General features: G+C 67.7%; 49 protein-coding genes, 1 tRNA gene and 1 pseudogene (1 of these 51 only partly in view). 35 read left to right on the top strand and 16 right to left on the bottom strand.

Annotated features, from left to right (window positions below; all coding sequences use genetic code 11):
* The 3 genes from ABRZ00_RS13600 to ABRZ00_RS13590 all read left to right on the top strand — a co-directional run.
* On the top strand, positions 1–567 hold the final stretch of the coding sequence (locus ABRZ00_RS13600; protein ID WP_368644339.1) for an ATP-binding protein. Its footprint begins 873 nt before the window's first position; the window shows 567 of its 1,440 coding nt (coding positions 874–1,440); its start codon lies off the left edge, out of view; its stop codon occupies positions 565–567.
* Positions 568–570: 3 nt separating this feature from the next.
* A complete protein-coding gene (locus ABRZ00_RS13595; protein WP_343835413.1) occupies positions 571–1,254 on the top strand; it encodes a response regulator in 684 nt (227 codons plus the stop codon).
* A gap of 135 nt (positions 1,255–1,389) precedes the next feature.
* Positions 1,390–1,902 (top strand): Spy/CpxP family protein refolding chaperone, encoded by a 513-nt coding sequence (locus ABRZ00_RS13590; RefSeq protein WP_368641603.1) that lies wholly within the window; start codon positions 1,390–1,392, stop codon positions 1,900–1,902.
* Between the two features lie 57 nt (positions 1,903–1,959).
* On the opposite strand, the gene ABRZ00_RS13585 is transcribed toward ABRZ00_RS13590, so the two are convergent.
* Positions 1,960–2,439 carry a C40 family peptidase gene (locus ABRZ00_RS13585; RefSeq protein ID WP_343835411.1) on the bottom strand — a complete coding sequence of 160 codons (480 nt, stop codon included), beginning with the start codon at positions 2,437–2,439 and terminating at the stop codon, positions 1,960–1,962.
* On the bottom strand, positions 2,427–3,230 hold the full coding sequence (locus ABRZ00_RS13580; protein ID WP_368641604.1) for a YggS family pyridoxal phosphate-dependent enzyme: 804 nt from the start codon (positions 3,228–3,230) through the stop codon (positions 2,427–2,429). The genes ABRZ00_RS13585 and ABRZ00_RS13580 overlap by 13 nt, the downstream gene beginning before the upstream one ends.
* Before the next feature lie 154 nt (positions 3,231–3,384).
* On the opposite strand from ABRZ00_RS13580, the gene recC reads away from it, so the two are divergent.
* The 10 genes and pseudogenes from recC (at position 3,385) to ABRZ00_RS13530 (ending at position 20,518) form a co-directional block, all read left to right on the top strand.
* Positions 3,385–6,870, top strand: coding sequence for an exodeoxyribonuclease V subunit gamma (recC, locus tag ABRZ00_RS13575; protein ID WP_368641605.1), 3,486 nt, complete (start codon positions 3,385–3,387; stop codon positions 6,868–6,870).
* Positions 6,867–10,475, top strand: coding sequence for an exodeoxyribonuclease V subunit beta (gene recB, locus ABRZ00_RS13570; RefSeq protein WP_368641606.1), 3,609 nt, complete (start codon positions 6,867–6,869; stop codon positions 10,473–10,475). Before recC ends, recB begins: the two co-directional genes overlap by 4 nt.
* On the top strand, positions 10,468–12,429 hold the full coding sequence (recD, locus tag ABRZ00_RS13565) for an exodeoxyribonuclease V subunit alpha (RefSeq protein WP_368641607.1): 1,962 nt from the start codon (positions 10,468–10,470) through the stop codon (positions 12,427–12,429). The genes recB and recD overlap by 8 nt, the downstream gene beginning before the upstream one ends.
* Before the next feature lie 111 nt (positions 12,430–12,540).
* Entirely contained in the window at positions 12,541–14,187 is a 1,647-nt protein-coding gene (locus ABRZ00_RS13560) for an acyl-CoA synthetase (protein WP_368641608.1), read from the top strand.
* 101 nt (positions 14,188–14,288) lie between these two features.
* Positions 14,289–15,764, top strand: coding sequence for an NAD(P)H-hydrate dehydratase (locus ABRZ00_RS13555; protein WP_368647902.1), 1,476 nt, complete (start codon positions 14,289–14,291; stop codon positions 15,762–15,764).
* 9 nt (positions 15,765–15,773) lie between these two features.
* A complete protein-coding gene (locus tag ABRZ00_RS13550; RefSeq protein ID WP_343835405.1) occupies positions 15,774–16,622 on the top strand; it encodes an HAD family hydrolase in 849 nt (282 codons plus the stop codon).
* Positions 16,519–17,082 (top strand): annotated as a pseudogene (gene tadA, locus ABRZ00_RS13545) (tRNA adenosine(34) deaminase TadA); the annotation flags it as partial. The gene ABRZ00_RS13550 and the pseudogene tadA, both read left to right, overlap by 104 nt.
* Before the next feature lie 84 nt (positions 17,083–17,166).
* Positions 17,167–18,177: an LD-carboxypeptidase gene (locus ABRZ00_RS13540; protein WP_368642833.1), complete on the top strand. Its 1,011-nt coding sequence runs from the start codon at positions 17,167–17,169 to the stop codon at positions 18,175–18,177.
* A 53-nt stretch (positions 18,178–18,230) separates the two neighbouring features.
* Entirely contained in the window at positions 18,231–19,832 is a 1,602-nt protein-coding gene (locus tag ABRZ00_RS13535; RefSeq protein ID WP_368640863.1) for an ABC-F family ATPase, read from the top strand.
* Between the two features lie 71 nt (positions 19,833–19,903).
* Complete coding sequence (locus tag ABRZ00_RS13530; protein WP_368641610.1) at positions 19,904–20,518, top strand: YigZ family protein; 615 nt, start codon at positions 19,904–19,906, stop codon at positions 20,516–20,518.
* Between the two features lie 4 nt (positions 20,519–20,522).
* Here the strand turns inward: ABRZ00_RS13530 and ABRZ00_RS13525 are convergent, their stop codons facing one another.
* The 3 genes from ABRZ00_RS13525 to ABRZ00_RS13515 all read right to left on the bottom strand — a co-directional run bounded on the left by ABRZ00_RS13525 (position 20,523) and on the right by ABRZ00_RS13515 (position 23,809).
* Complete coding sequence (locus ABRZ00_RS13525; RefSeq protein WP_368641611.1) at positions 20,523–22,004, bottom strand: MFS transporter; 1,482 nt, start codon at positions 22,002–22,004, stop codon at positions 20,523–20,525.
* Entirely contained in the window at positions 22,001–22,381 is a 381-nt protein-coding gene (gene trxA, locus ABRZ00_RS13520) for a thioredoxin (RefSeq protein ID WP_368641612.1), read from the bottom strand. The genes ABRZ00_RS13525 and trxA overlap by 4 nt, the downstream gene beginning before the upstream one ends.
* 135 nt (positions 22,382–22,516) lie before the next feature.
* Entirely contained in the window at positions 22,517–23,809 is a 1,293-nt protein-coding gene (locus ABRZ00_RS13515) for an NCS2 family permease (RefSeq protein WP_343835399.1), read from the bottom strand.
* 165 nt (positions 23,810–23,974) lie between these two features.
* Here ABRZ00_RS13515 and tsaD point away from each other — a divergent pair, with 165 nt between their 5' ends.
* Entirely contained in the window at positions 23,975–25,021 is a 1,047-nt protein-coding gene (gene tsaD, locus ABRZ00_RS13510; RefSeq protein ID WP_368641613.1) for a tRNA (adenosine(37)-N6)-threonylcarbamoyltransferase complex transferase subunit TsaD, read from the top strand.
* 39 nt (positions 25,022–25,060) lie between these two features.
* On the opposite strand, the gene plsY is transcribed toward tsaD, so the two are convergent.
* Positions 25,061–25,702 carry a glycerol-3-phosphate 1-O-acyltransferase PlsY gene (plsY, locus tag ABRZ00_RS13505; protein ID WP_368641614.1) on the bottom strand — a complete coding sequence of 214 codons (642 nt, stop codon included), beginning with the start codon at positions 25,700–25,702 and terminating at the stop codon, positions 25,061–25,063.
* A gap of 111 nt (positions 25,703–25,813) precedes the next feature.
* Here plsY and surE point away from each other — a divergent pair, with 111 nt between their 5' ends.
* From surE to ABRZ00_RS13470, 7 genes are all read left to right on the top strand, one after another.
* A complete protein-coding gene (surE, locus tag ABRZ00_RS13500) occupies positions 25,814–26,560 on the top strand; it encodes a 5'/3'-nucleotidase SurE (RefSeq protein WP_368641615.1) in 747 nt (248 codons plus the stop codon).
* Between the two features lie 16 nt (positions 26,561–26,576).
* Positions 26,577–27,401 carry a protein-L-isoaspartate(D-aspartate) O-methyltransferase gene (locus ABRZ00_RS13495; protein ID WP_368641616.1) on the top strand — a complete coding sequence of 275 codons (825 nt, stop codon included), beginning with the start codon at positions 26,577–26,579 and terminating at the stop codon, positions 27,399–27,401.
* Positions 27,402–27,501: 100 nt separating this feature from the next.
* Positions 27,502–28,284, top strand: a complete 783-nt coding sequence (locus tag ABRZ00_RS13490) for a peptidoglycan DD-metalloendopeptidase family protein (RefSeq protein ID WP_368641617.1) — start codon at positions 27,502–27,504, stop codon at positions 28,282–28,284.
* Positions 28,281–29,060 (top strand): 3'-5' exonuclease, encoded by a 780-nt coding sequence (locus ABRZ00_RS13485; RefSeq protein WP_368641618.1) that lies wholly within the window; start codon positions 28,281–28,283, stop codon positions 29,058–29,060. The genes ABRZ00_RS13490 and ABRZ00_RS13485 overlap by 4 nt, the downstream gene beginning before the upstream one ends.
* Positions 29,061–29,064: 4 nt before the next feature.
* Positions 29,065–30,375 carry a 23S rRNA (uracil(1939)-C(5))-methyltransferase RlmD gene (gene rlmD / locus ABRZ00_RS13480; RefSeq protein ID WP_343835904.1) on the top strand — a complete coding sequence of 437 codons (1,311 nt, stop codon included), beginning with the start codon at positions 29,065–29,067 and terminating at the stop codon, positions 30,373–30,375.
* Positions 30,376–30,385: 10 nt separating this feature from the next.
* Entirely contained in the window at positions 30,386–31,606 is a 1,221-nt protein-coding gene (locus ABRZ00_RS13475) for an MFS transporter (RefSeq protein WP_368641619.1), read from the top strand.
* Between the two features lie 44 nt (positions 31,607–31,650).
* The gene (locus ABRZ00_RS13470; protein ID WP_368641620.1) at positions 31,651–32,937 is read left to right on the top strand and encodes a mechanosensitive ion channel family protein; all 1,287 of its coding nucleotides are present in this window, start codon (positions 31,651–31,653) and stop codon (positions 32,935–32,937) included.
* A 28-nt stretch (positions 32,938–32,965) separates the two neighbouring features.
* Here the strand turns inward: ABRZ00_RS13470 and argH are convergent, their stop codons facing one another.
* Positions 32,966–34,384 (bottom strand): argininosuccinate lyase, encoded by a 1,419-nt coding sequence (gene argH, locus ABRZ00_RS13465; RefSeq protein WP_368641621.1) that lies wholly within the window; start codon positions 34,382–34,384, stop codon positions 32,966–32,968.
* Positions 34,385–34,498: 114 nt separating this feature from the next.
* Between argH and ABRZ00_RS13460 the strand changes: the two genes are divergently transcribed.
* Positions 34,499–34,837: a P-II family nitrogen regulator gene (locus tag ABRZ00_RS13460; protein WP_343835903.1), complete on the top strand. Its 339-nt coding sequence runs from the start codon at positions 34,499–34,501 to the stop codon at positions 34,835–34,837.
* 19 nt (positions 34,838–34,856) lie between these two features.
* On the opposite strand, the gene ABRZ00_RS13455 is transcribed toward ABRZ00_RS13460, so the two are convergent.
* Positions 34,857–35,402 carry a chorismate lyase gene (locus ABRZ00_RS13455; protein ID WP_368641622.1) on the bottom strand — a complete coding sequence of 182 codons (546 nt, stop codon included), beginning with the start codon at positions 35,400–35,402 and terminating at the stop codon, positions 34,857–34,859.
* Positions 35,403–35,492: 90 nt separating this feature from the next.
* On the opposite strand from ABRZ00_RS13455, the gene ABRZ00_RS13450 reads away from it, so the two are divergent.
* Complete coding sequence (locus ABRZ00_RS13450; protein WP_368641623.1) at positions 35,493–36,224, top strand: pseudouridine synthase; 732 nt, start codon at positions 35,493–35,495, stop codon at positions 36,222–36,224.
* On the opposite strand, the gene ABRZ00_RS13445 is transcribed toward ABRZ00_RS13450, so the two are convergent.
* Positions 36,197–37,156, bottom strand: a complete 960-nt coding sequence (locus tag ABRZ00_RS13445; protein WP_368641624.1) for a 23S rRNA (adenine(2030)-N(6))-methyltransferase RlmJ — start codon at positions 37,154–37,156, stop codon at positions 36,197–36,199. The genes ABRZ00_RS13450 and ABRZ00_RS13445 overlap by 28 nt on opposite strands.
* 8 nt (positions 37,157–37,164) lie before the next feature.
* Positions 37,165–37,935, bottom strand: a complete 771-nt coding sequence (ugpQ, locus tag ABRZ00_RS13440) for a glycerophosphodiester phosphodiesterase (protein ID WP_368641625.1) — start codon at positions 37,933–37,935, stop codon at positions 37,165–37,167.
* Positions 37,936–38,134: 199 nt separating this feature from the next.
* Between ugpQ and ABRZ00_RS13435 the strand changes: the two genes are divergently transcribed.
* Complete coding sequence (locus ABRZ00_RS13435; RefSeq protein WP_368641626.1) at positions 38,135–40,090, top strand: SurA N-terminal domain-containing protein; 1,956 nt, start codon at positions 38,135–38,137, stop codon at positions 40,088–40,090.
* A 181-nt stretch (positions 40,091–40,271) separates the two neighbouring features.
* On the opposite strand, the gene ABRZ00_RS13430 is transcribed toward ABRZ00_RS13435, so the two are convergent.
* The 5 genes from ABRZ00_RS13430 to xth form a co-directional block, all read right to left on the bottom strand.
* A complete protein-coding gene (locus ABRZ00_RS13430; RefSeq protein ID WP_368641627.1) occupies positions 40,272–42,536 on the bottom strand; it encodes a bifunctional (p)ppGpp synthetase/guanosine-3',5'-bis(diphosphate) 3'-pyrophosphohydrolase in 2,265 nt (754 codons plus the stop codon).
* Between the two features lie 17 nt (positions 42,537–42,553).
* Positions 42,554–42,757, bottom strand: a complete 204-nt coding sequence (gene rpoZ, locus ABRZ00_RS13425; protein ID WP_320347921.1) for a DNA-directed RNA polymerase subunit omega — start codon at positions 42,755–42,757, stop codon at positions 42,554–42,556.
* 12 nt (positions 42,758–42,769) lie between these two features.
* Positions 42,770–43,414 (bottom strand): guanylate kinase, encoded by a 645-nt coding sequence (gmk, locus tag ABRZ00_RS13420; protein ID WP_343835377.1) that lies wholly within the window; start codon positions 43,412–43,414, stop codon positions 42,770–42,772.
* Positions 43,411–43,764 carry a hypothetical protein gene (locus tag ABRZ00_RS13415; RefSeq protein ID WP_368641628.1) on the bottom strand — a complete coding sequence of 118 codons (354 nt, stop codon included), beginning with the start codon at positions 43,762–43,764 and terminating at the stop codon, positions 43,411–43,413. The genes gmk and ABRZ00_RS13415 overlap by 4 nt, the downstream gene beginning before the upstream one ends.
* A gap of 71 nt (positions 43,765–43,835) precedes the next feature.
* Entirely contained in the window at positions 43,836–44,621 is a 786-nt protein-coding gene (gene xth, locus ABRZ00_RS13410; RefSeq protein WP_368641629.1) for an exodeoxyribonuclease III, read from the bottom strand.
* Positions 44,622–44,798: 177 nt separating this feature from the next.
* Between xth and ABRZ00_RS13405 the strand changes: the two genes are divergently transcribed.
* Positions 44,799–45,212 (top strand): DUF3617 family protein, encoded by a 414-nt coding sequence (locus ABRZ00_RS13405; RefSeq protein WP_368644338.1) that lies wholly within the window; start codon positions 44,799–44,801, stop codon positions 45,210–45,212.
* 21 nt (positions 45,213–45,233) lie between these two features.
* Here the strand turns inward: ABRZ00_RS13405 and ABRZ00_RS13400 are convergent, their stop codons facing one another.
* Positions 45,234–46,850 carry a methyl-accepting chemotaxis protein gene (locus tag ABRZ00_RS13400; protein ID WP_368644337.1) on the bottom strand — a complete coding sequence of 539 codons (1,617 nt, stop codon included), beginning with the start codon at positions 46,848–46,850 and terminating at the stop codon, positions 45,234–45,236.
* Between the two features lie 210 nt (positions 46,851–47,060).
* On the opposite strand from ABRZ00_RS13400, the gene ABRZ00_RS13395 reads away from it, so the two are divergent.
* The 10 genes from ABRZ00_RS13395 to gshB all read left to right on the top strand — a co-directional run bounded on the left by ABRZ00_RS13395 (position 47,061) and on the right by gshB (position 56,733).
* Positions 47,061–47,468, top strand: a complete 408-nt coding sequence (locus tag ABRZ00_RS13395; protein WP_368641671.1) for a DUF2946 family protein — start codon at positions 47,061–47,063, stop codon at positions 47,466–47,468.
* Between the two features lie 42 nt (positions 47,469–47,510).
* On the top strand, positions 47,511–48,044 hold the full coding sequence (locus ABRZ00_RS13390) for a YcnI family protein (RefSeq protein ID WP_368640740.1): 534 nt from the start codon (positions 47,511–47,513) through the stop codon (positions 48,042–48,044).
* A 14-nt stretch (positions 48,045–48,058) separates the two neighbouring features.
* On the top strand, positions 48,059–49,603 hold the full coding sequence (locus ABRZ00_RS13385; RefSeq protein WP_368641672.1) for a FixH family protein: 1,545 nt from the start codon (positions 48,059–48,061) through the stop codon (positions 49,601–49,603).
* 214 nt (positions 49,604–49,817) lie between these two features.
* Positions 49,818–50,783: a chemotaxis protein gene (locus ABRZ00_RS13380; protein WP_368641673.1), complete on the top strand. Its 966-nt coding sequence runs from the start codon at positions 49,818–49,820 to the stop codon at positions 50,781–50,783.
* Between the two features lie 22 nt (positions 50,784–50,805).
* On the top strand, positions 50,806–51,987 hold the full coding sequence (locus ABRZ00_RS13375; protein WP_368641674.1) for an acetyl-CoA C-acyltransferase family protein: 1,182 nt from the start codon (positions 50,806–50,808) through the stop codon (positions 51,985–51,987).
* A gap of 2 nt (positions 51,988–51,989) precedes the next feature.
* Positions 51,990–52,790 carry a spermidine synthase gene (locus tag ABRZ00_RS13370; RefSeq protein ID WP_368644336.1) on the top strand — a complete coding sequence of 267 codons (801 nt, stop codon included), beginning with the start codon at positions 51,990–51,992 and terminating at the stop codon, positions 52,788–52,790.
* A gap of 30 nt (positions 52,791–52,820) precedes the next feature.
* Positions 52,821–52,897 (top strand) — tRNA-Val (locus ABRZ00_RS13365).
* Positions 52,898–53,158: 261 nt separating this feature from the next.
* Complete coding sequence (thrS, locus tag ABRZ00_RS13360) at positions 53,159–55,105, top strand: threonine--tRNA ligase (protein ID WP_368644335.1); 1,947 nt, start codon at positions 53,159–53,161, stop codon at positions 55,103–55,105.
* Positions 55,106–55,142: 37 nt separating this feature from the next.
* Entirely contained in the window at positions 55,143–55,685 is a 543-nt protein-coding gene (infC, locus tag ABRZ00_RS13355; RefSeq protein ID WP_343835902.1) for a translation initiation factor IF-3, read from the top strand.
* A gap of 82 nt (positions 55,686–55,767) precedes the next feature.
* Positions 55,768–56,733, top strand: a complete 966-nt coding sequence (gshB, locus tag ABRZ00_RS13350) for a glutathione synthase (RefSeq protein ID WP_368644334.1) — start codon at positions 55,768–55,770, stop codon at positions 56,731–56,733.
* Positions 56,734–56,740: the final 7 nt, after the last annotated feature.

Below are 56,740 nucleotides of genomic sequence, written 5' to 3'. Positions count from 1 at the left end.
CGGCTGGTGGATGATCTGCGCGAGTTGTCGCTGGCCGATGCCGGGGCCCTGGATTACCGCATGCGGCCGCTGGATTTGTCGGCGCTCGCTGCGCGGGCGCTCGACGCGGTGCAAGACCGGTATGCCCGGGCCGGCCTGCTGCTGGAGCGGGACATCGAGCCCGGCCTGCGCCTGTCCGGCGATGAGCGCCGCCTGGAGCAACTGCTGGCGAACCTGCTGGAAAACAGTCTGCGTTACACGGACGCCCCGGGGCGCGTCCGCCTGGCCGCCGGCCGGCGCGGCGACGGCATCGTGCTGGAAATCGCCGATACCGCGCCGGGTGTCGCGCCCGGGCAGTTGCCCCGCCTGTTCGATCGCCTGTACCGGGGGGAGCCCTCTCGCAGCCGGCTTCATGGCGGTTCGGGGCTGGGCCTGGCGATCTGCCGCTCCATTGTCCAGGCCCATGGCGGCGAAATCTCGGCCTCGCCGTCCGGCCTGGGCGGGCTGGCGATCCGGATCGAATGGCCCCTGGCGAACAGCCGCGCGGCGGATGCGGCGAGTGATTTTCCTGCGATGGACAAGGAGTGAGGCATGCGGATTCTGGTGGTCGAGGATGAGCCCAAGCTGGCCGAGGTGCTGCGGACTTACCTGCTGGCAGCCGGCTACGAGGCGCGCTGCGAGGGCGACGGCCTGGCGGTCATGCCCCTGATCTCCGAGTGGTCGCCCGACCTGGTGCTGCTGGACCTGATGCTGCCTGGCCGAGACGGCCTGGAACTGTGCCGCGATATCCGCAGCCGGACTTCGATTCCCGTCATCATGGTGACCGCCCGGACGGAAGAGATCGACCGGCTGCTGGGCCTGGAACTGGGCGCCGACGACTACATCTGCAAGCCCTACAGTCCGCGCGAGGTGGTCGCCCGCGTCAAAGCGGTCTTGCGCCGAAGCGCAGCGGATCAGGCGCCGGCCCGGATGCGCGAGGCCGGCGGGCTGGAGATCGACGAGGGCGCCTGGAGCGCCCGGCTGGACGGCGTGCCGCTGGATCTGACGCCGGTGGAGTTCCGTCTGCTGGCGCTGCTGGCCGGACAGCCGGGGCGCATTTTTTCCCGGGATCAAGTGCTCGACGGCCTGTACGACGACCGTCGTGTGGTCACCGATCGCGCCGTGGACAGTCATGTGAAGAATCTCCGGCGCAAACTGGCGGCGGTGCGCCCCGACGAAGAACTGATCCGCTCCGTCTACGGGGTGGGCTATCGTCTGGATCTTGGCCCCTCCTGAGGGGCGCGTGCGCAGGATCCGCTGACGCTTCTTCACGAAGTCTCCACGATTCAGCCATTTTTGCGCCGCAGTCGGTCCTTAATCTGTCCTCATCGCGGCTCCATCGGGGGGTCGCCGCAAAAAAGGAAGACCGACATGAACTTCAGCCACGTCACCCGCACCCGCTCTCTTTCCGCCCTGGCTTTGGCCGCCGCCCTGGCGGCCGCGCCGCTGGCCGCCTCCGCCGCGCCCGGCATGCCGGACGACGGCGGATCCAGGCACCACCAGAAGGGGGGCCATGAGTTCAGCCGGCATCATGGGGGTTTCGGCCATCACGGAGGGGACCACGGCTTCCGCGCCCTGGACCTCACCCAGGATCAGCAGGACAGGATCTTCAAGATCCGCCATGAGCAGGCGCAGGCCGTTTACGACCAGAAAAAGGCGGTGCGCGCTGCGCGCACCGCTTTGCGCGATGTCGCTCGCGCCGACGCCTTTGACGAGGCCAAGGCCAAGCAGGCGGCCGACGCCCTGGGCCAGGCGCAGTCGCAACTGGCGCTGCTGCGCACCCAGACCCAGGCGCGGATCCATGCGGTGCTCACGCCCGAGCAGCGTCAGAAGCTGGCGCAGATGCGCGCGGCCCGGCATGCCGGAAAGCCCGCCAAGTCCTGACCGTTTCCAGGCATGAAAGCAGCCCGCCGTATCGGCGGGCTGCTTTCATTGCGTCTCTCAGCGGGCGAACAGCGTGCCCACCGACTGGAAATGGCGCCGGTAATAGGGATTGTCCAGCCGGTCGATGCGGACCTGGCCGCCGGTGGACGGCGCATTGATGAAGCGCCCGTCTCCCAGGTAGATGCCCATATGCGAATTCGGCCGGCCCAGTGTATTGAAGAACACCAGATCGCCCGCCTGCAGGTCGCGGCGCGGCACGGGCCGGCTCATGCGGGCGATCTGCTCGGTATTGTGGGGCAGGGCGGTGCCGGTCGCGGCGTTGAAGACGTATTTCACCAGGCCGCTGCAATCGAAGCCCTGCTGGGCTTGCGATCCGCCGTAGCGGTAGCGGGTATCCAGCAGGCTCAGGGCCGTCATCACCACTTCGGTGCGCTGGGCCGGATCGATCCGCGGCCCGGAGACGGACGGCCCGCGGCTGCCCGGGGCGGCGCAGGCCGCCAGCCACAGGCACAGCAGACAGGCGGCTAAGGCGCGCACGAGCCGCCCGCTTTCGCGCCTTCGGGCCAGTAGTGGCTGTCGGGCAGGGCGCGGGCGCCAAAGATCGCCTGTCCGACGCGCACGGTGGTGGCGCCTTCTTCGATGGCCCACTCGAAATCTCCGGACATGCCCATGGACAGTTCGGCGAAATCCGCTCCTTGGGGCGCCTCCTGGCGCAACTGGTCGCGCAGGGCGCGCAGCAACTGGAAGCAGGGGCGCACGTGAGCCTCGTCGGTGGAAAACAGCGCCAGCGTCATCAGGCCGCGTACCCGCAGCGCGCCGTAGGCGGGCAGGGCGCGGGCGAAGTCCATCACCGCATCGGGCGCCAGGCCGAACTTGCTGGCCTCGCCCGAGGTATTCACTTGAACGAAGACGTCCAGGCTGCGGCCTTCTTCCTGCAGGCGGCGGTCCAGCGCCTCGGCCACGCGCAGATTGTCCAGGGCCTGAAATTCCCGGGCGAAGCGGGCGACGAACTTGGCCTTGTTGGTCTGCAAGTGGCCGATCACGGCCCAGTCCAGATCGGCCAGGTCGGCCATGGCTTCCCATTTGCCGTAGGCTTCCTGGACCTTGTTCTCGCCCAGCAGGCGGCAGCCGGCGGCGTGGGCCATGCGGATGCGGCGCTCGTCCACCGTCTTGCTGACGGGCAACAGGCGGACTTCGGCCGGGTCGCGGCCGGCACGGGCGCAGGCCGCGTCGATGCGGGCGCGGATATCGGCCAGGTTGGCCTGGATTTCCTCCAGGGTGGCGGCCGTCCGGTAGGCGGGCCTGGCGGGGGATGGCACAGCGTTCATTGCGACGTTCTCGGACAAGGTCAGGGATGGATCATCGGAGTCCCCTAGGATAACCCTAATGCGCGACAATCCCAACGCGCGGCGGCCGGGCGCCCGCCTGACGCGAGGGCGCAAAGCCTTTTATGATGCGGAGTGATCAAAAGAAGGAGAAGGCGTGGCGGAAATCACTCCGGGGCTGATGCTGGTTCACGGCAATCGGGCGGAACAACTGCGCGAAGTGCTGGTCGCGTGGCTGCGCCATTCGCCGCTCGATCCCCTGGAAAACGAGTGCCTGCTGGTGCACAGCAACGGCATCGCGCAGTGGCTGCGGCTGGCCCTGGCCGACCCCGAGCAAGGGTGCGGCATCGCGGCGGCGCTGGATTTTCTGCTGCCTTCGCGCTTCATGTGGCAGGCCTACCGCGCCGTGCTGGGCGCCGACGCAGTGCCCGAGTTGTCGCCCTTGGACAAGGATCCCCTGGCCTGGCGCCTGATGCGGCTGCTGCCGACGCTGGCCAGCCAGCCCGGTTTCGAGCCGGTGGCGCGCTTCCTCGCCGAGGATGCCGACGTGCGCAAGCGCCATCAGTTGGCCCGCCGGCTGGCGGATCTGTTCGACCAGTACCAGGTCTACCGGGCCGACTGGCTGGACGCCTGGAGCCGTGGCGAAACTGTCCTGCCCGACGCCTTCGGCCGCGATGCCGCGGCCCTGCCCGAGGCCCATGCCTGGCAGGCCCGCTTGTGGCATGCCCTGCTCGACGACCTGGGCGGGGCCGGCGGGGCGCCAGTCGGGCGCGCCGCCGTGCACGCCGCCTTCATGGCGCGGATCCGGGCGCCGGGCGATGTCCCGCGCCCGGCCGGGCTGCCGCGCCGCTTGCTGGTCTTCGGCATTTCCGCCATGCCGCGCCAGACGCTGGAGGCGCTGTCGGGCCTGTCGCGCTGGGTTCAGATTCTGGTGTGCGTGAACAATCCTTGCGCGCATTATTGGGCCGACATCCTGGGCGACCGCGATCTGCTGCGGGCGCGCTTTCGGCGCCAGGCGCGCCGGCCGGGGCTGCCGGAAATGCTCGACGATGATGCGCTGCACCAGCAGACGCATCCCCTGCTGGCTTCTTGGGGGCGCCAGGGGCGCGATTTCATCGGCCTGCTCGACGATATCGACGATCCGGCGCATCGGGCGCGCTGCGGACTGGCCTTCGAGGCGCTGCATCGGCGCATCGATGTCTTTGAGGCCCTGCCCGGAGCGACGTTGCTGGAGCAATTGCAGGACGATATCCGTGACTTGCGCCCCCTGGCTGAAACGCGCGCGCGCTGGCCGGCGGTGGACCCCGCGCGCGATGAGTCCTTGCGCTTTCATGTCGCCCACAGCGCCCAGCGCGAGGTCGAGATCTTGCACGATCAATTGCTGGCGGCCTTTGCCGCCGATCCCGGTCTGCAGCCGCGCGACGTGATCGTGATGGTGCCTGACATCGAGGCCTACGCGCCGCACGTGCAGGCCGTCTTCGGCCTGCACGGCCCCCGGGATCCACGCCGCATCCCCTATGCTTTGGCGGATCGCGGCCAGCGCCGCGCCGATCCGCTGGTCATCGTTCTGGAACAGCTTTTGTCCCTGCCGCGCCTGCGCCTGGGCGTTCAGGAAGTGCTGGAGTGGCTGGACGTTCCTGCGCTGAGAGCGCGCTTCGGTATCGAAGCCGCCGATCTGCCGCTGTTGCAGACCTGGGCGCGCGAGGCCGAGGTGCGCTGGGGCTTGCATGCCGAGCATCGCGACGCCTTCGGCCTGGCGCAGATGCCCGAGGCGGCGCATGGGCATACCTGGTGCTTCGGCCTGGAACGCATGCTGCTGGGCTACGCGGCGGGCGCCGACGCGCCGGCCTGGGAGGGGATCGAACCCTACGGCGAGACGGGCGGCCTGCAGGCTCAGGTGCTGGGCGCGCTGGCCCGCTTGCTGGATACGCTGGATCATTACTGGCGGCTGCTGCGTCGGGATGCCGCGCCGGCGCAGTGGGTGTCAGACCTTCTGGCGCTGCTCGACGATTGTTTTCTGCCGGAATCGGACGTTGATGAACACACGCTGGCGCGGTTCCGCGAAATCCTCCAGGATTGGGCCGTGTTGTGCGAGGCGGCCGGGGTGGCGCAAGCCTTGCCGGTGTCCATCGTCGCCGAGCATTGCCTCGGACAATTGGATCAGGCGGGCTTGTCGCAACGGTTTTTTGCCGGCGCGGTGACCTTCGCCACGCTCATGCCCATGCGGGCCATCCCGTTCCGGCGCGTGTGCCTGCTGGGCATGCAGGACGGCGCCTTCCCCCGTCAGCGCGTGCCGGTCGATTTCGATCTGATGGCGCTGCATCCGCGTCCCGGCGACCGTTCCCGGCGCGAGGATGACCGCTATCTGTTCCTGGAAGCCTTGCTGTCCGCGCGCGACCAGTTGTATCTGTCCTGGGTCGGGCACAGCATCCATGACAACACGCCGCAACCGCCTTCCGTGCTGGTGTCCCAGTTGATGGACCACCTGGACCGGGGCTGGCGGTCCTCGGACGGGGCCGGATCCCTGTCCCGGGCCTTGAGCCTGTACCACCCGCTGCAGCCGTTCAGCCGCCGCTATTTTCCCTTGCAGCCCCAGTCCGGTCCGGGCGCGCTGTATACCTACGCGGCCGAATGGCGTAGCGCCCGCGGGCCGGCAGCCGACACGCTCGCGTCCGGGCCCTTGCCGCCGATGCACCGGGACGGCGCCCTGCGGCTGGATGTCTTGCGCCAGTTTCTGCGGCATCCCGTGCGCGCTTTCTTCCAACAGCGCCTGCAGGTGTTCTTCGAGACGCCGTCGCCCGATCTGGATGAAGGGGAGCCCTACGTCCGGGACGGCCTGGCGCAATGGCGGTTGCGCGCCGAATTGCTCGATGCCTTGCAGCGGACGTCCGGGCCGGCCGAGGCCGACGCGGCGTTCCGGGATGGCCTGGACCGCATGCGCAGGCGCGGCGCCCTGGTGGCCGGCAGCCTGGGCGAGGTGGCGGCCCGGGGGCTGTACGACAGCGTTCAGGAGGCCGTCGAACCCTACCGGCAGGCCTGCCGCGACTGGCCGCAGGTGGACGCACAGGCGCTGCGCATGGAAAGTGCCGTGCCGGGCAGCGGCTGGGCGTTCGAGGATACGCTTGCCGGTTGGCGCTGCAACGGCCTGGGCGAGCGGGGGCGGATCGTGCTGCTCGCCAGCCACCTGGTGCGCGACAATCGCTACCGCCTCGCGCCCATGATTCCCGCCTGGCTGGATCACGTGGCGGCGCACGCGCATGGCCGGCCCTTGACGACTGTGCTCGTCAGCCCCCAAGGTTGCGTGCGCTTCGAGCCGTTGGACCAGACGCTGGCCGCCGAGCAGTGGGAGGCTTTGTGGGCGGCATGGCAGGCGGGCATGTGCGCTGCGCTGCCGGTGGAAATCGAGGCGGCGGGCGCCTGGCTGCGGGCGGGCGCCGATCCCGATCCCGGCAGCAAAGCCTGGCGGGAAGCCCAGGCCGCCTACGCCCGGCAAGTCCAGGAAGACCTGTATTTGCAGCGCGGCTATCCCGACTTCGGCGATGTGTGCGCGGACGGTGGCTTCTTTCATTGGGCGCAGGCGCTGTACGGCGCGGCGGCGCGGGCCATCCAGCCTTATCCGATCGCGAAGGAGGGCGGGTCATGAGTGTGGTGCCCGTCATCCCCCAGGTGGATCCGCTGCGCTTTCCCTTGCAGGGCAGCCATCTGATCGAAGCCAGCGCCGGGACCGGCAAGACCTGGACGATCGCTGCGTTGTACGTTCGCCTGGTGCTGGGGCATGGCGGACAGGCGCCGCGCCTGCCCACGGAAATCCTCGTCCTGACCTTCACCGAAGCCGCCGCCCAGGAATTGCGCGACCGGATCCGCAGCCGGCTGGCCGAGGCCGCCGTCTGGTTCGCCCAGGAGGCGGCGGATCGCCCGGGCGATCCGTTCCTGGAGTCTCTGCGGCAAGACTATCCGCAGGCCCGGCGGGCTGGGTGCGCCCGCACGCTCGATCTGGCGGCGCAATCCATGGACGAGGCGGCGATTTCCACCATCCATGCCTGGTGCGCGCGGGTGCTGCAGGAGCACGCCTTCGACAGCGGCAGCCTGTTCGAGCAGCGGCTGGAACCGGATCTGGGCGCCGAAATCCGGCAGGCGGCCTGGGATTACTGGCGCGCGCATGTGGCGCCGCTGGCTCCCGATCTGCTGGCCGAAACGCTGGCCATCTGGCCCGGGCCCGATGCCCTGCTGGGGCTGTCCGGCCTGCTGACGCGCGAATCCTTGCCCGCTGCGGCCGATGAGAGCCTGGCCGCCGTCCTGGCGCACCATCTGGCGCGGCGGCAGGCGCGCCTGGCGGCGCTCAAGGCGCCCTGGGCGGAACAAGCGGACGCGCTGGAAGACTGGCTGCTTTCGTTGGGGAAAAACCTCAAGGTCCGGCCTTCGGATCTGCGCCGCTGGACGCAGGCGCTGCGGGATTGGGCGCAGGATCCCGGCGTGATCCAGCCGGACTTGAAGGCCGGCTGGGACCGCTTGACGCCATCGGGAATCGAGGAGAAGTGGCAGGGTGACGGCCCGGCGCCGTCGCATCCGGCCAGCGCCGCGCTGGCGGGCCTGCGCGCCGAACTGGACAGCCTGCCCGCCGCGCGCCCGCCGCTGCTGCGCCACGCCCTGGGCTGGATGGCCGCGCGTTTGCGCCAGGCCATGTCCAGTGCCGCGTTGCTGGGTTTCGACGGCCTGCTCGTGAATCTGGACGCTGCCCTGGAGGGGGCGGCCGGCATCCGGTTCGCACAGACGTTGCGGCGGCAGTTTCCGGTGGTGCTGATCGACGAATTCCAGGATACCGATCCGGTGCAATACCGGATCTTCGACCGCGTCTACCGGGTGGCAGGCAACGACCCGGACACCACGCTCGTCTTCATCGGCGATCCCAAACAGTCCATCTACGGTTTTCGGGGCGCCGACGTGCACACCTACCTGCGGGCCGCGAGGGCCTGCGCAGGCCGGGTGCAGACGCTGGGCCGCAATTACCGCTCGTCCGAAGCCATGGTCGAGGCGGTCAACCGGCTCTTCAGCCTGGAAGACCGCCCGGCTTTTCCGACCGGGATGCCGGCCGTCGAGATTCCCTTCCATCCCGTCCAGGCCCAGGGGCGCTCCGAGCGGTGGGAAGTGCTCGGCCGCCAGGCCCCGGCCATGAGCGCTTGCTGGATCGAACCGACCGCGCCGGGCAAACCCCTGTCCGCCTCCCAGTACGAACAGGAGGCCGCCGAGCTGTGCGCCCGGCGCGTGGCGCAGACCCTGGCACAGGGCTTGTGCGGCGAGGCCGGCCTGCGCGATGCGGATCGATGGGTGCCGGTGCGCCCGGCCGACATCGCCATCCTGGTCAACACCCATGCCGAGGCGCGCAGCGTGCGCCAGGCGCTGGCCCGGGTCGAGGTGCGCAGCGTCTACCTGTCCGAGCGGGACTCGGTCTATGAATCGCCCCAGGCGGCGGAACTGGCCTTGTGGCTGGGCGCCTGCGCCCGCCCCGAGGACGAGCGCGCCGTGCGTGCGGCCCTGGCCACGTCGGCGCTGGGCCTGGGCTGGCAAACCCTGGACCGGCTGGTGGGGGACGAGCGCGCCTGGGATCGCCAGGTGGAACGCTTCCAGGCCTACCGCCAGATCTGGCAGCAGCGCGGCGTATTGCCGATGCTGCGCCGGCTGCTGCACGATTTCGAGGTGCCGGCCCGGTTGCTGGCCGATGGCTACGAGGGCGAACGGCGCCTGACCGATTTTCTGCATCTGGCCGAGCTGCTGCAGCAGGCAGCCGCCCATCTGGACGGCGAGCAGGCCGTGCTGCGGTACCTGCACCGGCAGATCCAGGCGCCGCAAGGCGAGGACGGCCGTCGCCTGCGGCTGGAAAGCGACGAAGGCCTGGTGCGGGTCGTGACGGTGCACAAATCCAAGGGGCTGGAGTACCCCCTGGTCTTCCTGCCCTTCGTCTGCAAAGCGCGCCCGATCGAGCCGGGCAAAGGGCCATATCTGCTGCCCGGGGAAACGGGGCGGGAGTGGGTCATGGAGGCGGATGCCGGCCAGTTGCTGCGGCTGGACGGCGAGCGTCTGGGAGAGGATGTGCGCAAGCTGTACGTCGCGTTGACGCGGGCGCGCCATGCCGTCTGGATGGCGCTGGGGCCGCTGCGCGCCGGCAGCGGCATCGGCCATGTGCTGGGCGCGGACCCCCATGCCGCCTGGACGCGATTGACGCAGTGGCATCCCGGCCTGATGGCCTGGGACGACACGCCCCGAGCGGATGACGCCGGCACGACGCCGTTTTCCGGCGACACGATGGGTGCTTCCGAGGCGCTGGGCGATGCCCGGCACCTGTCGGCGCCGGCGGTCGGACAGGCTTGGTGGATTTCCAGCTACTCCGCCTTGTGTCTGGCCGGGGCCGCCGCGCCCGACACGGCCATCGAGGATGTGCTGCGCGAGAGCCGGCAGGCCGATCCGGAGCCGGTGGACCGGACCATCGAGCCGCTTTACGCTCCGATCAAATCGGGCCTGGCGGATTTTCCGCGTGGCAGCGAGGCGGGCACCTTTCTGCATGGCTTGCTGGAATGGGCGGCGCGGCGCGGTTTCCGCGATCTGGGCGAGGCGCGCGACCTGATCGCGCGGCGCTGCGCCGTGCGCGGCTGGGAAGCGCATATCGACGCACTGCACGGCTGGCTGCTGCGCTTCGCGCAGACGGCGTGGCACCCGGATTTGCCCGACACCCCCGTGCTGCGCCTGGATCGTCTGCAGGCCAGCTTGCCTGAAATGGAGTTCTGGCTGCCGGCGCAGCAAGTCGACATTGAACGCCTGGACGCGCTGCTGCGTCGGGGCGCCTTCGGCGGCGCGACCCGCCCGGCGCTGGCGGCGGGCAGATTGAATGGCATGTTCAAGGGGTTCATCGATCTGATCCTGCAGACTGACGGCCGCTATTACCTGATCGATTACAAGTCCAACGATCTGGGGCCTCGCGAAGCCGACTACGCGCCCGCGGCGCTGGCGGCGGCCATGTGCGCATCCCGCTACGATGCGCAGATGCTGATGTACGTGCTGGCGTTGCACCGGCAGTTGCGCGCCCGGCGGCCGGATTACGATTACGCGCGTCACATGGGCGGCGCGCTTTACCTGTTTCTGCGCGGCCAGGACGCGCCCGGGCAGGGGCTGGTGGCGCTGCGGCCCGCGCAGGATCTGATCGAGGCGCTGGATGCATTGTTCGATGGCGCGGGTGGAGAGGCGGGCGATGACTGAATTCCCCGATTGGCTGGCATTCGGGCAGTCCGAGGAGGGCGTGCGCGACCTGGACGCAGCCTTTGGCCGCCTGCTGTGGCGACGGTCGCCGCAGGCTGGCGAACTGGCGCTGCGCCTGGCAATCCTGTGCAGCGCGCGGCTGGCGCACGGCCATCCCTGCCTGGATCTCGCGGCGCTGTGCGCGCCCGGAGAAGACGCCCCGGCGGCCGGCGCGGCGGCCGATGACCGGTCGGGCCCGCCCGCCTGGGCCGCCGGCGGCCTGGACGACTGCCTGGCGGCGCTGCAAGCCGCCGATTTCGTCGGCGGAGGCGATGGGCCGCAGCCGCTGGTCCTGCACGGCCATCGCCTGTATCTGGCCCGCTACTGGCGAGCCGGACGGCGCATCCGCGAGGACATCGCCCGGCGCCTGGCCTGGGCGCCTGAGCCGGCGCGCGAACCGGCGCGGATCCGGCAATGGCTGGATGCGGTGTTCACCGGTCCCGCCGCCGAGACGCCGGATTGGCAGAAGATCGCCTGCGCCACCGCCTTATTGCACGGCTTCAGCATCGTGACGGGGGGGCCGGGTACGGGCAAGACCACCACGGTCGTGCGCCTGCTGGCGGTTTTGCAGGGGCTGGCCGGCGCGCCCGGCTTGCGCATCCGCCTGGCGGCGCCGACGGGCAAGGCGGCGGCGCGGCTGAGCGAATCCATCGCCGGCGCGCTGGAACATCTCAGGGACGGAGCGGGGGGGGCGCTGGGCGGCGCGCTCGCCCGCGTGCCGTCCGAGGTGGTGACCCTGCATCGTCTGCTGGGCAGCCGGCCCGACACCCGCCGTCTGAAATTCCATGCCGGCAATCCGCTGGATCTGGACGTGCTGGTGGTGGATGAAGCCTCGATGATGGATATCGAGATGATGGACGCCGTGCTGGCCGCGCTGCCCGCCGATGCGCGCCTGGTGCTGCTGGGGGACAAGGACCAGCTCGCCTCGGTCGAGGCTGGAGCGGTGCTGGGCGAGCTGTGCGCGCGCGCGGAAGAGGGCCACTACACTCCGGCGCAATGCCGGCGTCTGCTCGAGTGTTGCGGCGAAGCGGTGCCCGACATCCGGCAGGATGCCGCCGGCACCGCGCTGGATCAGGCTGTGGTCATGCTGCGTCACAGCCACCGGTTCCAGGCCGACAGCGGCATCGGCCGGTTCGCCGCCGCCGTGAACCGGGGCGATGCCCCGGCTGTGGCCGCGCTGCTGCGCGACCCGCCGCCGGGCTTGAGCCTGGTGCGGGCCGGGTCGCACGCCGCTTCCGAAGACGCCTGGCTGCGGGGCAGCGGCATCTTGAGCGATACCGGCTGCCCCGCGCTGTTCCGCGTCTTGCGCGCGGGCCCGCCCGAGCCGCATGCGCCGCAACCGGTCTGGGACCGCTGGGCCCGCGAGGTATTGTCGCAGCAGGGGCGTTTCCAGGTGCTGTGCGCCTTGCGCGACGGGCCTTGGGGCGCGCGCGGGCTCAATCGGCGCATCGAGTCTCATTTGCGGGCCGAGGGCTGGATTCCCGCGTCGGCGGGCGCCTGGTATCCCGGCCGGCCAGTGCTGGTGCTGCGCAATCAGCCCGCCTTGGGGCTGGCCAACGGCGACATCGGCGTGGCGCTGCCGGTGCCCGACCCCGAGCGGGACGGGCCTGCGGTCATCCGGGTGGCTTTCGCCGGCGCCACCCGGGGCGCCGTGCGCTGGGTGTCGCCGGCCCGCCTGCCGGATATCGAGACGGTCTACGCGTTGACCGTGCACAAGTCCCAAGGCTCGGAATTCGACCGCGTGGCACTGGTGCTGCCTGATCGCGACGTGCTGCTGCTGACGCGGGAACTGCTCTATACCGGCGCTACGCGCGCGCGCCACGCCCTGGCGCTGGTGCTGCCGGGAACGGATGAGCTGTTGCGCCGGGCCGTGGTGCGCCGGACGGCGCGCGCGGGCGGCATCTGGAATCCCTGATCCAGACGTGAAGGCGGGCCTGCTTGCGCGCAGCCCCGCTAAAATGAGCGCTAAGGAGGCGGCCGCCGCGGCCGCGCCGGAAGCCCTTCGATCCGCAGGATGGAGACCCGCATGACCTCGATATACGAGCAGGATTTGCCTCAGACTCCGGCCAACTTCGCCCCTCTGACGCCTTTGCTGTACCTGGAACGGGCTGCCGAAGTCCACCCCGACCGGCCGGCGGTCGTGCACGGCAGCGGCGCCGGCGCCATTCGCCGGTCCTGGGCCGAACTGTACCGGCGCTGCCGCCGCCTGGCGGGCGCGCTGGCCGCGCATGGCATCGGCAGGGGGGATACGGTGGCCGTGATGCTGCCGAATGTGCCCGCCATGGTCGAGGCGCATTTCGGCATTCCCATGAGCGGGGCCGTCCTCAACACCTTGAACACGCGGCTGGACCCTGCCACCATCGCCTTCATGCTCGATCACGGCGAGGCGCGCGCTCTTTTCGTCGACCGGGAATTCTCCCGCATCGTCAGCCAGGCGCTGGCGCTGCGCACGCGCGCCGAGCCCATCCTGGTGGTGGATGTGGACGATCCCTTGTACGACGGCCCGGGCGACGCCATCGGGACACTGGACTACGAAGCGCTGCTGGCCGGGGGCGATCCCGGCTTCGCCTGGCGGATGCCGGAAACCGAATGGGATGCGATTTCTCTGAACTACACCAGCGGCACCACCGGCAACCCCAAGGGGGTGGTCTATCACCACCGGGGGGCCGCCCTCAACGCCGTGTCGAACATTCTTGAATGGGACATGCCCAGGCATGCGGTCTATCTGTGGACGCTGCCCATGTTCCATTGCAACGGCTGGTGCTTTCCCTGGACCGTGGCGGCGCGCGCCGGGCTCAACGTCTGCCTGAGGCGAGTGGATGCGGCCACCATGATCGCGCTGATGCGCGAGCACGGCGTCACCCATTATTGCGGCGCGCCCATCGTCCAGAGCATGCTGGTCAATGCGCCGCCAGCCCTGCGCGCCACCATCCCGGCGGGTATCCGCGCCATGGTGGCGGGCGCCGCGCCGCCGGCCTCGATGATCGAGGGCATGGAGGCCCTGGGCATCGACCTGACGCACGTCTATGGACTGACCGAGGTCTACGGGCCGGCCACGGTATGCGTCAAGGACGCCGCCTGGGACGCCCTGGACATCGGCAAGTGGGCCGAACTCAACGCCCGGCAGGGCGTGCGCTACCACCTGCAGAAAGCTGCGGCGGTGCTGGATCCGGAAACCCTGCGGCCGGTGCCGGCCGACGGCGAGAGCATGGGCGAGATCATGTTCCAGGGCAATATCTGCATGAAGGGCTACCTGAAGAACCCGCAGGCGACGCAGGCGGCTTTCGCGGGCGGCTGGTTCCACAGCGGCGATCTGGCGGTCGTCCATCCGGACGGCTACATCAAGATCAAGGACCGCAGCAAGGACATCATCATTTCGGGCGGTGAAAACATCTCTTCCATCGAAGTCGAGGACGTGCTCTACCGCCACCCGGCCGTGCTGGCGGCCGCCGTGGTCGCGCGGCCCGACGAACGCTGGGGCGAGACCCCGTGCGCCTTTGTCGAGCTCAAGCCCGACGCCCAGATCGGGGCGGAGGACCTTATCGCCCATTGCAAAGCCCATCTGGCGGGCTACAAGGTGCCGCGCCATATCGTGTTCGGGGAATTGCCCAAGACCTCCACCGGCAAGATCCAGAAGTTCGAGCTGCGTCAGCGCGCAGCGCAGTCTGACTGAGGCTGGCCGTGTCCGCCCGGCATTCCGTTCCCGAACCGTCCGGCCGTGCGGGGGATACCCCCCCGCGGGCCGGCGCGCCGGCCCGCCTGTCGCCGCATGCGTTGCTGAGTCCGGCGCAGATGGCCGCCGCGGACCGGGCCGCGCCGGCGGCGGGCGTGTCCGGCGCGCGGCTCATGGCGGCCGCCGGCGCCGCCGTGGCCCGCGAGATCCGCGCACGCTGGAGGCCGAGGCCCGTCGTGGTGCTGTGCGGTCCGGGCAACAACGGCGGCGACGGCTTCGTCGTCGCGCGCCTGCTGCGCGGCGACGGCTGGCCGGTGCGGGTGGCCTTGTGGGGCGCGCGCGACGCCTTGCGCGCAGACGCGGCCGATGCGGCCGATGCCTGGAGCGGGCCGGTCGAGCCGGCGGGCCCCGGGTGCCTGGCCGGAGCCGGCCTGATCGTCGATGCCTTGCTGGGCGCGGGGCTGAGCCGGGCTCCGGACGAAACCCTGCGGGCGCTGATCCATGCCGTCAATGAGGCCGGGGCGCCGGTGTGCGCCATCGACGTGCCGACGGGTCTGGACGGCGCCGACGGCCGCTGCCCCAGAGCGGCCGTGCAGGCCGACCTGACGGTCACTTTCTGCCGCCGCAAGCCGGGTCACCTGCTGCTGCCGGGCCGCGCGCTGTGCGGTGCGCTGGTCTGCGCCGACATCGGCATGCCCGCCGCCGCGCTGGAGCGCCTGGTTCCCGAGGTCCATGCCAACCATCCCGATCTCTGGTCGGATGTGTTTCCCTGGCCGAGGGCCGATGGCCACAAATATCGCCGGGGCCATGCGTTGGTCGTGGGCGGCGACCGCATGCTGGGCGCCAGCCGCCTGGCCTGCCTGGCGGCCGCGCGCATCGGCGCCGGGCTGGTGACGCTGGCAACGCCGCCGGCCGCCTGGGCGATCCAGGCCGGTGCGCTGACCTCGGTCATGGTCGAGGCGCTGCCGCCCGACGGCGCGCTGGACCAGGCCCTGGCGGATCCGCGCCGCAATGCGCTGCTGATCGGGCCCGGGCTGGGCCGCGCGCCCGGGGGGCGCGGCCAGGTTCTGGCCCTGCTGGCGGCGGGCCGGGCCTGCGTGCTGGACGCCGATGCGCTCAGCGTCTTTGCCGACCGGCCCGCCGCTTTGCTCGATGCCCTGCACGGGCGCTGCGTGCTGACCCCGCACGAGGGCGAGTTTGCGCGCCTTTTCAACCCCGGTCCAGACGCGGCGGGGACCGCCGGCGATAAACGGCACCGGGCGTGCGCGGCGGCCCGGCGCGGCGGCGCGGTCGTGGTGCTCAAGGGCGCCGATACCGTGATTGCGGCGCCCGATGGCCGCTGCGTCATCAACGACAACGCGCCGGCGACCCTGGCGACCGCCGGGTCGGGGGACGTGCTGGCGGGCGGCATCGCCGGCCTGCTGGCCGCCGGGATGCCGCCCTTCGAAGCCGCTTGCGCCGCCGTCTGGCTGCACGGCCTGGCGGCCGGGCGGCTGGGGCCGGGGCTGCTGGCCGAGGATCTGCCAGGCGCTTTGCCTGGCGCGCTGGCCGCCTTGGCCGGGCTGATCAGAACATAGAGAATACTGATGGCGGACGTGATTGCACTGGTCTTCGATTTCGACGATACCCTGGCGCCGGACAGCACGTCGGGCTTTCTTCAGGATATCGGCGTGGATGTCCCGGCCTTCTGGCACGGCGAAGTCGATCCGCTGCTCAATGGCGAGGACTGGGACCCCGTCCCGGCCTATCTGTACCGGATGCTGGCCTTGTCCCGTTCGGGCCGCCACGGCCCCATCACCCGAGACCGCTTGCGCGACTGGGGGCGCCGGCTGCCGCTGCACGAGGGCGTGACGACGCTGTTCGAGCGCTTGCGCACGCGGCTGCATCAAGCCCATCCCACCGTGCAGCTCGAGTTCTACCTGATTTCCAGCGGCATCGGCGACGTGCTGCGCGACACGCCCATCGCAGGCTGGTTCTCCGACATCTGGGCCTCCGAATTCCATTACGGCGATGACGGCGCCATCGACTTCCCGCGCCGTGTGGTCAGCTTCACCGACAAGACCCGCTATCTGTTCCACATCCAGAAGGGCATCATCGGCGCCGAGTCGCGCAACAAACCCTTCGAGGTCAACCGCAAGGTCGATCCCGACAAGCTGCGCGTGCCGTTCGAACAGATGATCTTCGTCGGCGACGGCTACACCGACATCCCCTGCTTTTCCCTGATTCGCCGCTCGGGCGGCGTCGCCTTCGGCGTCTGGGATCCGCGCCACAAAGAGAAACGCAGCCGCGCCTGGGGGTTCATCGAGGACGGCCGGGTGTCCAACCTGAACCATGCCCGTTTCGATGAGGACGCCGAGCTGTATCAAATGCTGGAGGCCGCCGTCGAAAGCCTGGCCTCGAAGATCGTCCTGCGTGCGCGGATGTATCGTGGCTGAGTTTCTGGACGACGACGGCGCGATGGCGCTGGCGCTCGAGCTGGCCCGCCAGGCGGCGGCCCTGGGCGAGGTGCCCGTGGGCGCCGTGGTGCTGGATGCGGCAGGACGCCTGCTGGCGACCGGCCACAACCGCACGATCCTGGATCGCGACCCCACTGCGCATGCCGAAGTCGTGGCGCTGCGCGCCGCCGCCCGGCTGCTGGACAATTACCGCCTGACCGGCGTCCGCCTGTTCGTGACGCTGGAACCCTGCGCCATGTGCCTGGGCGCCATGTTTCACGCGCGGTTGTCGGAAATCGTGTACGGCGCGTCCGATCCCAAAACCGGCGCCTGCGGCGGCGTGGTCGATCTCTCGGTCCAGCCGCGCCTGAATCATCACACCCATGTGCGCGGCGGGGTTCAGGCGCAGGCCTGCGGCGATCTGCTGCGCGAATTTTTCCGGGCGCGGCGCGACGCCGCCCGCGCCGCGCGGGGCCGAACGCCGGCCGCATCCCCTTCCGGTGGCCCAGCGGCCCTCCCTTCCATTTTTCAGGATGATCCTTCCATGTCCAAGCAGAAACCCGCCTCCGCCTTGCCCGACCAGCCAGCCCCGCGGTCCGGCGGCGAGCATACGCATCTGGTCTGCGCCGATCCCGATTGCAACGTGCATGGCGTGCACGAACAACCTTCGGGGATCTACCTGATCTCGCCCTCGGGCGCCGTGGCCGATCCCGCCGCGCTGGACCTGGCCGTCGAGCGGCTGCGCGCCATGGGTTTTCGCGTGGCGGCGGACCGCACGGCCCTGGCCATGCACGAGCGCTTCGCCGGTACCGATAAACAGCGCCTGGCCGCCATCCGGCGCGCGCTCAAGCAAAAGCATCCGGTCGTCATGGCGACCCGGGGCGGCTACGGCTTGAGCCGTCTGCTGCCGCACATCGACTGGCAAGCCGTGGCCGACAGTGGCAAGACCTTCATCGGCCAGAGCGATTTCACCGCCTTCAATCTGGCGCTGCTGGCGCGCACCGGCGCGGTCAGCCTGGCCGGCCCCACGGCGATTTTTGATTTCGGCGGCAAGAAGGTGGATGATCTGACCCAGGCCCTGTTCCAGGAGACCTTGTCGGGCGAACTGGAAATCCTGAGCTTCGAATCCCCCGGCGCCGACCCCGTGGACGCGCGCGGCATCCTGTGGGGCGGCAATCTGGCCATGGTGGCCTCGCTGGCGGGCACGCCCTATCTGCCCGACGTGAAGGGCGGCATCCTGTTCCTTGAAGACGTGTCCGAACACCCGTTTCGGATCGAGCGCATGCTGACCCAGCTATGGCATGCCGGCGTGCTGGAAAAACAGCACGCCATCGTGCTGGGCCAGTTCACCGATTATCGCCTGGCGCCGCACGACAATGGCTACGACCTGGATGCCGTGGTGCGCTGGCTGCGCAAGACGGTGCGCGTGCCGGTCGTGACGGGCTTGCCCTATGGCCACGTGAAGGTCAAGGCCACCTTGCCGGTGGGGGCGCGCGTGGGCATCGCCACGGAGGACGGCATGGCGCACCTGGTGCTGCGGGAGCATGGGCATTGACCTGCCTGCTAAACTAGCAGGTTGTTTTGACTTCATTTTTTTCCTCCGCCACCGTGATATCCACCAACAACCTCACCATCCAGTTCGGCGCCAAGCCCTTGTTCGAGAACGTCAGCGTCAAGTTTGGCGATGGCAACCGTTACGGCCTCATCGGCGCCAACGGCTCGGGCAAGTCCACCCTGATGAAGATCATCGGTGGCGACCTGGAACCGACCTCGGGCAACGTCGCGCTGGAACCCGGCCTGCGGCTGGGCAAACTGCGCCAGGATCAGTTCGCCTTCGAGGATGTGCGGGTGCTGGATGTGGTGCTGATGGGCCATGCCGAGATGTGGCAGGCCATGGCGGACCGGGACGCCATCTATGCCAACCCGGAGGCGACCGAAGACGACTACATGCGCGCCGCCGAGCTGGAAGGCAAGTTCGCCGAGTACGACGGCTATACGGCCGAAGCCCGCGCCGGCGAACTGCTGCTGGGTCTGGAAATCCCCGTCGAACAGCACCAGTCGCCGATGAGCGAGATCGCGCCCGGCTGGAAACTGCGCGTCCTGCTGGCGCAGGCGCTGTTTTCCAATCCCGACGTGCTGTTGCTCGACGAGCCCACCAACAACCTGGACATCAATACCATCCGCTGGCTGGAAACCGTGTTGAACGGCTACGACAGCACGATGATCATCATCAGCCACGATCGCCACTTCCTGAACGAAGTCTGCACCCACATGGCCGATCTGGACTACGGTGAATTGCGCGTGTATCCGGGCAACTACGACGACTACATGCTGGCCTCCACCCAGGCGCGCGAGCGTCAGGTGGCCGCCAATGCGCGCGCCAAGGAGCGCGTCAGCGAACTGCAGGACTTCGTGCGCCGCTTCGCGGCCAACAAGTCCAAGTCGCGCCAGGCCACGTCCCGCCTGAAACAGATCGATCGCATCAAGGCCGATACCGTCCAGGTCAAGCCCTCCTCGCGGCAGAATCCCTACATCCGCTTCGAGGTCAACAAGGTTCTGCACCGCCAGGCCGCGCACATCGAGGATCTGTCCAAGTCCTACGACCGGCCCATCATCAAGGGGCTGTCCACCATGATCGAGGCGGGCCAGAAGGTCGCCATCATCGGCGCCAACGGCGTGGGGAAGACAACCCTGCTGCGGCTGCTGGCCGGCAATCTGCCCCCCGATGAAGGCACCGTGCGCTGGTCGGAAAACGCCGATATCGGCTACATGGCCCAAGACGTCTCCGACCAGTTCGATTCCGACCGCGATCTGTTCGACTGGATGACGGATTACCGCCAGCCGGGCGACGAAGACCAATCGATCCGTTCCGTGCTGGGCCGGCTGCTGTTTTCGGGGGATGAGATCGGCAAGGCCGTGCGCGTGCTGTCGGGCGGGGAAAAGAACCGCATGAGCTTCGGCCGCCTGATGCTGGGGCGCCACAACGTCATGCTGATGGACGAGCCCACCAACCACCTGGACATGGAGTCCATCGAATCCCTGCAGTACGCGCTGGAACAATACCAGGGCACGCTGGTGTTCGTTTCGCATGATCGCCAGTTCGTGTCGGGCGTGGCGACGCGGGTGATCGAGATCCTGCCCGATGGACGCCTGAACGACTATCCGGGCACCTACGAAGAATACCTGGCGTCCCAGGGCATCGAGGCCTGACCCATGGCGGGGCGCCGGCCGCAAGCGGCCTGTGGCGCGGTCGATGGGCCGGTCCGCAAGCCGGAGCGCGCATGCCGCATACGCTGACCGCCGTTGCCCGGCACGAGGCCGAGGTCCGCAAGAGCCGATTCCTGGCCCTGGCTGCGCCCATCGATTCGCCCGAGGCCGCGCAGGCGTTCCTGGATGCGTACCGCGCCCCCCAGGCGACGCACAATTGCTGGGCCTGGCGCTTTGGCGCGCGGTATCGTTTCCATGACGACGGCGAGCCCGGCGGGACGGCGGGCCGTCCGATCCTGCAAGCGATCGAAGCCCAGGGCTACGACCGCGTGGCCGTGCTGGTGGTGCGCTGGTTCGGCGGCATCAAGCTGGGTACGGGTGGGCTGGCGCGGGCCTACGGCGGTGCCGCCGCCGAGTGCCTGCGCCTGGCGGACCGGGTGGAATTGCGCGAAGAGTGCCGGGTGCTGTGCACTTGCCCCTATGCGGACATGGACCTCGTGCAGGCGCGCCTGCTGGCGGCGGGCGCGCGGATCGAACAGGCGGCGTTCGATGGCGAGGGCGTGCGCTGGCACCTGGTCCTGGCGCGCGCCGAAGCGGGCGCACTGGAAGCGCTGTATACCGATCAGACCCGGGGGCAGGGCGCCTGGCGCATCCTGGAGCCCGGCGACGGTCCGGGGCCGGCGGGTTGATCCCTCACCCTTCGAGGCCGGACCGACGCGCTCGCTGATCCTTGAGCGCGACCTGCAACGCGGCCAGGATGACCGCCGCGATGACCCCGAACCCGGCCATCGTCGCCGTTGGCCATGAGGCCATGCCCAAGGTCCAGAAGACGACGGCCGTGATCATGGCAATGCCCACGGAGGTGCCGATCCGCTGGCCTGTCTGCATGATGGCTCCCGAACTGCCCGCATAATCCAGCGGTACATCCATCAGCGTCAGGGCCTGGTTGGGGCTGACCACCAGGCCCTGGGCCAGTCCGATGAACGAAAGGGTCAGCAGCAGCCACCAGGCGCTTGCCAGGCCCAGAGCCTGCAGCAGGATCACCCCGGCGCTCAAAATCAGCCCGGCCAGGGCCAGCAGCAATCCGGCGACGACAATCCTGCGGCCATGGGGAATCACCCTGCGGCCCGCCCAGTTGGCCGCCCAGGAGGACAGCAGGGCGGCGGGGATGCCGAACAGGCCGGAAAGCAGGGCCGACATGCCCAGACCTTCCTGGACATACAGGGCGACCAGCACCCAGATGCTGGTCATTCCCAGGAAATACAACGCCATGATCAGTACGCCGTTGCTGAAGCTGCCCGTGGAAAAAATCCGCAGATCGACCATGGGGCTTCCGCCCCGGCGTGTCGTGCGGCGTTCCCAAGCGATCCAGGCCGCCGTCAGGCACAGGCTCAGCGGCAGCAGCAGCCAGGTCATGGGCGCGGTGCGGGATTCGACGAATGGGTAGAGAAAGGACAGGACCGCCAGGCCCAGCAGCAGGGAGCCGACCGGATCCAGAGAGCGCCAGTCCGTACGGGCCGCCGCCCCGGCAGCGGCGGGTGCCATCGCGCCGATCCGCCGGATCAACGGCCGGGGAAACCATTTGAGGCCAAGCACGATGACGGCAATCCCGATGGGGACATTGACCAGGAATGTCAGCCGCCAGCCGATCTGCTGGCCGCCCAGTTCGATCAGCAGCCCGCCGAGAACCGGGCCGATGGCCACGGAAAATCCCACGACGGTGCCGAGGTAGCCGAAGGCGCGGCCGCGCTCCGCTCCCCGGAAATATTGCTGGATCATGCCCAGGCCCTGCGGGTTGAGCAGGCCGGATCCCACGCCTTGCACGAAGCGCGCGCCGTTGAGCCATGTCGCATCCGGCGCCAGGCCCGCCGCGACGGAGGCGAGCGTAAACAGGGCGACGCCGATCAGGAACAGGGCGCCGCGCCCCATCAGATCGCCGGCGCGGCCGGCCGCCACCAGCACGACGCCGAAGGTCAGGGCGTAGCCGGACAGCACCCATTGCAGATCCGATCGCGTGGCGTCGAGCGCGGTATGGATAGAGGGCAGGGCGACGTTGACGATGCTGACCCCGATCAGAGACATGAAGATCGTGGTCAGCAGGACGGCCAGGATGCGCCACCGGCCCGGATCGGGCCGGTGGGCTTGTGAAGCAGGGGGGATGGAAAGAGGGGTCAATGCGTGGTGGACGAGGCCTTTTCCTGGGCGGCGATTTCAGCGTGGACCGCGGTCATGTCCACGGCCTTGACCTGGGTCAGGAGCTCCTCCAGTTGCGAGGCGGACAGTGCGCCGGCCTGCTGGAACAGAAGCACATTTTCGCGGAAGACCATCAGGGTCGGGATGGAGCGGATGCGCAGGGCGGCGGCCAGTTCCTGCTGTTCCTCGGTGTTGATCTTGGCGAAGGTGACGTCCGGGTGCTTTTCAGCGGCGGCCTCGAAGGTCGGGCCGAATTGGCGGCAGGGGCCGCACCAGGGGGCCCAGAAATCAATGATCAGGGGTTGATCGGCCTGGGTGGCGGCCTGGAAGGTGTCTTGGGTGAGTTCGATGACGCTCATGGGGGCTCCGGGGCGGGACGGGGCGGCAGGATGCCGCCCCGGTTACGGTACATATGGGGATGATGGGGGTGATTGCAAGCCGCTCGGATTCGCCTGGCTGTGAATGGTCCGCAGGGGACCATTCACAGTCCTGGCTCATCCCGGGAACAGGGCGTATTTGATGACGAACAGCACGGCGACCAGCAGGGTGGCCGGGTGGATGTCGCGGAAGCGGCCCGACAGCGCCTTGATCGCCACATAGCTGATGAAACCAAAGGCCAGGCCGTTGGCGATGGAATAGGTGAGCGGCATGGCGATGGCGGCGATGGCGGCGGGGATGGATTCCGTGATGTCGTCCCAATCCACATCCACCAGTTCGCGCAGCATCAGGCAGGCCACATACAGCAGGGCCGGAGCCGTGGCGTAGGCCGGGACGATGGCGGCCAGCGGGGACAGGAACAGCGCCAGCAGGAACAGCACGGCGATGGTCAGGGCCGTCAGGCCGGTGCGCCCGCCCGCCTGTACGCCCGAGGCGCTTTCGACGTAGGCGGTGGTGCTGCTGGTGCCCAGCATCGAACCGGCCACGATGGCGCTGCTGTCGGACAGCAGCGCGCGGCCCAGGCGGCCGGGATTGCCCGGACGGATCAGGCCCGCGCGCGTGGCCACGCCGATCATGGTGCCGGTGGCGTCGAAGACCTCGACCAGCACGAACACCAGGATCACGTGGAAAAAGCCGGTGTTCAGCGCTCCCATGATGTCCAGTTGGAAGAAGGTGGGCGCCAGGCTGGGCGGAGCTGAGAAGATGCCCTGGAACTGAGTGTGGCCGGTGATGATCGACAGGACGGTAATGGCCAGGATGCCGATCAGGATGGCACCCCGGACTTTCAGTGCGCCCAGCGCGGCGATGATGAAGAAGCCGAGGATGGCGAACAGGGTGGGGGCGTGGGTCAGGTCGCCCAGACCGATCTTGGTGGCCGGATTGGCGACCACGATGCCCGCCGAACCCAGGGCGATGATGCCCAGGAACAGCCCGATGCCGGCGGCGATGGCGGATCGCAGAGAAGCCGGGATCCCGGCCACCAGCCATTCGCGAGCGCCGGTCACCGTCAGGATCACGAATACCACGCCGGAAATGAAAACCGCCCCCAGGGCCTGCTGCCAGGTGTAACCCATCTGGGCGACGACCGTGAAGGCGAAAAAGGCATTCAGGCCCATGCCCGGGGCCATCCCGATAGGCCAGTTGGCCAGAAAAGCCATGATCAGGGAGCCCAGGGCGGCGGCCAGGCAGGTGGCGACGAAGACCGAGCCTCTGTCCATGCCGGTGCTCGACAGAATGTCTGGATTCACGAAGACGATGTAGGACATCGTCAGGAAGGTGGTCAATCCCGCCAGCACTTCCGTGCGGATCGAGGTGTCGTGGTCCTTGAGCTTGAAGAGCTGTTCCAGCATGGTGTCTCCTCTCGGATGGATATTGGTATTCGCCATGTGTGTCGGCCGCCCGTCCGCATCGGGGCGGGCCGCGAGGCGGACGCCCGCCGAGGACGCGGCACGGGAACATTCTGATGACCGCATCATTCTAAAGCCCTTTCGGGATCGGTTGTACACTGGCGCCCTATGCTGATCATCGGATTCGAGAGCTCCTGCGACGAGACCGGCGTGGCCGTGGCATGCACCGAGCGCGGCCTGCTGGCGCACGCCCTGCACAGCCAGATCGCCATGCACCGGGATTACGGCGGCGTGGTGCCGGAACTGGCTTCGCGCGACCATATCCGCCGCATCGTGCCGCTGACGCGCCAGGTGTTGGGCGAGGCCGGCGTGCGGGCCCGCGATCTCGATGCGGTCGCCTACACGGCCGGCCCCGGCCTGGCCGGGGCCCTGCTGGTGGGAGCGAGCTTTGCCCGGGCGTTCGCCTGGGGGCGGGATCTACCCGCGATCCCCATCCACCACCTCGAAGGCCATCTGCTGTCGCCCCTGCTGGCTGACGAGACACCCGATTTCCCTTTCGTGGCGCTGCTGGTGTCCGGCGGCCATACGCAGTTGATGCGGGTCGACGGCGTGGGGCGCTACGAGCTGCTCGGCGAAACCCTGGACGATGCGGCCGGCGAGGCCTTCGACAAGAGCGCCAAGCTGATGGGCCTGGGGTATCCGGGCGGCCCGGAGCTGTCGCGTCTGGCCGAGGAGGGCGACCCGCGGGCGCATGCGTTGCCGCGCCCGATGTTGTACAGCGGCGATCTGGATTTCAGTTTCAGCGGCCTGAAAACAGCGGTGCTGACCCGCATGCGCGCCCTGCAGGATGCGGGCCGCGCGAATGATCGCGCCGCCCGCGCCGACCTGGCGGCCTCGACCGAGGCCGCCATCGTCGATGTGCTGGCCGCGAAGTCCCTGCAGGCTTTGCGCCGTACCGGGCTGAAGACCCTGGTGGTTGCGGGCGGCGTAGGCGCCAACCGGCATCTGCGCGCGCACCTGTCGGATGCGCTCGACGCGTTGCGCGGGCGGGTGTATTTCCCCCCGCTGCATCTGTGCACCGACAATGGCGCGATGATCGCCTGGGCGGCCATGCTGCGGGCGCGCGCCGGGCTGGTCGACTTGCCGTCCCTGCGCGGCAATGCCGCCTTTGACGTGCGGCCCCGCTGGGACTTGCAGGACGTTTGCGTCTCCTGAAACGCCCACGGCCGGGCCGGCCGCGCGCGTTTGCCCCGCTTATTTCTTCCTGGCGCCGATCCGGCTTTCCTTGCCGGCGAGCAAGCGGGCGATGTTTTCCCGGTGGCGCGTCAGCAGCAGGACGCTGATGAGCACGATCGCGGAGAGCGTCAAGGCATCGGCGCGCCAGGCGACCTTGTCGCCCAGGATGGCATAGCAGGGGGCGAAGACCGCCGCCAGGATCGCAGCCAGGGACGAATAGCGCGTCACCAGCGCCACGATCAGCCAGGTCGCGGCAGTCGCCAGGGCCAGCCAGGGCAGCAATCCCAGCAGCACGCCCAGGGCCGTGGCGACGCCCTTGCCGCCGCGAAAGCCCAGGAACAGCGGGTACAGGTGCCCCAGGAAAGCCCCCAGACCGGCCAGGGGGATCGCGGATTCCGGCAGCAGGCCGCGCTGCGCTGCCCAGGCGGCCAGCGTCACGGCCAGCCAGCCCTTGGCCGCGTCGCCCAGCAGGGTGAGGGCGGCGGCCGCTTTGTTGCCGCCGCGCAGCACGTTGGTCGCCCCGGGATTGCCCGAACCGAAGCTGCGGGGATCCTTCAGGCCCATGGCCCGGCTGACCACGACGGCAAAGGGCACGGAGCCCATCAGGTAGCCGATGAACAGGGCGGCGGCTACGCCGAGGACGGCAACGAAAGGAGTCATGGCAGGCGGCGGCGCGAAGGCGCGCAATGGATGGATGATGGGCGCCATTCTAAAGCGCGGCGGGGCGCGGGTACAATTCGCACCATCCGGTTTCAGGCGGGAACGAAGAAAATGCGCATCCTGGTGTCCAACGACGATGGCTACAATGCGGCGGGAATCGAGGCGCTGGTGGCGGCGCTGCGGCCCTTGGGCGAGATCACGGTGGTCGCGCCCGAGACCAATTGCAGCGGCGCGTCCAATTCCCTGACCCTGCGGCGTCCCCTGACGGTGCGCCAGGCGGCCAACGGCTTCCATTTCGTCAATGGCACGCCTTCGGATTGCGTCCACGTGGCGCTGACCGGTCTGCTGGGCTTTCGGCCCGACCTGCTGGTCTCGGGCATCAACAACGGCGCCAACATGGGCGAAGATACGCTGTATTCGGGCACGGTGGCGGCCGCCATGGAAGGTTATCTGTTCGGCGTGCCGTCCATGGCGCTTTCACTGCTGGACCGCGAATGGCGCCATCTGGACTGCGCCGCCCAGGTGGCGCACGCCCTGGTGTCGCGGTTCCGCGACCGGCCCTGGACCGAACCGATGCTGCTGAACGTCAATATCCCGGCGGTGCCTTATCGTGATCTGGCGGGTTTTCGCACCACCCGCCTGGGGCGCCGCCATCCGGCCGAACCCGTGATCCGCAGCACCACGCCCTATGGCGATACCGTGTACTGGATCGGTCCGGTGGGACGGGCGCTCGACGGCGGCCCGGAAACGGATTTCGGCGCCGTCGAGGCGCATGCCGTGTCGATGACCCCTTTGCGCGTCGACCTCACGGACCATGCGCGCACCGAAGCGGTCGCTGCCTGGATGGAAGATCGATGAAGACCCCGGAGGCCCGATGAACAAGCCGCGTCATCCGCTGGACAAACCCTCGCGCAGCGCACGCAGTGTGTCCGCGGGCTCTGCGCTGGGGCCCGGCTATTCGGCTGCCAACAGCAACACGCGCATCCATGGGCCGCGCCCGTTCACCCTGCCATCGAATTCCGCCAAGTCGCCGGCCGCGCCCGCCACCGTGAACCTGGGGCTGAATTCCGATCGCCTGCGTCTGCAGATGGTGCAGCGCCTGCGCGAGCAGGGCATCACCGACGAGCGGGTGCTGTCGGCGATGCAGGCGGTGCCGCGCCACGTATTCGTGGACCAGGGGCTGGCCAGCCGGGCCTATGAGGATGCCGCCCTGCCGATCGGCTACGGGCAGACGATTTCCCAGCCCTGGGTGGTGGCGCATATGCTGGCCGTCATGAGCGATGGCCGCGCACCGGAGCGGGTGCTGGAGATCGGCGCGGGCTGCGGCTACCAGGCTGCCGTCCTGGCCCAGTTCGTCCCCGAGGTCTACGCGATCGAACGCGTACGCGGCCTCTACGAGCAGGCGCGCCTGAACCTGGCCCAAGGCCGGGCCCGGGGGCGGGTGCGCCTGACTTTCGGCGACGGGATGCAGGGCCTGGAACACCGCGCGCCCTTCGATGGCATTGTGGTCGCCGCTGCGGGGGTTAAAATCCCCGAAGTCTTGTTGCATCAGCTGGCTGTGGGTGCGCGCCTGATCGCTCCGGAGGGCGCCGCGCACCAAAGGCTGATCTTGATCGAGCGCACCGGTCCGTCATCCTGGCACCGGCTCGAGCTCGAAGATGTCCGATTCGTACCGCTGCGTCCTGGCACGCAGACCTAAGTAGGAGAACCACATGCTCGATGGGACGCTGGTGACAGATGCTCCGTTCACCCAATCGCCGCGCACCGGGCGTTTTGCAACGCAATGGCCGGGTCGTCCCATGGCAAGAACGGCCTTGCTGCTGGCCGTTCTGCTGTCGGCCGCCGTCCTGTCGGGTTGCGCCTCGCGCTCCGCGCGCGCGCCGGTTGCCGATCACTCCAACCGCAGCGCCTCCGCCGCGACCGCCCAGGCCTCGGGCACCTATGTCGTGCGGGCCGGCGACACGCTCTACAAGATTGCCCAAAGCCACGGCATGGAAGTCTCCCGCCTGGCGCAACTGAACAACATCACCGATCCGACCCAGTTGTCCATCGGCCAGGTCCTGCGCCTGGACGGCAACACGCCCATGCCGGCGGGCGGGGCAACGGCCACGACCTCGCCGGTCAAGACCTCGCCCGCCAGTGGCGGGAGTGCCGGCGCGGCCGCCGGCGAGGCCGCCGCGCCGGTCTCGACTTCGGCGTCCCGCGCCAGCGATGCGGGGCTGATTTCCTGGGGCTGGCCCAGCGGCGGCAAGATCATCCAGGGCTTCAATTCCACCACCAAGGGCATTGACATCGAAGGCGCGGTCGGGGCGCCCGTGACGGCCGCTGCCGACGGCAAGGTCATGTACGCGGGCAATGGCGTGCGCGGCCTGGGCAACCTGATTCTGCTGGGCCACAGCAACGGTTTCATCACGGCCTATGCCCACAACCAGTCCCTGCTGGTCAAGACCGGCGAAACCGTCAAAAAGGGCGCGAAGATCGCCACGCTGGGCCAGAGCGATACCACCTCGCCGCGCCTGCACTTCGAGATCCGGCGCCGCGGCACCCCCGTGAATCCTCTGTCCTACCTGCCGGCGCGATGATTCCGACGCTGGTCTTCGACCTGGAAACGATTCCCGACGCGGACGGCCTGCGGCGCTTGAATCCGCAGTGGGCCGATCTGGCCGACGCCGATCTGATCGAAGCCGCGCTCGCCCAGCGGCGAGAGACGCACGGCAACGATTTTCTGCCCCTGCATCTGCAGAAGATCGCCGTCATCGGCTGCGTGTTCCGAGACGACCAGGGCTTTCGCGTGCGCACGCTGGGCCAGCCCGACGATCCCGAAAAAACGCTGATTGCCGGATTTTTCAAAACCATCGGCCACTACACGCCCACCCTGGTCAGTTGGAACGGCTCGGGCTTCGATCTGCCGGTGCTGCACTATCGCAGCCTGATCCACGGCGTGGCCGCGCCGCGCTACTGGGACACCGGGGACGACGATCGTGATTTCCGCTTCAACAACTACCTGAACCGCTACCATACCCGCCATGTCGATCTGATGGACGTGCTGGCAAAGTTCAACGGCCGCGCCAACGCGCCGCTGGACCAATTGGCCAAGCTGTGCGGTTTTCCCGGCAAGCTCGACATGGATGGCGGCCAGGTCTGGCAGGTCTGGCACGCGGGCGACCGGGATCACGTGCGCAACTACTGCGAGACCGATGTGCTCAACACCTGGCTGGTGTATTGCCGCTACCGCCTCATCAAGGGCGAGCTGGACGCCGAATCCTATGCGGCCGAACTCGCGCTGGTGCGCGACACCCTGACGGCGCTCGATGCGCCGCACTGGAAAGAATTCCTCTCCGCCTGGCACCATGGTTGAACCCATTCTGTTGTCCTTGGACATCGAGTCGCTGGATCTCGAAGGCCAGGGGATTGCCCATCATGAGGGCAAAGTCGTCTTTGTCGAGGGCGCACTGCCCGGAGAACGGGTTCTCGCCCGCGTGACGCGGCGCAAACCTTCCTACGACAAAGCCCGCGCCGAGCGCATCTTGAGCGCTTCCTCGCAGCGCACCCGGCCCCCATGCCCGCATTTCGGCGTCTGCGGGGGCTGCGCCATGCAGCACCTGGAGCCGGCCGCGCAGATGGCCGTCAAGCAGCGTGCCCTGGAAGATGCGCTGGAGCATATCGGCAAGGTCCGGCCGCAGCAGATTCTGCCCGCGCTTCAGGGGCCGGCCTTCGGCTACCGCCACCGCGCCCGGCTGTCGGTCCGCCTGGTGCCGAAAAAGGGCGGCATGCTGGTGGGTTTCCGCGAACGCGCCAGCAGCTACGTGGCCGACATGCAATCCTGCCTGGTGCTGCCGCCGCATGTTTCGGCCCTGCTGATGCCTTTGCGCGCACTGATCGGCGGGCTGTCGCGGCCTGACCGCATGCCGCAGATCGAAGTGGCCGTGGGTGACGAGTCCACCGTCTTCTGCCTGCGGCACCTGGAGCCCCTCACGCCGTCCGACCTGGACAGCCTGCGCGCGTTCGGCGACCGTCACCGCATCGACTGGTGGCTGCAGCCCAAGGGGCCCGAGACGGCTCATCCGCTGGATCCGGCCCGCGCCGATGCGCTGGCCTATGCGTTGCCGGCCTACGGCTTGCGCATGCACTACCGGCCGACCGACTTCACCCAGGTCAACCCGCAGATCAACCAGGCCCTGGTGGCGCGCGCCTTGAGCCTGCTGGACGTCCAGCCGGATGATCGCGTGGCCGACCTGTTCTGCGGCCTGGGCAATTTCAGCCTGCCGCTGGCCACGCAAAGCCGCGCGGTCGTGGGCATCGAAGGCAGCGCCACGCTGGTGGGCCGCGCGCGCGAGGACGCCATCCGCCAGGGGCTGGCGGACAAGGCCGGGTTCACCGAACTGAATCTGTTCGAGGTCGATGCCGGCTGGCTGCGCGGCCTGGGCCGTTTCGACCGCATGCTGATCGATCCGCCGCGCGAGGGAGCCCTGGCTGTCGCGCAGGCGCTGGCCGATCTGGCGCCGGCCGAGCGTCCGCGCCGCGTCGTCTATGTTTCCTGCAACCCGGCCACTCTGGCGCGCGATGCGGGGGTGCTGCATCACGTGGGCGGATGGACCTTGAAGGCCGCCGGCGCGGTCAATATGTTCCCGCACACGGCGCACGTGGAATCGATCGCCGTCTTTGAACCCTGAAGGAAAGCGCATGAGCCACGGGCGCCGCTCGCCAGGCGGCAGCGGCCGGCGCGCCATCCCGCGCACGGTATGGATGCTGGGCCTGGTCAGCCTGTTCATGGATCTTTCGTCGGAGCTGATCCACAGCCTGCTGCCGATTTTCCTGGTTTCGGGCCTGGGCGCCAGCGTGCTCGCAGTCGGCGTCATCGAGGGCGTGGCCGAGGCCACCGCCCTGATCGTCAAGATTTTCTCCGGTGCGATCAGCGACTATCTGGGCCGCCGCAAGGGTCTTCTGCTGGCGGGATACGGTCTGGCGGCGTTGAGCAAGCCCTTGTTCCCCTTGGCGCATTCGGTCGGCACGGTGTTCATTGCCCGTTTCATCGACCGGATCGGCAAAGGCATCCGGGGCGCGCCGCGCGACGCCCTGGTCGCCGACGTCACGCCACCGGAAATCCGGGGCGCGGCTTTCGGACTGCGCCAGTCCCTGGATACCGTGGGCGCGGTCCTGGGGCCCGGCCTGGCGGTCGGATTGATGCTGGTGCTCACGGACATCCGGCATGTGCTGTGGTTTGCCGTCGTCCCGGGCGTCGTGGCCATGGGGCTGCTGTGGTGGGGCGTGCGCGAGACGCGTCCGCCGCCGGACGAGGCCCGGCCGCTGCGCTCGCCCATCCGCTGGCGCGCGGCGGGCGATTTCGAAGCCGCCTACTGGCGCGTGGTGCTGATCGGCGCCGTGTTCACCCTGGCTCGATTCAGCGAAGCCTTCCTGATCCTGCGCGCGCAGGACATGGGCCTGGCCATGGCCTGGGCCCCTGCCGTGTTGATCGTGATGTCGCTGTTCTTCACCTTGTCCGCCTACCCCGCCGGCTGGCTGTCGGACCGCATGCCGCGCACGGCGGTGCTGGCCGTCGGCCTGGTCCTGCTGCTGCTGGCAGACCTGACCCTGGCGCTGACGGGCGGCGGCGTCTGGCTCTTGCTGGCGGGCGCGGCGCTGTGGGGACTGCACATGGGGTTCAGCCAGGGGATTCTGGCTGCCATGGTGGCGGATACGACGCCGGCGGGTCTGAAGGGGACGGCTTTTGGGATTTTCAATCTGGCCAGCGGCGTGTGCATGCTGCTGGCCAGCGTTCTGGCCGGCGGGCTGTGGCAAGCGTGGGGGCCGTCGGCGACGTTCCTGGCGGGCGCTGGATTCGCGGGCGCGGCACTGCTGGGTCTGGCCGTCCCCGCCGCCGGCCGCCGTCGCCCGCACACCTGATCGGATACAGTATGGGTTTCTTGCCGATCTGGATTGGAATCGCCATGCCGCCCACGCCGAATGCCTTGAGCACCCCGCTGGAAGTCTGGGTGGACACCTGGATTCTGCCCTGGGTGCCGCAGGAGCCCTGGGCGCAGGCCCTGGTGGGCATGCTGGTGCTGGCGGGCGTGGTGTGGCTGGCGGGGCTGCTGGCCTCGCGCGGGTTGGCGCTGGTCCTGGGGCGCGCCCTGCAGGCGCTGGGCCGGGACGACTGGAGCCAGGCGGTGGCGCGGCGCGGCGTCTACCGCCACTTGGGCCATGCCGTCTCCCTGCTGTTGATCGCCGCCAACATCCGCCTGCTCTTCGTGGGCGAGGCCCTCGGCGACTCCCTCGAGCGCCTGATCCAGGCGCTGGCCCTGGTGTATGTCTTTCTGGCCTTCAACCGGCTGTTGCGCGCCTGGCAGGACGTCAACATGCTGGGGGTGCAGCAAGGGCGGGGGCGTCCCATCAAGGGTTATCTCGAAGTCGCGCAACTGGCCGTCTGGGCGCTGTGCGTGGTGCTGGTGGTATCCGTGCTGCTGGATCAATCGCCCCTGCTGATGCTCTCCGGCCTGGGCGCCTTGTCCGCCGTGCTGCTGCTGGTCTTCAAAGACACGCTGTTGTCGCTGGTGGCCAGCACGCAGATGAACACCAACGACATGCTGCGCATCGGGGACTGGATCGAAATGCCTCAGGCGGGCGCCGACGGCTTCGTGATCGATATGGCGCTGCATACCGTGAAGGTGCAGAACTGGGACAAGACCGTCACCACCATTCCCACCTACAAGCTCTTTTCGGAAAGCTACCGGAATTGGCGCCAGATGTTCGAGTCGGGCGGACGGCGCATCAAGCGCACCTTGCGCATCGATGCCGAGTCGGTCCGGTTTCTGGACGATGATGAAATCCAGGCGCTGAGCCGCTACCGTTTGCTGAGCGACTACCTGGCGGCCAAGCAATCCGCGTTGCAGGCCTCCAACCAGGCGCTGCAGGAGACTGCCGCCGTGCCCGCCAACCGGAGACGCCTGACCAATTTGGGCACTTTTCGGGCCTATGCCCTGGCCTACCTGAAGCAGAATCCGAACATCCGCCAGGACATGCTCATGATCGTGCGCGCGCTGGAGCCCGACAGCCAGGGCGTTCCGGTGGAGGTCTATTGTTTTTCACGCCTGACGGCCTGGGTCGATTACGAGCAGGTCCAGGGAGACCTCTTCGATCATCTGCTGGCCATTCTGCCCGAGCTGTCGCTGCGGGTGTACCAAGCCCCTTCCGGGCATGTGTTTTCGCGCCTGGCCGGCGGCGCCGAGCGCGATTAGCGCCGCGCCGGCCAGGCTGGGGGCTGCGCTAGGCCTGCTCCGCCCCGTCCAGTATCCGCCGCGCTTCGATCCGCACGCGTTCGGGGGCGGTACCGCCGATGTGCTTGCGGGCGGCGACCGAGCCTTCCAGCGTCAGCACCTGGAACACGTCGTCCTGGATGTCCGCATGAAAACCGCGCAGTTCATCCAATGAAAGATCGGCCAGATCGCAGCCGCGCTCTTCGCAGGAACGCACCGCCAGCGCCACGGTCTCGTGAGCATCGCGAAAGGGCACGCCGCGCTTGACCAGGTAGTCGGCCAGATCGGTGGCGGTGGCATAGCCCTGCAGGGCGGCGGCGCGCATCGCCTCGGCCTTGACGCGCACCCCGCCGATCATGTCGACGAAGATCGTCAGCGTGTCGCGGATCGTGTCGGCGGTGTCGAACAGGCCTTCCTTGTCTTCCTGATTGTCTTTGTTATAGGCCAAGGGCTGGCCTTTCATCAGGGTCAGCAGCGCGACCAGGTGGCCGTGCACGCGGCCGGTCTTGCCGCGGGCCAGTTCGGGCACGTCCGGATTTTTCTTTTGCGGCATGATCGAACTGCCGGTGCAGAAACGGTCGGCCAGATCGATGAAACCCACGCGCGGGCTCATCCACAGGACGAGTTCTTCGGACAGGCGCGAGATATGCGTCATGATGAGCGCCGCCGCCGCGCAGAACTCGATGGCGAAATCGCGGTCGGAGACGGCATCCAGAGAATTGCGGCACACCTCGTCGAAGCCCAGAGAGCGGGCGACCCGCTCGCGATCGATGGGGTAGGACGTGCCCGCCAGGGCGGCGGCGCCCAGGGGCAGGCGGTTGGTGCGGCGGCGGCAGTCGGCCAGGCGCTCGGCGTCGCGGCCGAACATTTCGGCATAGGCCAGCAGGTGGTGGCCGAAAGTGACCGGCTGGGCGACTTGCAGATGGGTGAATCCCGGCAGGATGGTGTCGGCGTGTTCCAGGGCCAGGGCGGCCAGGCGGTGGCGCAGTTGCCCCAGCAGTTCGATGGCGAGGTCGATTTCGTGGCGCAGCCACAGGCGGATGTCGGTGGCCACCTGGTCGTTGCGGGAACGGCCCGTATGCAGGCGCTTGCCGGCGTCGCCGATCAGTTCGACCAGGCGTTTTTCGATGTTCAGATGGACGTCTTCGAGGTCTAGGGACCAGACAAAGCCGCCGGCGCGGATTTCTTCCAGGATCTGCGCCATGCCGCGCTGGATGTCGGCGAGGTCGGCGGCGCCGATCACGCCCACGGCCGCCAGCATGTCGGCGTGGGCCAGCGAGCCCTGGATGTCGAAGGCCGCCATGCGCTGGTCGAAGTTGACCGAGGCGGTATAGCGCTTGACCAGATCGGAGACGGGCTCGGAGAAACGGGCGGACCAGGCTTGCGACTTGTTGTCGAACTGATTGTGTGCGGACGGGGTATTGGACATAGTGGGCGCATTATAAAGGAGGGGCCGTCAGCCTCGGCAGTCAGGCTGGACGGCGCCGTCTGCGCTATATTAAAAGCTTTTCAGCGGAACCCCGATACCATGGCGCACCCCGACATGAAGCAGATCACCGCGATCGTCAAACCCTTCAAGCTCGACGAGGTGCGCGAAGCCTTGTCGGAACTGGGCGTCAATGGCCTGACCGTCACCGAGGTCAAGGGCTTTGGCCGCCAGAAAGGCCACACCGAGCTGTATCGCGGCGCCGAGTATGTGGTGGATTTCCTGCCCAAGATCCGCATCGACGTGGTGGTGGCGGCCGATCAGGCCGAAGGCGTGATCGAAGCCGTCATCCGCGCCGCGCGCACCGGCAAGATCGGCGACGGCAAGATTTTCGTCACGCCGGTCGAGCAGGCTGTGCGGATCCGCACGGGGGAAAGCGGCGTCGAAGCCCTGTAGGGGCGGCGGGCGCCTGGCCTCAGCGCGGCTGCGCAATCGCCCAGAAGGACGGCAGGAAATATTCCGCCACCAGCAGGGGTTGTCCCAGGCGCACGAACACCGAGTGCCGGGCCAGGATCAGCGACCCGGCGGTTGCATCGGCCCAGGCGCCGTCCGCGTCCCTGACGCGTATCCGGCCGAAGCGAAAGCCGCTGCGCGCGATGCGCGGATCCCGGTACAGGATGTCGGCCAGCGGACGCTGGCCCAGGCCGCGCATGGCTTGCCAAACGCCCAGGCTGGCGCGGCGCGGCGTGAAGCTGCAGGCCTGGATGGCGGGCACGCCGTTGATCGTCATCAGGATTTCGCGCCACCAGACCGGGCTGCCGGCCGGCAGCCCGGCTTCGGCGGCCCAGCCGGAAGGCAAGGCTTCAACGGCTTCGCGGCGCACGGCCAGCCGTACCTCTCCGAGGAGGCGCAGGCCGGCGGTGAGGGCGCCGGGCCGTCGCAGCCAGGCCTGCCGCGTCCGGTCCAGTCCGGGTGCGGGGGCGTGGCGCCAGGGGCGGGGCAGGGCGGTGTCCGGGGTCATGGAAAGCAGTGGATCGAGGGGCCACACGATAGCATGGCCGCTTCGGTCCGGCGCGGGGCGCCCGGGGAATCCTATAAAATGCCCGGCATCATGGAACCAGTCCGAATTTCAAAACTCATGGCCCAGCGCGGCCTGTGCTCGCGGCGCGAAGCCGATGCCTACATCGAACGCGGCTGGGTGCGCGTGGACGGCCGCATCGTCAGCGAGTTGGGCACCAAGGCCTTGCCCAGCGCCCGCATCACACTCGAGCGCCAGGCGGCGCGGCGCCAGACCGACAAGGTCACCCTCATTCTGAACAAGCCGGTGGGCTACGTGTCGCACCAGTCCGACAAGGGCTACCGCCTGGCGGCATCCCTGATCCAGGCGCGCACCCAGCACCGGGCGGGCCGCGGCGGCCCTGCCTTCGATCCCGCGCATCTGCGCGGGCTGGCGCCCGCCGGACGCCTGGACATCGACTCCCAGGGGCTGCTGGTCCTGACCCAGGATGGGCGTATCGCCCGTCAGCTCATCAGCGATGATTCTTCGATCGAAAAGGAATACCTGGTGCGCGTCGAAGGCCGGCTGTCGGCCGGCGGGCTTGCCTTGCTGAACCACGGCCTGACGCTCGATGGCCAGGCCCTGCGGCCGGCGCGGGTGCAGTGGCAGAACGAGGACCAACTGCATTTCATCCTGCGCGAGGGCCGCAAACGCCAGATTCGCCGCATGTGCGAACAGGTCGGGTTGAAGGTCGTGGGCCTGAAGCGTGTGCGCATGGGCCACGTCGTGCTGGGCGATCTGCCCGTGGGCCAGTGGCGTTACTTGCGGGATGGCGAGCGCTTCTGAGCCGGGACGGGGCTGTCGGCCGGTCTGTGTGGCTTGAGCCCGGCCTTGGCGGACGGCGACGGCGTGCCGGAGGGGCCGGTGCGCTGGGCGCTGGTTTCCAGCGTATGCCGGGCGTGCGCATCCTGGGCGAGTATCCGGGTCAGCCAGGGCAGGGCCGCCCGTAATTCCTCGCGCAGCGTCCAGGGCGGGTTGATGATGAACATGCCGCTGCCATGCAGCCCCAGTCCGTCGGGCGCCGGTTTACGCACCGTCAGGGTGGCGTGCAGCCATTCCACGGGCAGCCGTTCCAGCGCGCGGGCCATTTCGTGCGCCTGGACGCGCTGCACCAGGGGATACCAGACCGCAAAACAGCCGGAGGCGAAACGCTCCAGGCCGGCGTGCACCGCCTGCAGCGTGTGGCGGTAGTCCTGCTTGTCTTCATAGGACGGATCGATCAGGACGAGGCCTCGCCGGGTGGGCGGCGGCAGCAGCCGTCTCAGCCCGGCGAATCCGTCCTCGCGGGCGATGGTCACCTGGCGGCGCGGGGCGTCCAGTTGCCGCAGGGTGTCTTCCAGCACTTCGATTTCGGTGGGATGCAGCTCGAACAGCCGCAGCTTGTCGGATGCGCGCAAGGCGTGCAGGGTGAGCGCGGGCGAGCCGGGGTAGCGGTTGGCGACCCCGTCGGGATTGAAGTCCTGGATCGCGCGCAGATAGCGTGCCACCAGTTCGGGCGGCTGGGGGGCGCCCAGCAGCCGGTCGAGCCCGTCGACGACCTCGCCGCTCTGGCCGGCCCATTCGCCGTCCAGGGCGTAGAGGCCCGCGCCGGCGTGGGTGTCGATCACCCAGTAGGGCGCGTCCTTGCGATTGAAATAATCCAGGATCTGGACAAGGATGGCGTGCTTGAGCACGTCGGCGTGATTGCCGGCGTGGAAGGCATGACGGTAGCTGAACATGGCGAAACCTATCGGGAGACCAGGCCGGGCGCATCCGCCCGGACGAGATGCAATTCATCGGTGAATACCGCCTGGCATCCCCAGCCGAGCAGCGTACGGGCGCGGGCGGGGTCGTTGACGGTCCAAACCGCCACGGCGGCGCCACGGCCCAGGATGTCGCGCACTGCGGCTTGCTCGGCGTGCTGCGTGTCGATGTGCAGGCCGATGCAGCCCAGGCCCTGCAGGCGGGCGTGCCAGTCTGCCGGAACCGGCCCCTCGATGAGCAGCGCGCGGGGCAGGCCGGGTGCGGCTGCCCGGGCGGCTTCCAGGGCGGTTTCGGAAAACGATGACAGCAGCGGCGGCAACTCGGCGCCGGCCCACAGGCGGGCCGCCGCGCGGGCCACGGCCGCGCCGGTGGCGGTTTCCTGGCCGGCGGCCGGCTTGATCTCGATATTGCTGTGCAGGTTGCGGGCCCGGGTGCAGCGCGCCACGGCATACAGGGACGGCGCCGGCTCGCCGGCGAAATCCGGCCCGTGCCAACTGCCGAAGTCCATTTCTCCCAGTGCGCGCCAATCCAGCTCATGGGCCGGGCCGCGGCCGTTCGAGGTCCGGTCCACGGTGTCGTCGTGCAGCAGAAAGGGCAGGCCGTCCGCGCTGAGTTTGACGTCGAATTCCACCATCCTGAATCCGGCGTCCGCGCCTGTGCGTATGGCCGCCAGAGTGTTTTCGGGCGCCAGCCGGCCGCCGCCGCGATGGGCGATGAAAGCCGGCCAGGGCCAGGCGGGGAGGGATAAGGTCATGGCAAGTCGGCGCGCCGGAGAAGGACAAACCGCATTTTAGCCAGCAGAGGCGCCACCGGCCAGGAAAGCCCGCGGCCGCCCGCATTCGGAGGGTCGGCCGGGGTGCCGCTTTGGCAAGGGGGCCGGTCGCGGTGGTAAACTGCGGGACATTTCGTTCGCGCGGCCCTGGGGCCGTCAGTCTCCAGCAGGTGAGCCGTTCATGTTCGATTTCATTCGTACGCATCAACGCCTGATGCAGTTGATTCTTCTGATTCTCGTGGTGCCGTCTTTCGTGTTCCTCGGGATCAGCGGCTATTCATTCGTCACCGCCGACCCGGCCATTGTCGAAATCGGCCGGGCGACGGTCACCCGCGAGGAATTCGTCCAGGCACAGCGCAACCAGTTGCAGCAGATGCAGGAAAGCAGCCAGGGCCGCTTCGACCCCGCCCTGCTGGACAATCCCCAGGCCCGCCAGGCGCTGCTGGATCAGCTCATTGATCGCAAGCTGCAGATCGCGGTGGCGACGCAGAATCATTTCAGCGTATCCGACGGCGCCCTGCGCCGCGCCATCTCGGCCATGCCGCAATTGCAGGTCGACGGCCAGTTCTCGCCCGACCGCTATCACGAAGTCCTTACCTCCTATGGCCTGACCCCGCGTGACTTCGAGGCGGGCCAGCGTGCCGAACTGGCCCTGGACCGCGTGCTCGGCCCGGTGCGCGACACGGCGCTTCTGCCGGCGCCCGTGCTCGACGGCCTCAAACGCGCCCTGACGGAAGAGCGTACCGTCCGTCTGCGGGTCTTCAAGGCCGAGGATCATGTCAAGGAAGTCCAGGTGACCGACCAGGACATCCAGGCCTGGTACGACGGCCACCAGGATGCGCTGCGCCTGCCCGAGCAGGTCTCGGCCGATTACCTGGTGCTGGACGAGGCGGCCGCCCTGGCCAGCGTGCCTGCTCTCGAAGAATCCCAGTTGAAGGATTATTACGAGCAGAACAAGGCGCTCTACGTGGTGCCGGCGCGTGTCAACGTCAGCCACATTCTGATCAAGCTGCCGGCCGGTGCATCCGACGACGTGGTCAAGACCGCGCAGACCAAGGCCGCGGAGATCGTCACGCGCTTGCGCGCGGAGCCTTCCAAGTTCGCGGAACTGGCCCGCAAGGAATCCCAGGATGCCGGCACGTCGCGCGATGGCGGCCGCCTGGGCTGGATCCAGCGCGGCACGCTGCCGCTGACCATGGAGCAGGCCGTATTCGCGCTCAAGCAGGGCGAGATTTCCGATCCCGTGAAGGGGCCCGAAGGCTATCACGTCTTCATGGCCGACGAGGTCCAGCCCGAGCAAGGCGAAACCTTCGAGCAGGCGCGTCCCAAGGTCGAAGAAGAGGTTCGCCGTCAATTGGCGGCCGACCGATACGCCGACATGGCGACCAAACTCACCAGCCTGGTCTACGACAATCCCGCCAGCCTGGATCCCGCCGCCAAGGAACTGGGCCTGCAGATCCGCCATGCCGGTGGAATCGCGCGCGAGCGCCTGCTGAGCGTGGACGAAGCGGGCAAGGACGCGGCCTCCGCTTCGGGCGATTCGGCCATCCTGGGCGACGTGCGCGTGCGACAGGCCCTGTTCAGCTCCCAGGTACTGACCGATAAGCAGAATTCGGGGGTGATCGAGATTTCTCCCGACACCATGACGGTGGTGCGCGTGCGCGATGTGACGCCGTCGCATGTGCCGCCGCTGGATCAGGTGCGGGATCATATCCGCGCGCAACTGACCGACGAGCGCGCACGAGCCGCCGCCGTGGCCGAAGGTGAAAAGGCGCTGGCCGAGCTTCAGGCGCAGCCCGCTTCCGAGGGCTTCGGCGAACCGGCGAAGATCAGCCGCCTGAACCCTGCGGGCTTGTCCAAAGAGGTGCTGGACGCCGCGTTCTCCATCGAGGCGGACAAGACCCCGGCCTTCGGTGGCGTGACTTTGCCGCGGGCCTACGCGATCATCCTGATCGACGAGATCAAGCCCGGCATGACGGATACGCCTGCGCTCGATGGCCTGGGCTTGCAGATGGCCAGGGTCTGGGGGGGCGTGGAGCAGCAGGCCGTGCTGGCCGAACTGCGACAGCAGTTGGGCGTGAAGATGACGGACGAGGGCCGCCGGCTGATCGAGCAGGGGGACAGCGGGCCGAATTGATTCCACGCCCCTGGGTTCGAATAAAAAGCTCCGGTGATTCCAGGCACCGGAGCTTTTTTGTTTCGGATCCGGCAGGCAGGAGGATGTCTTGGTGTGCGGCAGCCCTCCGCCTCGCCGCCCGCAGGCGGCTCGGATTCGGCAGGCACAGGACAGTCCGCAGGGGACTGTCCCGTGTCCTGCCTCATCCCTTCGCTCTGACGATCTTTTGGACCTGGGGGACGTGCCGGATGGCGCGGATGACCTGGGCGAGATGCTTGCGGCTGTCGACCTGGACCACGATATTGAGCAGAGCCGTGGAAGCGGCCTCGTCGGGCATGGTGAGCTGGATGATGTTGGAATCGGCTTCGGTGATTTCCGCCGCCAGGCGGCCCAGCACGCCGCGTTCGTTCAGGACGGTCAGCTCCAGGCGCGTGGTCAGGTGCCGGGCGGTTGTGGTGTCCCAGATCACCGGAATCCAGCGTTCAGGCTCGCGCGCCTGCTGGCGCATGGCCACCGGGCAATCGTTCATGTGCACCACCAGCCCGTGGCCCAGGCGGATGCCGCCGATGATGGCGTCGCCCGGCAGCGGGCCGCAGCAAGGGGCCAACTGGACGGCCTGGCCTTCGTTGCCGTGGATCACGATGGGCGCGCTGGTGACGGAAGTGAATTCGTCCACGGCCATCGCCGTGGTTTCCAGCATGGCGTTTTCAGGGGCGAAGCGGCGCGCCACCACGGCGGCCAGGCGCTTGCCCAGGCCGATGTCGGCCAGGATCTCGGTGCGCGAGGCGCCGCCCGAACCCTTCGACAGGCGCTCCCATTGCGGATCGTCGTCCTTGGGATAGGGAATAGAAAGCTGGTCGAAGGCCTGATTCAGCAGCCGGCGGCCGAAAGCCACGGATTCTCCGTAGCGCTCGTTGCGCAGGTAATGGCGGATTTCCGAGCGTGCGCGTCCCGTGCGCACGTAATTCAGCCATTGGGCGCTGGGGCGCGAAGCCGACGATGTGATGATTTCCACCGCATCGCCGCTGTGCAGCTCCGTGCGCAAGGGCGAGAAATCGCCGTTGATCTTGCAGGCGACGGTATGGTTGCCGATGTCCGTGTGGATTGCATAGGCGAAGTCGACCGGCGTGGCGCCGCGCGGCAGCGACAGGATTTTGCCTCGGGGCGTGAACACGTAGACCGCGTCGGGGAAGAGATCGACCTTGACGTGCTCCAGGAATTCTCCCGAGTCGCCGGTCTGGCTCTGGATGTCCAGCAGCGATTGCAGCCATTGATGGGTGCGCTTCTGCAGGTCGTTGAGCGAGGTGCCTTGCTCTTTGTACAGCCAGTGGGAGGCCACGCCTTCTTCGGCCACATGGTCCATGTCGTGGGTGCGGAACTGGAACTCCACCGGTGTGCCGTAAGGGCCGATCAGGGTCGTGTGCAGGGATTGGTAGCCATTGATCTTCGGGATGGCGATGTAGTCCTTGAACTTGCCGGGCACCGGCCGGTACAACTGGTGCAACGTGCCCAGGGCCAGGTAGCATTCAGGCAGCGTGTGGACGATGATGCGAAAACCGTAGATGTCGAGGACGTCGGAAAACGATTTCTTCTGCTCGACCATCTTTTTATAGATGCCGTAGAGCGATTTTTCCCGGCCGCTGACTTCGGCGTCCAGGCCGGCGGCGGGCAGCGCGGCGCGGACGGCTTCGGCGATTTTCGAAATGACTTCGCGCCGGTTGCCGCGCGCGGCCATCATCGCCTTGTGCAGCACGAGATAGCGGTTCGGATGTATGGCCTTGAAGCAGCGGTCCTGCAATTCTCGGAACAGCGCGTTGAGCCCGAGCCGGTGAGCGATCGGCGTGTAGATGTCCAGGGTCTCGCTGGCCACGCGGCGGCGTTTTTCGGGTTTGACCGCGTCCAGCGTGCGCATGTTGTGCAGCCGGTCCGCGAGCTTGATCAGAATGACGCGGACGTCGCGCGCCATGGCCAGCAGCATCTTGCGGAAGGATTCCGCCTGCTGTTCGGCCTTGGTGGCGTATTCCAGGCGTTCGAGCTTGGTGAGACCATCGACGATCTCGGCGACCTCGACGCCGAATTTCTCGGCCAGCTCCTGTTTGCTGACGCCCTGGTCCTCGATCACGTCGTGCAACAGGGCGGCCATCAGGGAATCGGCGTCGAGCTTCCAGCCGGCGCAGATTTCGGTGACGGCGATAGGGTGGGAGATGTACGGCTCGCCGCTGGCGCGGAACTGCCCGAGGTGGGCGTTGTCGGCGAAGCGGTAGGCTTCGCGAATCCGTTCGATGTCGCGCGGACTCAGATATCCCGAGACGATCTGGTTGAGCCCGGCCAGCGATGCGATCGGGCTGGGGGCGGCCCCGGATTGCGGGGCAGGGGCGGTGTGCGGCTTGCGCCGCCGCAGGCGGGGGCCTTTGCGTAGAACGGCGAGCAGCCCGGAGGATGCGCCGCGCAAGCCGGAAAATGCCATGGCCCGCCCCCCCGGAATCAGGTGGGGACTTTGCGCAGCATCTCGGTGCCGACCAGGCCCTGTGCGATTTCACGCAACGCGGTGACCGTGGGTTTGTTGTGGCTCTGGATGCGGGCTTCGTGTCCCTGGGCCAGTTCGCGGGCGCGGTAGGTCGCGACCAGGGTCAGGTCGAAGCGGTTGGGGACTTGTTCGAGGCAGTCTTCTACGGTGATGCGGGCCATATGTATCCTGGTTCAGGAAGCGGTTGAAAGCGGTTTGCGGATACCCAACTGGGTGAACAGCTCGGCGTGCCGGACGGATTGCGCAGTGTAGCGCAATCGGGCCGCGCAGATCACTTGGCGGAGTTGTTCCAGTGCGACGCTAAATTCTTGATTAATAATAACATATTCGCAATCCGAAGCATGCGCCATCTCGCCGCCTGCCGCAAGCAGCCGGCGGGCGATGACCTGGGGGGCATCCTGGCCGCGATTTTTCAGGCGGCTCTCCAGGGCTTCGATCGAGGGCGGCAGGATGAAGATGCCGATCGCCTGGGGGTAGTGGCGGCGCACCTGGAGGGCCCCCTGCCAGTCGATTTCCAGGATGATGTCGGTGCCGGCGCTCAGGGCCTGTTCGACCCGGTCGCGGGGCGTGCCGTAGAAATTGCCGTGGACTTCCGCCCATTCGAGCATGTCGCCCTGGTCGCGCAGGGCCTGGAAGGTTTCCATGGACACGAAGCGATAGTGCTTTTTGTCTTCTTCGCCGGGCCGGGGCGTGCGGGTGGTGCAGGAAATGGATAAGGCCAGGCTGGGGTCTTTTTCCAGCAGGGCGTTGACCAGGCTGGATTTGCCCGCCCCGCTCGGGGCGACCACCATGAAGATATTGCCGGAGGACTGCGTCATGTCAGGTTCGTGTCAGCGGTCGGAGGTGCCGGATCGTCGCCGGACTGGCCGAGTTCGGCCAGTGTCTCGGCGTAGGCCTGCGGGCCTGTGCACAGGAAGACGATGGCATCGCCCGGATTGAGATTGAAGAGCACATCCTGGATCTGCTCGGAGGCGTCGTCGCCGTCGTGGATCGCGGCGACGTGGACGTCCCCGTCTCCCTGGAACTGTTCGGCGGGGACCAGCCCGGTCACCTGCTCGACATCCGCCTCGCGCTGGGCCACGTAAACCCGGAAAGGCAGGTCTTCCAGAGTGATGTCCAGGACCATCCCCCGGTCCAGATGAGCGATCAGTCGGCTGTCGAGCGGCATGGGCGTGAGGAAAGTGGGATGAGCCCTGGATTATAGACGCTTTGCCGGGCCGCTCGCCGCATGGACGCCCGTCAGGCGGTGAGGAATGTCGCCACGACCGGCGCGTGGTCCGACGGTTTCTCCCAGCCGCGCGGCGTCTTGTCCACCGTGCATTCCCGGCAGCGGGCCGCCAGATCCTGTGTGGCCAGGATGTGGTCGATGCGCAGGCCGGCGTTGCGCCGGAAACCCAGGCGGCGGTAGTCCCACCAACTGAACGTGCGCGGCGGCTGATCGAACAGGCGGAACGTATCCTGGAAACCGAGTTCCAGCAAGTCGCGGAACGCCTGGCGCTCGGGATCGGAGACCAGGATGCCGCCGGCCCAGGCCTCGGGGTCGTGCACGTCCTCATCGGCCGGGGCGACGTTGTAGTCCCCCAGGATCGCCAGGTCCGGATGGCGGGCGATCTCTTCGTCCAGCCATTGGCGCAGCGCCTGGAACCAGTCGAGCTTGTAGGCGTATTTGTCGCTGCCCACCGCCTGCCCGTTGGGGCAGTAGGCGCTGACGACGCGCACGGGCTTGCCGTCGGGGCCGGTCAGCGTGGCGGCGATGATGCGCTGCTGTTCGTCTTCATAGCCCGGGATGTTGCGTTGTATGTCCAGCGGGGGCGTCTTGCTCAGGATCGCCACGCCGTTGTAGGTCTTTTGTCCCGCCCAGCAGGCATGGTAGCCGGCCGCCCGCAGGACTTCGTGCGGGAATTTGTCGTCCGGCAGTTTCAGTTCCTGAAGACACAGCGCGTCGACCGGATTGGCCTGCAGCCAGTCCAGGACGTGTCCCAGGCGGACGTTCAGAGAATTGACATTCCAGGTGGCGAGTTTCATGGTGCGGAAATTTTGTTTTTGTTTCGGTGGATTGGCGTGGATGTTGAGACCGTTTTCATGATTGGTTGCCTATCCGGCGATCCACTTCTTGGCCGTTGTGCGTGTCGCGTAAAGAGGCCACTATGGTATCAGCAGGCCGTCCGGGTTCGTTCGCTCCGGACGGCAAGGCTGGCCGCGATGCTGGAAGGCATGCAGGAAACATTGGCGCAGATGCCGGAGGCGCAAAGAAAACAGATGGAGCAGATGATGGCGCAGTCGGGCGCGAGCTTCACGCAGCCCAACGTGCTCCGTCAGTGCCTGACGGTGGAAGCCGCCAAGGGCGAATTCAAGCCCACGGTCGATGATGCCGGCATGCAATGCTCGGAGGTTGATTGGCACGGTTCGCGTACGGAAGGACGGTATTCAATGAACTGTACCAACGCAGACGGCGAGTGGAAGATCGATGGCCGCATCTGGGATGCGACGTCGAAAAGCTACAAGAGCGAAATGACCCTGCATGGCGTCGTGGACAATCAGCCGGTGAGCATCGAAATGTCCCAGGCAGCCCGCTGGGTGGGCGCGGACTGCCAGGGCATCCAGCCGCTGCAGTGACCCCTGGCGTCTGCCCCCGCTTCAACCCTTCTCGTACTCCAGTCTGGGCGCCATGGCCGATGTTGGCAGGGCGGCGGGCTGCCCTGCGGCGTGGCCGCCCTGATCCCTCAGCCGGAAGGTGGCCACCAGGCGCGCCAGGGTGTCGGCCTGCTCTTGCAGGCTGCCGGCCGCGGCGGCCGATTCCTCGACCAGACTGGCGTTCTGGCGGGTAACGTCGTCCATCTGCGTGATGGCGGCATTGATCTCTTCGATGCCGGTGGTCTGCTCGCGGCTGGCCGCGCTGATCTCGCCCATGATGTCGGTGACGCGGTGGATGCTGTCGACGATGTCCTGCATCGTGGCCCCGGCGCGCGCGGCCTGCTCGTTACCCTTGGCGGTCGATTCCACCGAGGTGTCGATGAGGCCCTTGATCTCTTTGGCGGCGCCCGCCGAGCGCTGGGCCAGCGCCCGGACTTCGGCGGCCACCACGGCGAAGCCGCGGCCCTGTTCGCCTGCGCGGGCGGCCTCGACGGCGGCGTTCAGCGCCAGGATGTTGGTCTGGAAGGCGATGCTGTCGATCACGCCGATGATGTCGGCGACCTGCTGGGACTTGGTGTTGATCTCGCTCATGGTGGAGACCAGTTCGGCGACGATGGCGCCGCCGTCGGTGGCGGTCCTGGCGGCCGAGGCGGCCAGGGTGTTGGCCTGCTGGGCGTTGTCGGCGTTCTGGCGCACGGTGGCGGTGATCTGCTCGGTGGTGGCGGCGGTCTCGGCCAGGGAGCTGGCCTGCTGCTCGGTGCGCGAGGACAGGTCCAGGTTGCCGGCGCTGATCTGCGCCGAGGCCGAGGCGATGGCATCCGAGCCGCTGCGGATTTCGCTCACGGCATTGCGCAGGTCGTTCGCCATGTTGAGCAGCGCCTGCTCCAGAGAGGTGACCTCGTCCTTGCCCTGGGGCTGGATGTTGTGGCTGAGATCGCGGCGGGCGACGAAACCGGCCAGCGCCACGGCCTGCCCCAGGGGATGGGCGATGGAACGGCTGATGCGCCAGGCCAGCAGGGTGCCGCAGGCCAGCGCCAGGATGGCGATCAAGCCCAGAACGAGCAGCATGCGCTGGCCAGCCTCCTGGCCCGCGGCGAACAAGCGCTTTTCATTCTCTTGCTGGAAGGAGAAGAGCGCGTCGATCGATCCCTGGTAGGCGCTGATCAGGCCTGGCATGTCTTCCAGGAAGAACTTGTTGGCCTTGTCGATGTCCCCTTTCTGTTGATCCTCGATGGCGATCCTGCGTTGGCCGGTGTAGCGCTTGCGCGCCTCCAGCACCTTTGCGTACAGGGCTTTGGATTCGGGAGTGATGAGGCGTTCACCGATCTGATCCTGCAGGGCGGTGATGTGCTTTGAAGTCTCCGCCATTTTCTTCTGGATGGCCTCGCGGGCGGCGGGTTCGGGCATGTGGATCAGCGCGAGTGTGCGTTCGCCGTTGACCTCGACCGCGCGCGCCCATTGCTGGATCTTGACGTTGATTTCACTGCGGATCTGGACGATCTCGTTATCGTCCAGGCCACTTTGGGTTTGCCAGGCGCCCAGCCCGGCCAGCAGTGCGGCGATGAGGATCAGAATGCCGAATCCGAGTGTGAGTCGTGTGCTGATTTTGATGCTGCGCATGTTCATGGGGTTCTCTGCGGTCGAATGGAAACGGCGCGATGGGATTCTGCTTATGCGAAAACAGAATGAAATAACAGCATCTTTAACATGGGGGTGTCCTGGCGATTGGGCCGAAATAGCCCAGGGAAGCCGGGCAATTGTCATTAAGGAAGCGGGGCGCGCTCGGGGGGAGGGCACTGGAGCGCCTTGGGTGCCCTATACTTCTTTCGCATGAACCCCTCCACGCCGCGCCGGCCGCTTCGGGCCGTGAGCCTGTCCTGGGCTTGGGCCCTGTGCCTGGCCCTGGCCTTGCGTGCGCTGGTGCCGGCCGGAACCATGCTGGATTTCGAGGGCAGAGGGGGAGTCTTTCCCGGGCTGATCCTGTGCCAGGTCCAGAATCCGGCTCTGCCGGTGGGCGGCCATCATCACACGGATGACTTGCCGCAATCCCATGCGAGCCCTTTATGCCTGTTGACCCAGCACGCCGGAGGCCCGCCGCTGGCGATGGCGGCGCCCGCGCTGATTCCGGCTGTGGCCGCAGGCGCCGTCGCGATGCTGGTCACGGTTGTTGTGGCGCCCATGCAACGTGTGCGCGGGGCGCCTGTCGGCTCCAGGGCGCCGCCCCCGCTTTTCATCTGATCGTCCGTTTGTTCGCTTACGCATCATTTGAAAGGCATTTTCATGAAAATTTTTCTTGCTGCAGGCCTGACGGCCTTGCTCGGCCTGTCGCCGGTCGCCCAGGCTCATGTCACGTTGGAAACCACCCAGGCTGCCGCCGGCAGCTATTACAAGGCGGTGCTGCGCGTCGGCCATGGCTGCGAAGGGGCCGACACCACGCGAATGCGGGTGCGCATTCCCGATGGCGTGCTCGCGGTCAAGCCTCAGCCCAAGGCGGGCTGGACTCTCGACATGACCCAGGGCAAGTATGCGCAACCTCAGACCCTTCACGGGGCGCCGGTGGACAGCGGCGTGCGCGAACTCAGTTGGAGCGGCGTGCTGCCGGACGCGTACTACGAGGAATTCGTGTTTCGCGCCTATCTTTCGGATGCGCTCAAGCCCGGCCAGACCGTCTATTTCCCGGTTGTCCAGGAATGCGGCCAGGGCGTTTCGCGCTGGATCGACACCTCGGGTAACCCGGATGCGCAAGGCCCCGCGCCCGGGGTAAAGATCGTGGCGCCCGCCCACCCGGAGGGCGGTCACGGCCACCACCATTGAGGGCCGCGCGCGTATTGGCTGCCTGCCTGCTGATGTGGGGGCAGGCGGTCTGGGGGCATGCCGCGCTGGTGTCGGCCGATCCGGCGCCCGGCGCCGCGCTCGACCATGCGCCGGAGGCAGTGACGCTGATCTTCAATGAGCCGGTCAGTGTCACTGCCCTGCGGCTGCTCGATCCCCAGGGTGTGATTGCGGACCTTGCGCCGGCGGACGCCGGCGGACTCAGGATCCGTGTGCCGCTGCCCGGCGGCGCGGGACAGGGCGCCTATTTGCTCAGTTGGCGGGTCGTCTCGGCGGATGGGCATCCTGTGGGCGGGGCGGTGGACTATGCGGTCGGCTCATCCCCGACTCCGGGCGGGGCCGCTCCAGGCGCTGCGTCTGGCGGCCGCCAGGCGGCGATCTGGCTGGGCCGCTGGCTGGGCTACGCATGCCTGTTCGCCTGCGTGGGCGCGGCCCTGTTTCGGGCGCGCAGGCCCGCGGCCCCGCAGACCTGGGCATTGCCCGTGGCTGTGCTGGGCCTGAGCCTGTTGCCTGTGAATCTGGGGCTGCAAGGGCTGGATCTGCTGGATCTGCCTGGCGCGGCCTTGCTCGGATGGCAAGCCTGGGCCGCCGCACTGGAGAGCCGCTATGCCTGGACCCTGGGCCTGATCGCCCTGGCCTTGTGTTGCTCGGCGGGCGCCCTGCGCACGCGTAAAGCCTGGGCGATGCGCAGCGGCGCGGGCCTGGGCCTGGCGCTGGCGGGCATGGCGCTCGCCGCCAGCGGCCATGCGGGTACGGCGCCGCCCCAGTGGCTGTCGCGCCCGCTGGTCGTCCTGCACGCGGTGGCGGCGGCCGCCTGGCTGGGGGCGCTGGTGCCGCTGGTCCGTCTGCTGCGCGCCGGCAGCGGGCCGGCGGGCCTGCTGCCGCTGGCCTGGTTTTCCCGCTGGATCGCGCCGGCCGTGACGCTGCTGATTGCCAGCGGGGTGGGGTTGTCGTTGCTGCAGTTGGATCGCCCCGAGGATTTATGGCGCACAGACTATGGCGCCGTGCTGAGCGTGAAACTGGCTCTGGTGTGCGGTCTGCTCGGTATTGCCGCATTCAATCGCTGGTGTTGTACCGCGCCTGCCCTGGCGGGCGAAGCCGCGGCCCGCATCCGCCTGCGGCGCAGCATCGGAGCGGAAATCGCCGTTGCCTTCATTTTGCTGGGTGTGGTGTCGCTCTGGCGTTTTACGCCGCCGCCGCGCAGCCTGGAGGCCGCGTCCCTCCAGAAAGCAGACGTTTTCATGCTGGCGAACGCCCAGGTGCGCGCCCAGGTGACGCGTACGTCGGGCGCGTGGCGCATCGTGCTGAGCGATCCGTCCGGCCAGCCCTTGTCCGCGCAGGCATTGAGTCTGGCGCTGCTCAATCCGCAGGCGGGCGTCGAGCCCTTGCGCCGCGAGGCACGCCGTCTGCCCGACGGGCGCTGGCGCGCCGAGCTGGGCGTGCCGCCGCCTTCGGGCGATGGACGCTGGCAGGTGCGTCTGGACATCCTGGTCGACGATTTCGAGCAGATGACGCTGGAAGGGGTGCTGCCGCCTCGGTGAGGCAGAAAGACCGGGGCGGCGGACGGCCGCGCCGCCCGGGTTTCGTTCCGGGATGCCAAAACCTATCCGCCTTGGTTTAATGTGTCATGGGAGCGACGGACCGAAGGGGGCGGGCATCCGGTGCCGGGTATATTCTCGGCCCGGGGCTGCATGACGCGGCGGCGCCCTTTAGAATCTCCGGTTCGGAGATCCCGCATCCAAGAAAAGGCCTGACATGAGCTCACTCCAGAAAGAAGTCGATGAACGCACCAACCTGACCGGCACGAACCGGTTTGAACTGCTGTTGTTCCGCCTGGGCACGGATGCCGCCCTGGGCAAATCCGAGCTCTTCGGCATCAATGTGCTGAAGGTCCGGGAAATCGTGACCATGCCCGCCATCACGCCGATCGCGGGGGCGCCGAAATTCTCGCTCGGCGTCGTGCAACTGCGCGACCAGGTGATTCCTGTCTACGATCTGCCTGCGATCATCGGCTGCAAGCTGTCGGCCGCGCCGACCCTGATGCTGGTCACGGAATACTCCCGCACCACGCAGGCGTTCACGGTCGAATCGGTCGAAGACATCGTGCGGCTGGATTGGAACCAGGTCATTTCCGCCGAAAACACCGGCACGGGCCCCAGCCTGATCACCAGCATCGCCCGCCTTGCCGAAGGCGGCGACGATGGGGCGCGCCTGGCCCAGGTGCTGGACGTCGAGGCCATTCTGCAGGCGATCACTCCTGAAGAAAACCGCCACCAGGTCGATGCCCGGGAGGTCGGTGACAAATTCACCCTGAAGCCTGGCACCGTGGTGCTGGTGGCCGACGATTCTTTCGTGGCCCGCGCTCTCATGGAGCAGACCCTCAAGGCGATGGAGATTCCCTATGAAATGACCAAGTCCGGCCAGGAGGCCTGGGACCGTCTGAATACGCTGGCCGCCGCCGCCGAGGCCGAGGGCAAGACCATCCACGACAAGGTCTGCATGATGCTGACCGATCTGGAAATGCCCGAGATGGATGGTTTTACGCTGACGCGCAACATCAAGCAGGACGCCCGGTTCAGCGCCATGCCGGTGGTGATCCATTCGTCGCTGTCGGGTTCGGCCAACGAAAATCACGTGCGCAGCGTCGGCGCCAACGGCTACGTGCCCAAATTTTCCGCCGAGGAACTGTCCTCCGCCATCCGCAAGGCGCTGGGGCGCTGATTCTCATCATCTGGAGTCGAACATGCAAGACATCGTCATCGTTGAAGCCTGCCGCACCGCCGTCGGGGATTTCGGCGGAGGATTGAAGGATACCGCCCCTTGCGAGTTGGGGGCGCTCGTGGTGCGCAGCGTGCTGGAGCGCGCTGGCGTGGCGGCGGCCGAGGTCGGTCACGTCGTGTTCGGCCATGTCATCAACACCGAGCCGCGCGACATGTACTTGTCGCGCGTCGCCGCGCTGAACGCCGGCATTCCCGAGGCTGTTCCCGCCTTCAACGTCAACCGCCTGTGCGGTTCGGGGTTGCAGGCCATCGTGTCCGCCGCCCAGGTTCTGATGCTGGGCGATGCCGAGATCGCCATCGGCGCCGGGGCCGAGAGCATGAGCCGCGCGCCTTACCTGGCGATCGGGCAGCGCTGGGGATCGCGCATGGGCGACTCGCGTCTGGTGGACATGATGACCGGCGCCTTGTCATGTCCGTTCGAGAAGTACCACATGGGCGTGACGGCCGAGAACGTGGCGCAGAAATACGGCATCAGCCGCGAGGATCAGGATGCCCTGGCGCTGGAATCCCACCGGCGCGCCGCCCGGGCCATCGAACAGGGCTACTTCAAGTCGCAGATCGTGCCCGTCGTGCAAAAGACCCGCAAGGGCGAGGCCGTGTTCGACCAGGACGAGCATGTGCGCTTCGATGCCAGCCCCGAGAGTTTCAGCAAGCTCAAGCCCGTCTTTGCCAAGGAAAACGGTACCGTGACGGCGGGCAACGCATCCGGTCTGAACGACGGTGCCGCCGCCGTGCTGCTGATGACCGCGCAGGCTGCCCAGGCCCGGGGGCTGACGCCCATGGCCCGCCTGGTATCCTACGGCCACGCCGGCGTGGATCCGCAGTATATGGGCATCGGCCCCGTGCCGGCCACGCGCAATGCCCTGGCGCGCGCGGGCCTCACTCTGGACCAGATCGACGTGATCGAGGCCAACGAGGCCTTTGCAGCCCAGGCATGCGCCGTGTCGCGCGAACTGGGTTTCGACCCGGCGAAGGTCAACCCCAACGGCAGCGGCATCGGGCTGGGGCATCCGATCGGCGCCACGGGCGCCCTGATCACGGTCAAGGCCCTGCATGAATTGCAGCGCGTCGGGGGCCGCCATGCGCTGGTCACCATGTGCATTGGCGGCGGGCAGGGCATCGCCGCCATCTTCGAGCGCGTGTAGGCATGGCGCGATCCACGCGGCGGCAGGCCTTCGAGGCCGACCTCCCGACCTTGTCCGAAGAAGACGGCATCCGCTACCTGCACTTCAATTCCGAATGGATCCAGGGGGCGATGCGCATCGCCCGGCCGTCCGAGCTGGTGCTGGCCTATACCCAGCAAATGATGGCCTGGCTGCTGTTTGTCACGGCGGGCGCGCGGGATCGCATCGGCATCCTGGGGTTGGGCGCCGGCTCGCTGCTGCGGTTCACGTTGCGGCATACCCGCGCCCCGGTGGAGTCCGTCGAGCGCAACCCCGCCGTCACGGCCCTGTGCCGGGCGTTCTTTCGCCTGCCGGGCAGCGCGCGATCCGTGATCGATCATGCCGACGCCCGGGACTGGGTGGCTGAGCCAGGCAGGGCGGGGCGCTACCGGGTGCTGATGGTGGATCTGTACGACAGCCGGGCCGAAGGCCCCGTGTGCGGCGATCCCGCTTTTTATCGGGATTGCTGCCGGGTGCTGGACGAGCCCGGCGTGATGAGCGTGAATCTGTTCGGCCGGCATGAGAGCTTCGAGGAAAATCTGCGGGGGATTCGCGCCGCCTTCGGCGGCCGCGTGCTTTGCCTGCCGGAAATCGACGAAGGCAATACGGTGGTGCTGGCCTTCAAGGGCGATGCGCTGGATCTGTCGCGCCAGGATCTTCTGGACCGGGCGGCGCAGCTCGAATCGCGCACCGGCCTGCCGGCGCGGCGCTGGGCACGCTCCCTGCTGATCGGAGGCCGAAGCAGGGCGGCCGCCGAGGATCGCGGACGGTTTGACAGCTTTTGAAATTCTCCCTAAAATTGCGTTCTTTCTTGGAGGCGGTTAGCTCAGTTGGTTAGAGCGCTACGTTGACATCGTAGAGGTCGCTGGTTCGAATCCAGTACTGCCTACCAGAATTTCCGCACCGGCCTATGCCGTGCCGCGAAAGCCGCCCAGCCGTCATGGCGAGGCGGCTTTTTGTTGTTCTTGGCTATTTTGCAACGGTCCTGATCCCCGGCAGATGCCGCACTGCTCTGAAACCGGCAGGCCCGTTGTCCAAAATTGATTGTTGCCCGCCTGATTGCTACACTTGATTAATTCCCTCCTGCATAGCAAATCCGGGCTTTTTATCGACGCGGCGCAGGCCGCGTTTCGCATTTTCAGGACACGCATACATGGTTTGCATCACCCTTCCCGACGGTTCGCAGCGCGAATTCGACCATCCTGTGACCGTGCACGAGGTCGCGCGCTCCATCGGGACCGGGCTGGGCAAGGCGGCGCTGGCGGGCAAGCTGGCCGTGGATGGCCAGCCGGCGCGCCTGGTGGATGCCAGCCACGTGATCGATCATGATGCGAGCCTGAGCATCATCACCGACAAAGACCCCGAGGGTCTCGACCTGATCCGCCATTCGACGGCCCACCTGCTGGCCTACGCGGTCAAAACCCTGTTTCCCGATGCCCAGGTCACCATCGGTCCGGTGATCGAAAACGGCTTCTATTACGATTTTTCGTACAAGCGCCCCTTTACGCCCGAAGACCTTGAGGCCATTGAAAAGAAGATGGCCGAACTGGCGCGCCGGGACGAGGTCGTGACGCGCGAGGAATGGGAGCGCGACGAAGCCGTGAAATTCTTCCGCGGCATCGGCGAAGCCTACAAGGCCGAGATCATCGCCTCGATCCCGTCCAACGAAAAGATCAGCCTGTACCGCGAGGGCGATTTCATCGATCTGTGCCGCGGCCCGCACGTGCCCTCCACCGGCCGCCTGCGGGTGTTCAAGCTGATGAAAGTCGCCGGGGCCTATTGGCGTGGCGACAGCAACAACGAAATGTTGCAGCGCATTTACGGCACTGCCTGGGCTCGCAAGGAAGACCAGGACGCCTACCTGCACATGCTCGAACAGGCCGAATTGCGCGACCATCGCCGCATCGGCCGCGAACTGGACCTGTTCCACTTCCAGGACGAGGCGCCCGGCCTGATTTTCTGGCACCCCAAGGGCTGGACGGTCTGGCAGCAGGTCGAGCAGTACATGCGTCAGGTGTACCAGGACAACGGCTACCAGGAGGTCAAGGCGCCGCAGATCCTGGATCTGTCTCTGTGGAAGAAAACCGGCCACTGGGACAACTACAAAGAAAACATGTTCACGACGGAGTCCGAGAACCGCGTGTACGGCTTGAAGCCCATGAACTGCCCGGGCCATGTGCAGATCTTCAACGCCGGCCTGCATTCCTACCGCGAACTGCCCCTGCGCTACGGCGAGTTCGGCCAGTGCCACCGCAACGAGCCCTCCGGCTCGCTGCATGGCATGATGCGCGTGCGCGGCTTCACCCAGGATGATGGCCACATCTTCTGTACCGAGGATCAGCTCCAGGCCGAGTGCGCCGCCTTCACCCGGCTGCTGCAGAAAGTCTATGCCGATTTCGGCTTTACCGAAATCCTCTACAAGGTCGCCACCCGCCCCGAAAAGCGCATCGGCGCCGACGAGGTCTGGGACAAGGCCGAACAGGCCCTCAAGGACAGCCTGGACCTGTCCCACTGCGAATACGAAGTCTCGGAAGGCGAGGGCGCCTTCTATGGCCCGAAGATCGAATACACCCTGAAGGACGCCATCGGCCGCCATTGGCAGTGCGGCACCATCCAGGTGGATTTTTCCATGCCGCAGCGCCTGGGCGCCGAGTACGTCGATGCCCAGGACCAGCGCCGCACGCCGGTGATGCTGCACCGGGCCATCCTGGGTTCGCTGGAGCGCTTCATCGGCATGCTGATCGAAAACCATGCCGGGGCGCTGCCTGCCTGGCTGGCGCCGCAGCATGCCGTGGTCTGCTGCATTTCCGACAGCTCCGCCGATTATGCCGAGCAGGTCGCCCGGGATCTCAGGCAGCGGGGCCTGCGCGTGTTCTCCGACGTGCGGGGAGAGAAAATCACCCGTAAAATCCGTGAACATAGCCTGCAGAAAATCCCGTATATTCTGGTCGTCGGCGATAAGGAACGCGAGTCCGGCGCCGTTTCAGTGCGCGGGCGCGGCAACCTCGATCTGGGCGCGATGCCGGTGGCGGATTTCACCGCCCGGCTGACGCACGAGATCGCGACCCGCCAGCAGGGGACCGAACCGGCGCAGGCCTGATTCCTCCCTTTTTCATCAACTCACAGGAGTTTTCGACATCGCAACCGAAAAGAAACACCGCGTCAACGGTGATATCCGTATCAATGAAGTCCGCCTGATCGGCGTGGATGGCGAACAACTGGGCATTGTCCGCACGTCCGAAGCCATGGCCATGGCCGAGCAGAACGACGTCGATCTGGTTGAAATCGCCCCCACGGCCAGCCCTCCGGTCTGCCGCCTGATGGACTACGGCAAGTTCAAGTACCAGGAACAAAAACGCCAGCAGGAAGCGCGCGCGCGCCAGAAGATCATCCAGGTCAAGGAAGTCAAGTTCCGGCCGGGGACCGATGAAGGCGACTACCAGGTCAAGCTGCGCAATCTGCGCCGCTTCATCGAAGACGGCGACAAGGCCAAGGTCACGCTGCGCTTCCGGGGCCGCGAAATGGCTCACCAGGAACTCGGCATGCGCGTCCTCGAGCGGGTGCGCGACGATCTCGGCGAAACCGTTCTGGTCGAGGCCATGCCCAAGCTCGAAGGGCGTCAGATGGTGATGGTGCTGGCACCGCGCAAGAAGCCCGGCAAGCAGGGCGATGCGGTCTGATTCCGGCCGCTGACCGGAGGCCTCCCGTGCCGCGGGCGGTATCCGGTCGTCATACCGGCGCTCCCGGGCACCAGAGGTATCCATGCATTTTCTGTTCGTCCTCGATCCATTGCCGGCCCTGAAGGCCTGGAAAGACTCGTCCGTCGCCATGATGCGCAGCCTGGCGAAGCAAGGGCATGACTTCAGTTTCGCCACGATGGGCGATCTGTATGTCCAGGAGGGCCGTGTTCAGGTCGCGGCCACGGCGATGCGCTTGCGCGCCGACCCCGACTGGCACGGACACGACTGGTGGACGCAGGACGCCGCGCCGCGCGAATGCGCCCTGGCGCAGTTCGATGCCGTCCTGATGCGCAAGGATCCGCCTTTCGACATGGAATACGTCTACGCGACGCATCTGTTCGATTACGCGGTGGCGCAAGGCGCGCGCGTGTTCAACGCCGGTGCGGCCATCCGCAACCACCCGGAAAAGCTCGCCATCACCGAGTTCGCGCAGTACACGGCGCCTACGCTGGTCAGCCGCGACATGGCGCGCCTGCGGGCTTTCCATGCGCAATACGGCGACGTCATCGTCAAACCGCTGGACGGCATGGGCGGCAGCGGCATCTTCCGCCTGCGGCCCGACGAGCCGAACCTGGGCGCGATCCTGGAAGCCTTGACCGGGATGGGCGAACGCACCATCATGGCCCAGCGCTACATCCCGGAAATCCGCGACGGCGACAAGCGGATCCTGATCATCGGCGGCGAACCGGTGCCGTTCGCGCTGGCGCGCGTCCCGCTCCAGGGCGAGACCCGCGGCAACCTGGCCGCCGGCGGGCGCGGCCGGGCCCAGCCGCTGTCGGCGCGCGATCTCGAACTGGCCCGGGCCGTCGGCCGGACGCTGGGCGAACGCGGCCTGCTGCTGATCGGCCTGGACGTGATCGGCGACTACATCACCGAGATCAACGTCACCAGCCCCACCTGTTTCGTCGAAATCACCGAGCAGACGGGTTTCGACGTCGCCGGCCGTTTCGTCGAGGCCCTCGTTCAGGCCGTAGGCGCCGGCGCATGAGCACGCC

It is taken from the genome of Castellaniella ginsengisoli, from assembly GCF_040955415.1.
In the GTDB taxonomy this organism is placed as follows: domain Bacteria; phylum Pseudomonadota; class Gammaproteobacteria; order Burkholderiales; family Burkholderiaceae_B; genus Castellaniella; species Castellaniella ginsengisoli.
The sequence above is the reverse complement of the archived record's forward strand: the minus strand, read 5'-3'. Positions and strand labels throughout refer to the sequence as shown.

What these genes read in the sequence shown, in the direction of transcription:
- ABRZ00_RS13595 (WP_343835413.1), top strand. Translation starts at nt 571, where the DNA reads ATGCGGATTCTGGTGGTCGAGGATGAGCCCAAGCTGGCCGAGGTGCTG.
- ABRZ00_RS13590 (WP_368641603.1), top strand. Translation starts at nt 1,390, where the DNA reads ATGAACTTCAGCCACGTCACCCGCACCCGCTCTCTTTCCGCCCTGGCT.
- ABRZ00_RS13580 (WP_368641604.1), bottom strand. Translation starts at nt 3,230, where the DNA reads ATGAACGCTGTGCCATCCCCCGCCAGGCCCGCCTACCGGACGGCCGCC.
- recB (WP_368641606.1), top strand. Translation starts at nt 6,867, where the DNA reads ATGAGTGTGGTGCCCGTCATCCCCCAGGTGGATCCGCTGCGCTTTCCC.
- recD (WP_368641607.1), top strand. Translation starts at nt 10,468, where the DNA reads ATGACTGAATTCCCCGATTGGCTGGCATTCGGGCAGTCCGAGGAGGGC.
- ABRZ00_RS13560 (WP_368641608.1), top strand. Translation starts at nt 12,541, where the DNA reads ATGACCTCGATATACGAGCAGGATTTGCCTCAGACTCCGGCCAACTTC.
- ABRZ00_RS13550 (WP_343835405.1), top strand. Translation starts at nt 15,774, where the DNA reads ATGGCGGACGTGATTGCACTGGTCTTCGATTTCGACGATACCCTGGCG.
- ABRZ00_RS13540 (WP_368642833.1), top strand. Translation starts at nt 17,167, where the DNA reads ATGTCCAAGCAGAAACCCGCCTCCGCCTTGCCCGACCAGCCAGCCCCG.
- ABRZ00_RS13530 (WP_368641610.1), top strand. Translation starts at nt 19,904, where the DNA reads ATGCCGCATACGCTGACCGCCGTTGCCCGGCACGAGGCCGAGGTCCGC.
- trxA (WP_368641612.1), bottom strand. Translation starts at nt 22,381, where the DNA reads ATGAGCGTCATCGAACTCACCCAAGACACCTTCCAGGCCGCCACCCAG.
- ABRZ00_RS13515 (WP_343835399.1), bottom strand. Translation starts at nt 23,809, where the DNA reads ATGCTGGAACAGCTCTTCAAGCTCAAGGACCACGACACCTCGATCCGC.
- tsaD (WP_368641613.1), top strand. Translation starts at nt 23,975, where the DNA reads ATGCTGATCATCGGATTCGAGAGCTCCTGCGACGAGACCGGCGTGGCC.
- plsY (WP_368641614.1), bottom strand. Translation starts at nt 25,702, where the DNA reads ATGACTCCTTTCGTTGCCGTCCTCGGCGTAGCCGCCGCCCTGTTCATC.
- surE (WP_368641615.1), top strand. Translation starts at nt 25,814, where the DNA reads ATGCGCATCCTGGTGTCCAACGACGATGGCTACAATGCGGCGGGAATC.
- ABRZ00_RS13495 (WP_368641616.1), top strand. Translation starts at nt 26,577, where the DNA reads ATGAACAAGCCGCGTCATCCGCTGGACAAACCCTCGCGCAGCGCACGC.
- ABRZ00_RS13490 (WP_368641617.1), top strand. Translation starts at nt 27,502, where the DNA reads ATGGCAAGAACGGCCTTGCTGCTGGCCGTTCTGCTGTCGGCCGCCGTC.
- ABRZ00_RS13485 (WP_368641618.1), top strand. Translation starts at nt 28,281, where the DNA reads ATGATTCCGACGCTGGTCTTCGACCTGGAAACGATTCCCGACGCGGAC.
- ABRZ00_RS13475 (WP_368641619.1), top strand. Translation starts at nt 30,386, where the DNA reads ATGAGCCACGGGCGCCGCTCGCCAGGCGGCAGCGGCCGGCGCGCCATC.
- ABRZ00_RS13470 (WP_368641620.1), top strand. Translation starts at nt 31,651, where the DNA reads ATGCCGCCCACGCCGAATGCCTTGAGCACCCCGCTGGAAGTCTGGGTG.
- argH (WP_368641621.1), bottom strand. Translation starts at nt 34,384, where the DNA reads ATGTCCAATACCCCGTCCGCACACAATCAGTTCGACAACAAGTCGCAA.
- ABRZ00_RS13460 (WP_343835903.1), top strand. Translation starts at nt 34,499, where the DNA reads ATGAAGCAGATCACCGCGATCGTCAAACCCTTCAAGCTCGACGAGGTG.
- ABRZ00_RS13455 (WP_368641622.1), bottom strand. Translation starts at nt 35,402, where the DNA reads ATGACCCCGGACACCGCCCTGCCCCGCCCCTGGCGCCACGCCCCCGCA.
- ABRZ00_RS13450 (WP_368641623.1), top strand. Translation starts at nt 35,493, where the DNA reads ATGGAACCAGTCCGAATTTCAAAACTCATGGCCCAGCGCGGCCTGTGC.
- ABRZ00_RS13445 (WP_368641624.1), bottom strand. Translation starts at nt 37,156, where the DNA reads ATGTTCAGCTACCGTCATGCCTTCCACGCCGGCAATCACGCCGACGTG.
- ugpQ (WP_368641625.1), bottom strand. Translation starts at nt 37,935, where the DNA reads ATGACCTTATCCCTCCCCGCCTGGCCCTGGCCGGCTTTCATCGCCCAT.
- ABRZ00_RS13435 (WP_368641626.1), top strand. Translation starts at nt 38,135, where the DNA reads ATGTTCGATTTCATTCGTACGCATCAACGCCTGATGCAGTTGATTCTT.
- ABRZ00_RS13430 (WP_368641627.1), bottom strand. Translation starts at nt 42,536, where the DNA reads ATGGCATTTTCCGGCTTGCGCGGCGCATCCTCCGGGCTGCTCGCCGTT.
- rpoZ (WP_320347921.1), bottom strand. Translation starts at nt 42,757, where the DNA reads ATGGCCCGCATCACCGTAGAAGACTGCCTCGAACAAGTCCCCAACCGC.
- gmk (WP_343835377.1), bottom strand. Translation starts at nt 43,414, where the DNA reads ATGACGCAGTCCTCCGGCAATATCTTCATGGTGGTCGCCCCGAGCGGG.
- ABRZ00_RS13415 (WP_368641628.1), bottom strand. Translation starts at nt 43,764, where the DNA reads ATGCCGCTCGACAGCCGACTGATCGCTCATCTGGACCGGGGGATGGTC.
- xth (WP_368641629.1), bottom strand. Translation starts at nt 44,621, where the DNA reads ATGAAACTCGCCACCTGGAATGTCAATTCTCTGAACGTCCGCCTGGGA.
- ABRZ00_RS13405 (WP_368644338.1), top strand. Translation starts at nt 44,799, where the DNA reads ATGCTGGAAGGCATGCAGGAAACATTGGCGCAGATGCCGGAGGCGCAA.
- ABRZ00_RS13400 (WP_368644337.1), bottom strand. Translation starts at nt 46,850, where the DNA reads ATGCGCAGCATCAAAATCAGCACACGACTCACACTCGGATTCGGCATT.
- ABRZ00_RS13395 (WP_368641671.1), top strand. Translation starts at nt 47,061, where the DNA reads ATGAACCCCTCCACGCCGCGCCGGCCGCTTCGGGCCGTGAGCCTGTCC.
- ABRZ00_RS13390 (WP_368640740.1), top strand. Translation starts at nt 47,511, where the DNA reads ATGAAAATTTTTCTTGCTGCAGGCCTGACGGCCTTGCTCGGCCTGTCG.
- ABRZ00_RS13380 (WP_368641673.1), top strand. Translation starts at nt 49,818, where the DNA reads ATGAGCTCACTCCAGAAAGAAGTCGATGAACGCACCAACCTGACCGGC.
- ABRZ00_RS13375 (WP_368641674.1), top strand. Translation starts at nt 50,806, where the DNA reads ATGCAAGACATCGTCATCGTTGAAGCCTGCCGCACCGCCGTCGGGGAT.
- ABRZ00_RS13370 (WP_368644336.1), top strand. Translation starts at nt 51,990, where the DNA reads ATGGCGCGATCCACGCGGCGGCAGGCCTTCGAGGCCGACCTCCCGACC.
- thrS (WP_368644335.1), top strand. Translation starts at nt 53,159, where the DNA reads ATGGTTTGCATCACCCTTCCCGACGGTTCGCAGCGCGAATTCGACCAT.
- gshB (WP_368644334.1), top strand. Translation starts at nt 55,768, where the DNA reads ATGCATTTTCTGTTCGTCCTCGATCCATTGCCGGCCCTGAAGGCCTGG.